Origin of the sequence: Granulicatella sp. zg-ZJ (assembly GCF_010892355.1) — a bacterium.
GTDB lineage: Bacteria > Bacillota > Bacilli > Lactobacillales > Aerococcaceae > WM01.
Genome location: NZ_WNJY01000007.1, coordinates 1 through 57,671, shown reverse-complemented (window position 1 = coordinate 57,671; position 57,671 = coordinate 1). Strand labels below are relative to the sequence as shown.

At 31.8% G+C, this 57,671-nt stretch carries 59 protein-coding genes, 2 pseudogenes and 2 riboswitches (1 of these 63 running past the window's edge); of the genes and pseudogenes, 39 read left to right on the top strand and 22 right to left on the bottom strand.

The features are described 5' to 3' along the window. The 35 genes and pseudogenes from GMA11_RS03495 to GMA11_RS03330 form a co-directional block, all read left to right on the top strand. Positions 1 to 318 carry the final stretch of a class I SAM-dependent methyltransferase gene (locus GMA11_RS03495; RefSeq protein ID WP_163545845.1) on the top strand. The gene continues 450 nt to the left of window position 1, outside the view, so 318 of the gene's 768 nt are visible here — the last part of the coding sequence; its start codon lies beyond the left edge, outside the window; it ends in the stop codon at positions 316 to 318. Then, positions 315 to 599 (top strand): cupin domain-containing protein, encoded by a 285-nt coding sequence (locus GMA11_RS03490; RefSeq protein ID WP_205422878.1) that lies wholly within the window; start codon positions 315 to 317, stop codon positions 597 to 599. Before GMA11_RS03495 ends, GMA11_RS03490 begins: the two co-directional genes overlap by 4 nt. Before the next feature lie 456 nt (positions 600 to 1,055). Continuing rightward, positions 1,056 to 2,438, top strand: a complete 1,383-nt coding sequence (locus GMA11_RS03485; RefSeq protein WP_163545829.1) for a C39 family peptidase — start codon at positions 1,056 to 1,058, stop codon at positions 2,436 to 2,438. Positions 2,439 to 2,498: 60 nt separating this feature from the next. Further along, positions 2,499 to 2,741: a hypothetical protein gene (locus GMA11_RS03480; protein WP_163545828.1), complete on the top strand. Its 243-nt coding sequence runs from the start codon at positions 2,499 to 2,501 to the stop codon at positions 2,739 to 2,741. 31 nt (positions 2,742 to 2,772) lie between these two features. Further along, the gene (locus GMA11_RS03475) at positions 2,773 to 3,660 is read left to right on the top strand and encodes a hypothetical protein (RefSeq protein ID WP_163545827.1); all 888 of its coding nucleotides are present in this window, start codon (positions 2,773 to 2,775) and stop codon (positions 3,658 to 3,660) included. 50 nt (positions 3,661 to 3,710) lie between these two features. Then, on the top strand, positions 3,711 to 4,115 hold the full coding sequence (locus GMA11_RS03470; RefSeq protein WP_163545826.1) for a hypothetical protein: 405 nt from the start codon (positions 3,711 to 3,713) through the stop codon (positions 4,113 to 4,115). A gap of 303 nt (positions 4,116 to 4,418) precedes the next feature. Continuing rightward, the gene (locus tag GMA11_RS03465) at positions 4,419 to 4,979 is read left to right on the top strand and encodes a hypothetical protein (RefSeq protein ID WP_163545825.1); all 561 of its coding nucleotides are present in this window, start codon (positions 4,419 to 4,421) and stop codon (positions 4,977 to 4,979) included. A 380-nt stretch (positions 4,980 to 5,359) separates the two neighbouring features. Continuing rightward, on the top strand, positions 5,360 to 6,160 hold the full coding sequence (locus GMA11_RS03460; protein WP_163545824.1) for a hypothetical protein: 801 nt from the start codon (positions 5,360 to 5,362) through the stop codon (positions 6,158 to 6,160). Between the two features lie 60 nt (positions 6,161 to 6,220). Next, a complete protein-coding gene (locus tag GMA11_RS03455) occupies positions 6,221 to 9,409 on the top strand; it encodes a SpaA isopeptide-forming pilin-related protein (RefSeq protein ID WP_163545823.1) in 3,189 nt (1,062 codons plus the stop codon). Positions 9,410 to 9,761: 352 nt separating this feature from the next. Beyond that, a complete protein-coding gene (locus tag GMA11_RS03450; RefSeq protein ID WP_163545822.1) occupies positions 9,762 to 10,283 on the top strand; it encodes a hypothetical protein in 522 nt (173 codons plus the stop codon). Positions 10,284 to 10,795: 512 nt separating this feature from the next. Next, positions 10,796 to 11,293, top strand: coding sequence for a PcfB family protein (locus GMA11_RS03445; protein WP_163545821.1), 498 nt, complete (start codon positions 10,796 to 10,798; stop codon positions 11,291 to 11,293). Further along, a complete protein-coding gene (locus tag GMA11_RS03440) occupies positions 11,283 to 13,043 on the top strand; it encodes a VirD4-like conjugal transfer protein, CD1115 family (protein WP_205422877.1) in 1,761 nt (586 codons plus the stop codon). Before GMA11_RS03445 ends, GMA11_RS03440 begins: the two co-directional genes overlap by 11 nt. A 46-nt stretch (positions 13,044 to 13,089) precedes the next feature. Then, positions 13,090 to 13,344, top strand: coding sequence for a hypothetical protein (locus GMA11_RS03435; RefSeq protein ID WP_163545820.1), 255 nt, complete (start codon positions 13,090 to 13,092; stop codon positions 13,342 to 13,344). A 72-nt stretch (positions 13,345 to 13,416) separates the two neighbouring features. Further along, entirely contained in the window at positions 13,417 to 14,250 is an 834-nt protein-coding gene (locus tag GMA11_RS03430; protein WP_163545819.1) for a hypothetical protein, read from the top strand. A gap of 14 nt (positions 14,251 to 14,264) precedes the next feature. Then, positions 14,265 to 14,618 (top strand): PrgI family protein, encoded by a 354-nt coding sequence (locus GMA11_RS03425; RefSeq protein ID WP_163545818.1) that lies wholly within the window; start codon positions 14,265 to 14,267, stop codon positions 14,616 to 14,618. A 9-nt stretch (positions 14,619 to 14,627) separates the two neighbouring features. Next, a complete protein-coding gene (locus GMA11_RS03420; RefSeq protein ID WP_163545817.1) occupies positions 14,628 to 16,997 on the top strand; it encodes a VirB4-like conjugal transfer ATPase, CD1110 family in 2,370 nt (789 codons plus the stop codon). After that, positions 16,994 to 19,477: a lysozyme family protein gene (locus GMA11_RS03415; RefSeq protein ID WP_163545816.1), complete on the top strand. Its 2,484-nt coding sequence runs from the start codon at positions 16,994 to 16,996 to the stop codon at positions 19,475 to 19,477. Before GMA11_RS03420 ends, GMA11_RS03415 begins: the two co-directional genes overlap by 4 nt. 8 nt (positions 19,478 to 19,485) lie before the next feature. After that, a complete protein-coding gene (locus GMA11_RS03410) occupies positions 19,486 to 19,674 on the top strand; it encodes a hypothetical protein (RefSeq protein ID WP_163545815.1) in 189 nt (62 codons plus the stop codon). A 12-nt stretch (positions 19,675 to 19,686) separates the two neighbouring features. Next, on the top strand, positions 19,687 to 20,586 hold the full coding sequence (locus tag GMA11_RS03405; protein WP_163545814.1) for a hypothetical protein: 900 nt from the start codon (positions 19,687 to 19,689) through the stop codon (positions 20,584 to 20,586). 14 nt (positions 20,587 to 20,600) lie between these two features. After that, positions 20,601 to 21,419, top strand: coding sequence for a hypothetical protein (locus GMA11_RS03400; protein WP_163545813.1), 819 nt, complete (start codon positions 20,601 to 20,603; stop codon positions 21,417 to 21,419). An 18-nt stretch (positions 21,420 to 21,437) separates the two neighbouring features. Further along, a complete protein-coding gene (locus GMA11_RS03395) occupies positions 21,438 to 22,022 on the top strand; it encodes an LPXTG cell wall anchor domain-containing protein (protein ID WP_163545812.1) in 585 nt (194 codons plus the stop codon). 76 nt (positions 22,023 to 22,098) lie between these two features. Next, complete coding sequence (locus tag GMA11_RS03390) at positions 22,099 to 24,498, top strand: toprim domain-containing protein (protein WP_163545811.1); 2,400 nt, start codon at positions 22,099 to 22,101, stop codon at positions 24,496 to 24,498. Positions 24,499 to 24,634: 136 nt separating this feature from the next. After that, entirely contained in the window at positions 24,635 to 24,895 is a 261-nt protein-coding gene (locus GMA11_RS03385; RefSeq protein ID WP_163545810.1) for a hypothetical protein, read from the top strand. Positions 24,896 to 24,984: 89 nt separating this feature from the next. Further along, entirely contained in the window at positions 24,985 to 25,224 is a 240-nt protein-coding gene (locus tag GMA11_RS03380; RefSeq protein WP_163545809.1) for a hypothetical protein, read from the top strand. Between the two features lie 289 nt (positions 25,225 to 25,513). Further along, positions 25,514 to 25,864 carry a plasmid mobilization relaxosome protein MobC gene (mobC, locus tag GMA11_RS03375; RefSeq protein ID WP_163545808.1) on the top strand — a complete coding sequence of 117 codons (351 nt, stop codon included), beginning with the start codon at positions 25,514 to 25,516 and terminating at the stop codon, positions 25,862 to 25,864. After that, positions 25,864 to 27,750, top strand: a complete 1,887-nt coding sequence (locus GMA11_RS03370) for a relaxase/mobilization nuclease domain-containing protein (RefSeq protein WP_163545807.1) — start codon at positions 25,864 to 25,866, stop codon at positions 27,748 to 27,750. Before mobC ends, GMA11_RS03370 begins: the two co-directional genes overlap by 1 nt. Then, positions 27,747 to 28,058 (top strand): single-stranded DNA-binding protein, encoded by a 312-nt coding sequence (locus GMA11_RS03365; protein ID WP_163545806.1) that lies wholly within the window; start codon positions 27,747 to 27,749, stop codon positions 28,056 to 28,058. Before GMA11_RS03370 ends, GMA11_RS03365 begins: the two co-directional genes overlap by 4 nt. Before the next feature lie 116 nt (positions 28,059 to 28,174). Next, positions 28,175 to 28,351 carry a hypothetical protein gene (locus GMA11_RS09195; protein WP_205422876.1) on the top strand — a complete coding sequence of 59 codons (177 nt, stop codon included), beginning with the start codon at positions 28,175 to 28,177 and terminating at the stop codon, positions 28,349 to 28,351. Further along, a complete protein-coding gene (locus GMA11_RS03360) occupies positions 28,351 to 28,962 on the top strand; it encodes a Fic family protein (RefSeq protein WP_163545805.1) in 612 nt (203 codons plus the stop codon). The genes GMA11_RS09195 and GMA11_RS03360 overlap by 1 nt, the downstream gene beginning before the upstream one ends. Positions 28,963 to 29,176: 214 nt before the next feature. Then, on the top strand, positions 29,177 to 29,506 hold the full coding sequence (locus tag GMA11_RS03355; RefSeq protein WP_163545804.1) for a hypothetical protein: 330 nt from the start codon (positions 29,177 to 29,179) through the stop codon (positions 29,504 to 29,506). 132 nt (positions 29,507 to 29,638) lie between these two features. Continuing rightward, a complete protein-coding gene (locus tag GMA11_RS09495; protein WP_370516573.1) occupies positions 29,639 to 29,857 on the top strand; it encodes an ATP-binding protein in 219 nt (72 codons plus the stop codon). A gap of 30 nt (positions 29,858 to 29,887) precedes the next feature. Then, positions 29,888 to 30,172, top strand: coding sequence for a hypothetical protein (locus GMA11_RS03345; protein ID WP_163545803.1), 285 nt, complete (start codon positions 29,888 to 29,890; stop codon positions 30,170 to 30,172). A gap of 28 nt (positions 30,173 to 30,200) precedes the next feature. Then, positions 30,201 to 30,287 (top strand): annotated as a pseudogene (locus tag GMA11_RS09415) (potassium transporter peripheral membrane component); the annotation flags it as partial. Positions 30,288 to 30,463: 176 nt separating this feature from the next. Beyond that, positions 30,464 to 31,390 carry a site-specific integrase gene (locus tag GMA11_RS03335; protein ID WP_163545802.1) on the top strand — a complete coding sequence of 309 codons (927 nt, stop codon included), beginning with the start codon at positions 30,464 to 30,466 and terminating at the stop codon, positions 31,388 to 31,390. Continuing rightward, positions 31,381 to 31,668 carry a hypothetical protein gene (locus tag GMA11_RS03330; protein WP_163545801.1) on the top strand — a complete coding sequence of 96 codons (288 nt, stop codon included), beginning with the start codon at positions 31,381 to 31,383 and terminating at the stop codon, positions 31,666 to 31,668. Before GMA11_RS03335 ends, GMA11_RS03330 begins: the two co-directional genes overlap by 10 nt. Before the next feature lie 717 nt (positions 31,669 to 32,385). On the opposite strand, the gene metK is transcribed toward GMA11_RS03330, so the two are convergent. The 20 genes from metK to GMA11_RS03230 all read right to left on the bottom strand — a co-directional run bounded on the left by metK (position 32,386) and on the right by GMA11_RS03230 (position 52,157). Continuing rightward, positions 32,386 to 33,597, bottom strand: coding sequence for a methionine adenosyltransferase (gene metK, locus GMA11_RS03325; RefSeq protein WP_163545800.1), 1,212 nt, complete (start codon positions 33,595 to 33,597; stop codon positions 32,386 to 32,388). A gap of 156 nt (positions 33,598 to 33,753) precedes the next feature. Continuing rightward, positions 33,754 to 33,860, bottom strand: a riboswitch (SAM riboswitch). Positions 33,861 to 34,033: 173 nt separating this feature from the next. Next, complete coding sequence (locus GMA11_RS03320; RefSeq protein WP_163545799.1) at positions 34,034 to 36,568, bottom strand: ABC transporter permease; 2,535 nt, start codon at positions 36,566 to 36,568, stop codon at positions 34,034 to 34,036. After that, the gene (locus tag GMA11_RS03315) at positions 36,565 to 37,215 is read right to left on the bottom strand and encodes an ABC transporter ATP-binding protein (protein ID WP_163545798.1); all 651 of its coding nucleotides are present in this window, start codon (positions 37,213 to 37,215) and stop codon (positions 36,565 to 36,567) included. The genes GMA11_RS03320 and GMA11_RS03315 overlap by 4 nt, the downstream gene beginning before the upstream one ends. A gap of 82 nt (positions 37,216 to 37,297) precedes the next feature. Next, positions 37,298 to 37,645, bottom strand: coding sequence for a hypothetical protein (locus GMA11_RS03310; RefSeq protein WP_163545797.1), 348 nt, complete (start codon positions 37,643 to 37,645; stop codon positions 37,298 to 37,300). A 198-nt stretch (positions 37,646 to 37,843) separates the two neighbouring features. After that, positions 37,844 to 38,551 (bottom strand): ABC transporter ATP-binding protein, encoded by a 708-nt coding sequence (locus tag GMA11_RS03305; protein ID WP_163545796.1) that lies wholly within the window; start codon positions 38,549 to 38,551, stop codon positions 37,844 to 37,846. Next, entirely contained in the window at positions 38,532 to 39,524 is a 993-nt protein-coding gene (locus GMA11_RS03300) for an ABC transporter substrate-binding protein (protein ID WP_163545795.1), read from the bottom strand. Before GMA11_RS03300 ends, GMA11_RS03305 begins: the two co-directional genes overlap by 20 nt. 4 nt (positions 39,525 to 39,528) lie before the next feature. After that, on the bottom strand, positions 39,529 to 40,284 hold the full coding sequence (locus GMA11_RS03295) for an ABC transporter permease (protein ID WP_205422875.1): 756 nt from the start codon (positions 40,282 to 40,284) through the stop codon (positions 39,529 to 39,531). Positions 40,285 to 40,369: 85 nt separating this feature from the next. Then, positions 40,370 to 40,459: riboswitch (TPP riboswitch) on the bottom strand. A 164-nt stretch (positions 40,460 to 40,623) separates the two neighbouring features. Continuing rightward, positions 40,624 to 41,211, bottom strand: coding sequence for an ATP-binding cassette domain-containing protein (locus GMA11_RS03290; protein ID WP_163545794.1), 588 nt, complete (start codon positions 41,209 to 41,211; stop codon positions 40,624 to 40,626). Further along, a complete protein-coding gene (locus tag GMA11_RS09410) occupies positions 41,156 to 41,380 on the bottom strand; it encodes an ATP-binding cassette domain-containing protein (RefSeq protein ID WP_163545793.1) in 225 nt (74 codons plus the stop codon). Before GMA11_RS09410 ends, GMA11_RS03290 begins: the two co-directional genes overlap by 56 nt. Further along, entirely contained in the window at positions 41,361 to 42,146 is a 786-nt protein-coding gene (locus tag GMA11_RS03280; protein WP_163545792.1) for an ATP-binding cassette domain-containing protein, read from the bottom strand. The genes GMA11_RS09410 and GMA11_RS03280 overlap by 20 nt, the downstream gene beginning before the upstream one ends. Then, positions 42,139 to 42,933 carry an ABC transporter permease gene (locus GMA11_RS03275; protein ID WP_163545791.1) on the bottom strand — a complete coding sequence of 265 codons (795 nt, stop codon included), beginning with the start codon at positions 42,931 to 42,933 and terminating at the stop codon, positions 42,139 to 42,141. Before GMA11_RS03275 ends, GMA11_RS03280 begins: the two co-directional genes overlap by 8 nt. Continuing rightward, entirely contained in the window at positions 42,908 to 43,861 is a 954-nt protein-coding gene (locus tag GMA11_RS03270) for an ABC transporter permease (protein WP_163545790.1), read from the bottom strand. The genes GMA11_RS03275 and GMA11_RS03270 overlap by 26 nt, the downstream gene beginning before the upstream one ends. Before the next feature lie 72 nt (positions 43,862 to 43,933). Further along, positions 43,934 to 45,160 (bottom strand): ABC transporter substrate-binding protein, encoded by a 1,227-nt coding sequence (locus tag GMA11_RS03265; RefSeq protein WP_163545789.1) that lies wholly within the window; start codon positions 45,158 to 45,160, stop codon positions 43,934 to 43,936. Positions 45,161 to 45,174: 14 nt separating this feature from the next. Next, on the bottom strand, positions 45,175 to 45,660 hold the full coding sequence (locus GMA11_RS03260) for a class I SAM-dependent methyltransferase (protein WP_163545788.1): 486 nt from the start codon (positions 45,658 to 45,660) through the stop codon (positions 45,175 to 45,177). A gap of 9 nt (positions 45,661 to 45,669) precedes the next feature. Beyond that, positions 45,670 to 46,149, bottom strand: a complete 480-nt coding sequence (gene rlmH / locus GMA11_RS03255) for a 23S rRNA (pseudouridine(1915)-N(3))-methyltransferase RlmH (protein ID WP_163545787.1) — start codon at positions 46,147 to 46,149, stop codon at positions 45,670 to 45,672. Continuing rightward, the gene (gene coaD, locus GMA11_RS03250) at positions 46,146 to 46,640 is read right to left on the bottom strand and encodes a pantetheine-phosphate adenylyltransferase (RefSeq protein ID WP_163545786.1); all 495 of its coding nucleotides are present in this window, start codon (positions 46,638 to 46,640) and stop codon (positions 46,146 to 46,148) included. Before coaD ends, rlmH begins: the two co-directional genes overlap by 4 nt. 10 nt (positions 46,641 to 46,650) lie before the next feature. Next, positions 46,651 to 47,208: a 16S rRNA (guanine(966)-N(2))-methyltransferase RsmD gene (rsmD, locus tag GMA11_RS03245; protein ID WP_163545785.1), complete on the bottom strand. Its 558-nt coding sequence runs from the start codon at positions 47,206 to 47,208 to the stop codon at positions 46,651 to 46,653. 30 nt (positions 47,209 to 47,238) lie between these two features. Next, positions 47,239 to 47,511: a YlbG family protein gene (locus tag GMA11_RS03240; protein WP_163545784.1), complete on the bottom strand. Its 273-nt coding sequence runs from the start codon at positions 47,509 to 47,511 to the stop codon at positions 47,239 to 47,241. Positions 47,512 to 47,521: 10 nt separating this feature from the next. Next, positions 47,522 to 50,953: a pyruvate carboxylase gene (locus GMA11_RS03235; RefSeq protein WP_163545841.1), complete on the bottom strand. Its 3,432-nt coding sequence runs from the start codon at positions 50,951 to 50,953 to the stop codon at positions 47,522 to 47,524. Continuing rightward, positions 50,949 to 52,157: an FtsW/RodA/SpoVE family cell cycle protein gene (locus GMA11_RS03230; protein ID WP_163545783.1), complete on the bottom strand. Its 1,209-nt coding sequence runs from the start codon at positions 52,155 to 52,157 to the stop codon at positions 50,949 to 50,951. Before GMA11_RS03230 ends, GMA11_RS03235 begins: the two co-directional genes overlap by 5 nt. A 147-nt stretch (positions 52,158 to 52,304) precedes the next feature. Between GMA11_RS03230 and GMA11_RS03225 the strand changes: the two genes are divergently transcribed. Continuing rightward, positions 52,305 to 52,913 (top strand): Pr6Pr family membrane protein, encoded by a 609-nt coding sequence (locus tag GMA11_RS03225; RefSeq protein WP_163545782.1) that lies wholly within the window; start codon positions 52,305 to 52,307, stop codon positions 52,911 to 52,913. A 40-nt stretch (positions 52,914 to 52,953) separates the two neighbouring features. On the opposite strand, the gene lepA is transcribed toward GMA11_RS03225, so the two are convergent. Further along, on the bottom strand, positions 52,954 to 54,777 hold the full coding sequence (gene lepA, locus GMA11_RS03220) for a translation elongation factor 4 (protein ID WP_163545781.1): 1,824 nt from the start codon (positions 54,775 to 54,777) through the stop codon (positions 52,954 to 52,956). A 131-nt stretch (positions 54,778 to 54,908) separates the two neighbouring features. Next, positions 54,909 to 55,940 carry a dihydrodipicolinate reductase gene (locus GMA11_RS03215; RefSeq protein ID WP_163545780.1) on the bottom strand — a complete coding sequence of 344 codons (1,032 nt, stop codon included), beginning with the start codon at positions 55,938 to 55,940 and terminating at the stop codon, positions 54,909 to 54,911. Between the two features lie 157 nt (positions 55,941 to 56,097). Between GMA11_RS03215 and GMA11_RS03210 the strand changes: the two genes are divergently transcribed. The 3 genes and pseudogenes from GMA11_RS03210 to GMA11_RS03200 all read left to right on the top strand — a co-directional run. Continuing rightward, positions 56,098 to 56,937 (top strand): MerR family transcriptional regulator, encoded by an 840-nt coding sequence (locus tag GMA11_RS03210; RefSeq protein WP_163545779.1) that lies wholly within the window; start codon positions 56,098 to 56,100, stop codon positions 56,935 to 56,937. A gap of 254 nt (positions 56,938 to 57,191) precedes the next feature. Continuing rightward, entirely contained in the window at positions 57,192 to 57,368 is a 177-nt protein-coding gene (locus tag GMA11_RS03205) for a hypothetical protein (protein WP_163545778.1), read from the top strand. 65 nt (positions 57,369 to 57,433) lie between these two features. After that, positions 57,434 to 57,671, top strand: a pseudogene (locus GMA11_RS03200) (IS5/IS1182 family transposase); the annotation flags it as partial.

Sequence of the window (57,671 nt, the reverse complement as noted above, 5' to 3'; positions counted from 1 at the left end):
GATACATTAGAGAACACTATTGATACTTTACGTGAAACGATACATGTCAATGTTCATCCAATGCACCGTGATGATTGGCTACATCTGTTTCAAGAAATAGGCTTTGAAAGCCAAGAAATACACGGTCAAATGTCTTTGATGACGCCTACGGGAATGATAAAAGACGAGGGATTTTTTAATACGATGAACATTCTTAAAAATGGATTGCTTAAATCGGAAAATCGACCAATGTTTTTAAATATGTTTAAATTTTTTAATAAGACAAAAAAAGACTTAATGTACATTGCAATTTGTAGTAGAAAGAAGGAAAAATCATGACAATAGGAAACATAGCCAATCAAGCGGGTGTATGCTTTTCGTTTGATACATTCAAAACAGTCAAAAAAGTATTGGCAAAATCAGAAAAAATTAACAGACATAACCATATCGGACATCAAATTGTTTTTGTTATTGTGAAAGGAGCGGTTACGGTTTTACTAGACAGACAAGAAGAACATTTGTTGACTCCGGGTACAGCACTAACCTTTAATGGTGAACATACTATTGAAGCAGAAGCAAACGAACATTCTGAAATTTTTGTTACGTTAATAAAAGAATAATATCAATCCCTTATTGGAAAGTATGCCAGTAGGGGATTTATTATACATCAAAAATAAGTATTTATATAACTAATATATTGAATAACTGTTAAACAAGGTAAGTGGCTATAAAAAACTATAAAATATTCAAATAAATGACAGATGAACAAGTCGATGACTTGTCTGTATGTATTAAGAATACACTACGCATTATCAATCAAAAAGATATTCAACGCAAAGAAGCGTATCTGTTTTCAGCATGAAAAGATTATTTAAAAAAACCGCTATTCGTGTTGATTATCATCATATAGAATACGATGTAAATAGTACATTATTAGTTGACTATATTAGAATAATATATCATTTCCTATAAAAAAATGAAAATATGATAAAAAATCATAAAATCATATATAACGGTAAAAATGATTGAAAAAAAAAAAAAAAACGATATAATGAGCGTAGAAAGGAGACAAAAATATGAACAAAAAATTAAAATTAAGTGGACTATTATTAAGTACATTATTATTGTCACAATATCAACAAGTGACAACTGTCTTCGCTGAAACAGTGAATACACAACAAGAAGAAAAATATGTCAAAGCAACATTAGAAACAAGAGAAGATAAACCAGTATTAGTGGTTTCTTCTACAAAAGATATTAAAAATATTGTTGTATCTGTTAAAACAGATAAAAACGAAGTATTACATGTGCGAATACCTTTTATAAAAGCAAATACTGAAGAACGGTTAGACGTAGAATTAGAAAAAGCAACAACACGCCTACTACCAAAAACAAGTACTGTCAGAGAAACGTTAACTTTACATGAAGAAATCAATGGCAGACCTGTTACCATTACGATTCGCTATGATATTGAAAAAGTAGTAATTGATGAATTGCCAGTTAGTGTGACGTCACCTGAAAAACACGACACAGTGTCGCTCACAACAACTGAACGTCAACCAAGTATTGAAAAAGAAAAAGAGCAACCTAAACCACAGGGGCAACCAAAAGTGGAGCAACCTACTGTTGAAGAAACACCAAAAGCAGACACTCCAGTGGATGCAAAACCAGCAGAAACACCAGAACCACAACCGATTGCTCCTACACCAGAACCAGTAGCACCAAAAGAAGAACCAGTGGTTGCTCCTAAAGTGGAACAACCAAAAGAAGAGGCACAACCAAGTGTTGAAGAAACACCAAAAGTGGAATCTCCGGTTGACGCACAACCAGTAGAAACACCAGAACCACAACCGATTGTTTCTGCACCACAGCCAGTGGCACCAAAAGAAGAACCAGTTGCTCCTAAAGTAGAACAACCAACAAAACCAACAATCGCACAACCAAGAAATTTAGTACGTTATACACAAGATAACGCACCTTATAGTAGTCGTGTGTATGGCAATTACACAATCGGCAGCACGGGTTGTGTACCAACAGCTTTAGCGAGTATTTTCACTGAATTAAAAGGAACATCTGTTTCTCCAATAGAGGTAGCAGATTATCTATACAATAGCACAAGTGAATTTAACAGACGATTTGTTGGAACATCTGGTAAAGGTGTTGCTTTAGCAAGTGCTCATTTTGGATTAACTGCTGAAGTATTAAGAACTGTTGAAGATGTAAAAGAGGCATTGAAACAAGGGCATTTGGTTTATGCAGCCGTTTCTGGTCAAGAGTTTACACCTGGTTCAAGTCACGCTATCATTTTGACAGGATATGATGAAGAAGGACAAACAACAGTGTATAACCCTATCTCTTACAAACAAGTGAAAAAATATGATGTACATTACATTTGGGCACATCAAAGTTGGGATTCAGACGATAGAGCATTAGGAACACCATTTATTGTGATTAAATAAAGACGAAAAAAGCGACACGGTGTCGCTTTTTTTTGTTTTATAAAAAGGAGCAACTATAAAATGAAAATAGAAATAAAAAATCGTTTAGTTTGTACGATATTATTTAGTTTATTTTTTGTGAATATATTGATTTTCGGTACTCAAATAAGTTGTTTTTTTGATAGGTATGATATAAATATAGCTCTTATTTATGCTTTAGGCAATATGATGGCAATATATGTTCCTATTGGTTTTGCGGTTATTTTACTATATGACAGAAAAAGTACAAGTATACATGAGCAAGATAAAGAAAAAATGATATAATCAATAAAAAGTATATTTAAGGAGAAATATTTTGAAACAAATTAGAACGTTAATGTATACTTTTATTTTGTTACTCCCATTTTCTTTATGTGTTTATTTGGAAACTAAAGATATTTCTTTAAGTTTATTCTTGATGATTGGTTTCACTTTTTTCTTTTGGATTATTTTTTCTATTGGTATGTTAGAAAAAAGGGTATCTCAGTATTTTATATGGTTTGAAAACTCTACGTTCTCCAATGTTTTATCGTTTTCTTCATTGTTTATTTCTATACTATTGGCTGTTGTTGGTATTTTATATACCTTTAAATTTTCTCCAGTTGATATGACTGACATACAGCCCACAAAAGAAGCTATATTTTTAACAAAAGAAAATAGTTTTTTCCCAACACATGGATTGAATGTGTCAAATATAACATCTAATATATCTGGAGCATATAAAGAGATTTTTATTGGTACAATCATACCTTTAGACGATAATAAAAAAAGTTTGGTGCTAGAATCATTACTCACGACTAACAAACAAGAAAAAAATGGTATATTTGTCAATCTAGTAAATATTGATACTGGAATAAAAGATATTCCAAACATTTCACCACAACCTACAAAAATTTTATTTTTCTATGGAGACAAACCTAAAGTAAATCATATTTTTCTTGTTGTCGAAGATTACAATGGAAACAAAAATTATATCATGTATGTTTTATCTATAAATTCAGAAAAAAATCAATCGTACTTAAATTACTATCCACTAAAAGAAAAGGATTTATATAGCACAAATACATTATATGCATTATATGAAAAGATAGATTTTTCAAATGATATTTTTTGGAAAGAAAAACGGATTGAAGATATGCATACCTTTAAAGAGTATTTGATTCAATCGTTCAAACAATTTAAACAGACATTAGAGAAAGACTAAAAAACGACACGATGTCGCTTTTTAGTCTTAGAAAGGAATACTGAGAAAGCATGTTAAATCGAGAAGAGTTACGTTTACGTGTTTTAAACAAAATAGAACAAAGAGGTATCAACAAGCGTTGTTTATCTAAAATTTTAGGTTGGTGTCCTCAAACTTTAGAAAAGTTTTCTTTAAGTGAACATTATTTATCTGATAAAAAGCTATTAGATTTATGCGAATATTTACATATTCCTTTATATGAGAAAACAAAGCCAATGCTTCATCAAGAGTATATTGTAAAAGTAGATACTAAGTTTTATGCAGGAAAAAGAAAGCATACAGAATACTCTTTTGGCTATAAAGAATGGTATACGCATGTGTTCCATTCACGGAGATATAAAGCAAAAATATATAACAATTTTTTGTCTGCTGAAGCAGTTGCAAAACAATTTCATGGAACTGTTATAGCCCTTTAGTTTGTAAGTGAACTTATTAAAAAAATCAAAAAAATATTTATACAGTATTTTGTATGAAAGCCATTTTTGAAAACAAGTGTTTGAAACAAATGTTTTTTTATTTATTCAAAAAACTGTATAAATAAACAAAAAACCTTGTTTTACAATATTTGGTAGTGTTTACAATAAAGAGAAAAAGTTTTATAATATGTTTGTAAAAGAAAAACATATTAAAAAGAAACAGGTGAATCCAATGTACACAGTATAGCTTTTCATTAGAAAATCTTTAAAGTAAGAACATTAACAAAAAAGGAGAAGATTAACATGAGAAAAAATTTAAAAAAATTAGTAGTGTTAGGTTTGGTTGGTGTGTCTTTTGGTGGAGCGATTGTTCCTACTGTGTCAAGTGGAGTAGTTTATGCAGAAGAAATTACGAGTTCACTTACTGAAAATGGATATTATTATACGAGTTCAGATGGTATTACAAGATATGTTTATATAGATAGTAATAAAAACATTTTTGTTGATGGTCAACTAGTGATTGAAATTAAACCTATTTATGAAGATAGATCAGTTATATGGGATGGAAACTGGATGTATAATGTTACTGTTAGAACAACTCGTAGTGCAGGCAGTTCAGGTAGCGGTACTTTAAAAGCTGCATTATCTGCATTACCAGTTGTTGGGATTCCTTTGACAGTTGGATTTGGTATAGAGTCTATTAAAGCTGCATTATCTAAACCACGTCCTGGAGAATATCTTATTATTACAATGTGGACAAGAAAAGATTATAAACAAATTAAAATGGTTACAGAACGATTTCTAAATTCTGATTATTCTGGTTTTGTTGGAACAGATACAAATATAATTGATACAGGTGTCTAATATGGAAAAATTTTTTAGAATTTGTTGGGTAGTATTATGTATTTTAGGATTTGTGGGGGTTGTAATAATAAACTGGCAAAATATTATTTCCTTTGATATTAAAACAATTATTGTTTTAATATCGTTAATCTTATTTATTATTATTAGAAAAAAAGAATATAAACATATGAATGATTGATTCTATTTATTTAGCCACTTTTTCAAGTGGCTTTTTTTGTTTGGAAAGGAGAGAAAAAATGTTTTGTGTTGTGTCTCAAATGCTTTATATCATTTTGTGTCAAAAGACACGAGAACCGCCTTAAAAATCTTTATTTTAAGCGGATTTTATAGTACAATATACACAAAAAAATGATGAAAAAAAGAAAGGAAATGTGTCTATTATGAAAATGAATGAATTGAAAGAAAAAGCGTTAACGATTGTAAAAGAGAGAAAAGTTGTTGTGTTAAGTGTGAGTGCTGTCTTGTTATTAACAGCTGTTGCTATACCTGTTGCATTGACGCAAGGAAAACCAACACAAGTAACGAAAACAGCTTTAACATTGACAACAACGACAACTGTAAAAGCTAAAGCTGAAGATAAAAATAAGGAGAAAGAAAAAGCAGTAAAAGACAAAATTGAAACAGCTTTAAAACAAGATATTAAAGCAGATACGGATTTATCTTCTTTAGAAAAAGAAATAGAAACAATCACAGATACAAGTGTGAAACAAGCGTATCAAGAAAAACTATCACAGTTGAAACAAACCGTTGAGGAAAAGAAAAAAGAAGTTGTTGCGAAGAAAGAAAAAGAAGCAACTGTTTCAGTAACATCTCCGCAAGACAATACCGCTAATCAATCCGTTCATGTGGCACAAAACGTTCCTACTTCATCATCAAAACCAGAACAACCTCAACCACAGGAGCAACCAAAACCAAGTACACCAGCACCACAACCACAACCGAAAGTGGAACAACCAAAGGTAGAACAACCTAAACCTAGTTCAGAAAATGAGCCATTAAAAATTCATGGTCAAGTTTGGGTACCAAGAAGTTCTTATGAAAAAGTATTCATGACAGAAGAAGAAGCAGTTGCTTATGCTGAAAATTTACCTGATGAAGTTTTGCTTGCTTATAGTCGTGTTGGGTATGGTTCTTATCCTAGTAATCGAGGGGTTGTATGGATGGTATATTGTTACAACTAAATAAATGAGTGATTAACTTTATCAGTTTGATAAGGTTTTTTTATTTTTAGGAGAGGTAACATGTTAAAAAACAAATCATTTAAAAAGATATGCATGGTCATCACATTACTGTTTAGTTATGTGTTACCATTTGTCAAGCAACCTGTTCTTTATGCCATTTCTGAAAATCCAACAGTAACCGTTGGGGAATTATCAGACGTTGTGTCTAATGTGACAAAAGACGGGCAAACGTTTCAAGACAGAATGGGATTTATTTATGCAGACGGAGAGATTGTCTTTTGTGTTGACCCACGAACAATCGTGGACAATGGACGTGTCTACAATACTGGCTCTTTTTCACAAGGTGAAATTCATGATAGCCAAGGAAACACTCTGACTCAAGGACAAGTTGAAAAAATCAAAAGTATTATTTTCTGGGGTTGGGATATGAGCGATGACCATTCCTTAACACAGTATGTGAAAGTGCAAGGAGCGATTTATAAAGCGTTAGGGTATGATTTTGATAGAATGTCTAGTCAAGTTGATTCGGCTGATGTGGATACATTTATATCAGAAGTTGACGCACACGTTATAGGTACTTTTTCTTTTGCTGGAGATACTATTACTTTAAAACCTGGTGAAAGTCGTACATTAACTGATACTTATGGCAACTTACAATATTTAGACTTTACTAATAAAGACGGTTGGGAATTTTCAAAAAATGGAAATACTCTGACGATTACAGCTACTGAACAAGCAACAAATACAACGGTGTCATCTTTTAACAGAAAATTAGGAAGATTTATGAAAACTAGTCTTTTGTTAACATCAAATGGGTCACAAACCGTTGTGGCATTTAAAGACCCGAATTTTTTAAGAGGAATATTTAAGTTAAATGTTGAAGAACGAAAAGGGCATATTCGCATTGTGAAAACAGACGCTCAAACGGGCGAAGCACTACAAGGTGTCGAATTTGCATTATTTGAAAAAGGTGGTACCAAAGAATTAAAAGTTGCATTAACGAACGAACAAGGGATTGCTGAATTTAGAGATTTAGCTGTAAAAGAATACGATGTTAGAGAAGTCTTAGCGAAAACAGGCTATGAATTAAACCCTCAAACATTATCTGTCACTGTTGAAGCGGATAAAACAGCAACCCTAACCGCAACAAACGTGAAAAAAGGTTCTTTATTAAAAATTGTCAAAGTAGACGCTGAAACGCAAGAAACAATCGCTGTTGCTGGTGTATCTTTTCAAGTTTATAAAGATGATCAACCTATTTCTATGAATGGTACAGATACGTTTGTGACTGATTCAACTGGTATGATTATCCTACCAGAAAAATTACCAGTGGGTTCTTATCTCATCAAAGAAGTAAAAGCACCAACTGGTTATGTGTTATCTAAAAAAGCCATTCCAGTTGTCATCAACGGAAAAGAAACAACAGTGACAGTCACTGTACAAAACACCAAACAAAAAGGTCAAATTTGGCTATCTAAACGTGGTTTTAAAATCACAGCTTGGAACAAGTTAGAAAATGGTGTTTACTTAGCTGAAACCGATAGTGTACTTTTAGGTGGGGCTACATTTAGATTTACAAATACAGCAACACAAGCACAATTCGAGTTAACAACTGTTGACGGAGAAGTCTTAAAGACAGCAGAATTGCCACTTGGTACTTATGAAGTAGTGGAATTAACAGCTCCAAACGGCTATGTCAAAGACAATACGGTTCATACAGTAACCTTAACAGCAGAAGACCCAGCACAAGAAGTTAGTATCGAGTCTTTAAGTGTTTATAATACACGTCAATCATTAACTGTTAACGTCACAAAAGAGTTTGAAACGTCTGAAAAAGGACACGAGGCAAAAGCAACGATTGGGTTATTTTCTGCTGAAGATTACACAGAAAATAATGTGACATTGCCAAAAGATACGTTAATTGGTCTAAAAGAAGTGACTGGCACATCAAGTATCACTTTCGACAATATCCCGTCACAAATGAAAGTATATGCAAAAGAAATCTCAACATCTCAAGCATACACATTAAACGAAGAAAAATTCCAAGTGACACCTGGTAAGATGAGTGATACAGGTAAAATTTCTAGTGAAATTGTGACAATCAAAAATGCATTGAAACGTGGAGAATACAGCTTTGTTAAAGTGGATTCTTCTAGTAAAGAACCTCTTGCGAAAGCAGAGTTTAAATTAGTATCTATTTTATCGGACGGTTCAGAACGTGAAGTTGGGTTATTTACATCTGATGACAAAGGTTTATTGAGCTTTAAAAATTTAGAGTTTGGTAAATACTACACACAAGAAACAAAAGCACCTGCTGGTTATTTCTTAAATGCGATGAAACATTTCTTTGAAGTGAATGGTATCAGCAATGCAACCAATATGTTGCGTATTGAAAATGAACGTATTCCGTCTATTGTCACAGAAGCAACCGCTCTTGACGGTGGAAAAGTAGTTTATAAACATGAAAAAATCAAAGAAGTGGCACGTTTTGATAGTTTAGTACCTGGTAAGGAGTATGAAGCTGTTGCTACGATGTATACGTCAAAAGGAGAGGTTTTAGCAACACAAAAACGTATGTTTACAGCTAAAGCCATTCAACATGAAGAAGTATTCTTCTTTAATGTACCAGTCAAACATGTTGGAGATACTGTTTTTGGTGAAGAGTTATACAGAGACGGTGAAAAAGTTGCGGTACACTTTGATTTAACAAATAAACATCAAACAGTGACAGTATTAGAACCAACAATCGGTACAATCGCTAAAATCGGTGGTCAAAAACAAATGACAGTAGGCGAAAAACAAGAACTTGTTGATACGCTAACATACAAACAATTTAAACATGGTAAAGTGATTGTATTAGCTTGGTTAGTGAAGTATGGTACTGATGACATGGTTGTGAAACCAGTTGAAAAAGTTGTAGAATTAAATGGTGACGGAGAAGTTGCAATCACATTAGATACTATTGATGTATCTAAATTACCAGTAGGAAAATATACTATTTTAGAACAAGTTTTTGAAGTTGATGAAAACGGTAATGTTGGGAAATTAATTTCAGAGCATACAAATAACAAAGATGAGCAACAATCCTTTACGATTGTTGAGAAAGCTAAATTACCAAAAACAGGTGAAGATGATTTATTTGCATTGGTTTTAATTGGTTTAGCCTTTGTATTATGTGGTATTGTTTTATTTTTACAAGTGAAAACAAGACAAATGGATAGATTAAACGATAAAGAAAAATTATCATAAGGAGTAAAAAAGCGACATCGTGTCGCTTTTTTTACTAGGAAGTATATTAACTATGAAAGATAGAATATTTTTAAAATTATTTATATATTTTTTGGCTGTAGTGATTGTATTTGTGTCACTTATTTATTTTATAACAGCTACATTTAGTGGACAAATAACAGCGTTTGTGTTACCGATTGCGATTATATGGTTTGGGTATCTTATTCTTAAAGGTCTTTTGTATCTAGCAAACAATTTTTAGTCAATCTGTTGTATCATATACATTATCAATCATAGAAAATTGAGAAAGAAAGAGAATTAAATGGAAAAGTTTATCACATTGAATAGACTTTTTTGTTAGGAGTTATTCGATATGCAAAAAATGGGAATCAGACTAGCAAATCCTAAAAAAATAGATGAAAATGGATTTATGACATTTGATAATTTTTCTTTTCCATTAGATGAAAACCATGTTTTTAACATGATTGGTAAAGAAAAAGATTATTTAGTGTGTCATGTATTTGAGCAAGGTGATTTGGGTTTAGGTGGTACATTGATACAAACGAATAAAAGTGTTGATGAATTAAATGCTTTTTATAAAAAATATTGTCATGTGCATAATGAATTGCTTAGTCGTTTGAAATGGTCAGTAACAATGTTTGCTGTTGCGGATTATTTTAACCATGATATTGATAAAATATATTCTGCATTATCTGGTTTAAAAATTGAAAGAAATGATGTTGAGACAGTCTACTATCATGGTAAAAAAATTAAGGGTTATGAAAAAAGAGACGTGAAGACTTTAGAAGAACAACTAAACATTGCACAACAAAAAGCAACGATACTCAACAAAAACGAAACCCAACATGATAACAAAATCAATATCGAAAGATAAAGCGACACCGTGTCGCTATTTAGATGACATCATCTATGTATAAGTTGTGAGTATATCGTTCATTATGATATAATATAAAAAATAAATTCATTAAAAGAGTAAGGTATTTTGCAGTAGGATTACCAAGTTCTGCTTCGTATAGGTGAGTATATGGATAGATATACAGTTTCTTTAATTATACATGGAATAGCAAGTACACCATTGATAGCGATATTTTTTCTAATCTTTTTATTGATAGTTCCTTTAGTATCAATAGGTGTAGGCATATTGAATGTATCATTGTTTTTAATAATAATACTTATATTACATACATTCGTCATTAGTATATTTATTATTTTAAGGTTCTTGCGATTAAAAAACATGTTAGTGCCGTTAGAAAGAAGAGTTGATTAGTCATCACAAACGGTGCTAAACAAAAAATAAAATTGATATTGAAAGATAAAGCGACACGGTGTCGCTTTTTTATTTTGGTTGTATGATTTTTAACCTTTATTTTTTAGGAGGTGATGTTTTTGTCAGATGAAAGAGCTGTTGAATTTGTATTACGAAGCGGTAAACTTTCTGCAAAACTACTCTCAAAAGCCATTTTATACTCTATTCGCCCTTTGACTAGTCCGAAATATAAAAGAGAAAAACGGCAACAGATTGTTTATGGAAAACAGACAATGAAAAAATTAAATTTACATGGACGACAGTTAGAACATGTGGATATTAACAAAACAGATTTAGTCTCTTTTAAACGTCATTTAAATAAATTAGGTGTTGATTTTAGTATCGCAAAAGATAAAACAACAGGAAATTATCATGTTTGGTTTAAAGGACAAGATGTGGAACGTGTCAAACATGCTATGGAAAAAACAGCTATTGCCTTTAGTCAATCTGATAGACCAATAGATAAAGAAAAGCCTTTATCTGAAAAAGTGAAAGAAGCAAGTGAAAAAGCAAAAGAAAGAAATAACGAAAAAGGACAAAAACATCTAAAGGAGAAAACAGTATCCCATGAAAAATAAACAAGAACGTATATTATTTGTAGGTCTTTTTGGTCTGTTATGTGCGTATATTGTTCATAGATGTGTGCTATTGTATGAACAAGGAACAGGTACGTTTTTAGAAAAACTACAATATCTATTAAAGCATACACACCGTGCTCTTAATCCACTTTTTCATTTTTCTTTTTCTTTTGCGTCACTGATTGGCTTTTGTTGTGTGCTTCTTTTTACAGGCTTATTTGCCTTGTATATTGCGTTTGATGACAGAGTGTACCGTCATGGAGAAGAATTTGGTTCTGCTAAGTGGGGTACACGTAAAGATATTAAACCTTTTATTGATAAACAGTTTGATAATAATATTATTTTCACAGAAACAGAACAGCTTAGTATGGCACCTAGACACAAAATATTTAAATACACTCGAAATAAAAATGTTTGCGTGATTGGTGGAGCAGGTAGTGGGAAAACCTTTTCCTTTGTGACACCTAACCTACTTCAAAAATACGGTTCTTATGTTGTTTCTGACACAAAAGGATTGATTTTAAAAGATACAGGATACATTATGAGTCAAACACATAAAATACGTGTTTTGAATTTAGTAGATAGAGAAAACAGTGATTATTATAATCCTTTATACTATATCAAAACAGAAGACGATATTTTAAAAGTAGTGACAAACTTTATGCAAAACACAGCCAATCCAGATAAAAAAGGTGGAGATGAGTTTTTTGATAAAGCTGAAACATCGCTTTATATGGCATTGATTGGCTATTTATTAGAAGAAGCATTACCTGAAGAACGTCATTTCCCTCAAGTCATCAATTTAATTCGTTCAATCGAGGTTCGAGAAGATGTTGAGGATTATGTGAGTGCGGTTGATATTTTGTTTGAGGAATTGGCTTTAAAAAATGAGAGTAGTTTTGCTGTGAAGCAATATAAGCTGTTTAAGCAAGCCACTGGAAAAACACAAAAGAGTATTTTGATTTCGGCTGGTGTACGTTTAGCACCGTTTGATATACCGAGTATTGCGTCACTAATGTCACATGATACACTTGAATTAGATAAAATAGGTGATGAACCTACGGTTTTATATATTATTTTACCAGACACAGACACCAGTTATAGTTTCATTTCTAGTATGTTGTATCAGCAGCTATTTGACACATTGGTTCATAAAGCCGATACAGTGTATCGAGGGACGTTGCCATACAACGTTATTTGTTTACAAGACGAGTTTGCAAACGGCGGAAGAATCCCTGATTATGATAAAAAAATTGCAACTTTGCGAAGTCGTGGGATTTCTACAAATATTATTTTACAAAATTTAACACAGCTAAAAACGTTATATAAAGATAGTTGGGAAACCATTGTAGGGAATTGCGATAGCTTTTTATATTTGGGAGGTATGGAATCAAGTACACACAAATATGTATCAAAAGAAATACTAGGAAAGCAAACGATTTATACGACAGATACAAGTGAAACGAAAGGAACAAATGGGTCGTGGTCAAAACAAAATAAAAAAATGGGACGTTCTTTATTAGAGCCTGACGAAGTGGCACGTCTTTCTGGAGATAAAGCCATTTATGTTTTAAGAGGTGTTAGACCGTTTCTATCAGATAAATACAATGCGACAAAACACCCGTTTTATCAGGAATTAGGAAGTGTAGATGATACGAAGTGGTTTACATATAATCCTATTGAGAATGAATTAGGACGATTAGTCATTGATGAATCTGTCGATTTATCCATGATACAGTTTGAGCATTAAAAAGATAAAAAGCGACACTGTGTCGTTTTTTTGTAAGGAGGTAAGTATGGATTTATTAGGACAAGTTATAAAACTTATTATTGACGCTGTTACGCTTGGAGGTGGTCTTTGGTTACTTTTTGGAGCGATTATTTTAGCTGGTGGACTAAGAGATAAAAATGGACCTCAAATACAAACGGGGATTTGGCAAATCGCTGGAGCTTTGGTTATTTTAGGAGCAGCCTTGTTATTTAATAGTTTACAAACAAACTCAAGTGCAACAACAGAGACAGGACTTCACATCATCAAACACTTTTTTTAATGCTTATGTTGTGGATTGCTAAATGATGAAAAAGCGACACGATGTCGCTTTTTCTTTAGGAGGTGTTTTTTATTGGATAAAGCAATAAGAGGTATTATTGAATTGATTTTTAAGATGATTACCTCTTTTTCTTCAGATTCAAAATTAACGTTAAGTTTTACAGACTATGCACCAAATGTTTATAAGTTTGTTGAATCGATTATGACGACTGTTACATTACCAGTTGGCTATTCAATTTTAGGTTTGTTTTTCTTGCTTGAAATGCAACGTATTGCTTATAAGGTAGAGCAAATGGGAGGCTCGCAATTTGGCTTTCAAACAACCGGTATGACACTAGTCAAGTTAGTGTTATGTAAAATTGCTATGGATAGTATTAGTCTTATTTTAAAAGCTATTTCGGAAGTATCTATTTTTTTAGTTGGTGAAATAGCAAAAGTAGAATTTGCGTCTGCGGTTGGACAAAATACAGTAAGTATTGATAAGTTAATGGAACCAATTTCAAAATCTGGTTTTTTTGAACAACTTGTTTTGTTTATCATTATGTTATTAGTACTGATTTTAACGATTATTAGCACAGTCATCGCACATGTCTTATTGCTTGCACGTATGATTGAACTATATGTTTTATTTGCTTTTTCACCAATTCCGATTGCTACCATGCCAAACCAGGAACATAGTAGTATCGCAAAAAATTTCTTAAAATTATTTGCCTCAGGTTGTATTCATGGCACCGTGATTTATTTGGTGATGTTGATGTATCCGTTATTTATTGCACAAGGTTTATTAAATGCTAGTCAGTTAGACGTTTGGAATACGATAGGAACGGTAGCAGGATTTAGTTTTCTGTTGATTTTTGCATTGATGAAAACACAACAATTATCAAAAGCTATCGTTGGAGCAATGTAAGTAAGGAGGGTTTTATGGCAATAGAAGTCACTGTATTAAAAGATATTCAAGAATATAAAGAGAAAATTATTTTTAACATGAGTTTAAGACAGTTGCTGTGTAGTTTTATTTCTGTTGTGTTAAGCATAGGTACTGGTTTGTTGTTTACATTTGTGTTTCATTGGCATATTAGTCATACAAGTTACATCATTATTTTGTTAAACATTCCTGTTTTTTATATTGGGTGGTTTACAAAAGGCAATTTAAATGCGGAAACATATTTTAAAATTGTGCGTAACTGGTATTTACAAAAGTCAATTCGTCTGTATCAAACAACATCTTTAGAAATAAATAAGAAAAAAGAAAAACGGATTGAATATGTTGAATAAGGAGGATATATGTTAGGCAAACATAAGAAAAGCGACACCGTGTCGCAAAAACTAAATAAACAAAAAAAGGTACGTGCAAAGCGTCAAAGAAAGAATGCTCCGCCAAAAACCTCACAAGATAGCATAGGGTATCTAGCGATGTATGAAGACGGTATTTGTGAGATTGAACCAGGTTTATTTTCAAAAACACTTTTCTTTTCTGACGTGAATTACTCCATGGCTGATGACGATGAACAAATTAATGTTTTTTCAAAATATTGTGATTTACTCAACGTAGCAGATAATAATACACATCTTCAATTAACTGTTCTTAATCGAAAAATAGATTTAGAAGCCTTTCAAAAAAGTGTACTGATTCCTGCAAAAGACGATATGTTACAAGTATATCGAGATGAAATGAATGACATGCTTTTAGAAAAAGTCAAAAGTGGACAGCATAGTTTTTTTAAAGCAAAATATTTAACCTTTTCTCACAAGGCGAGTGATTTACAACATGCTCAAACTGTTTTAAAACGGATTGAGTATAATCTTATGCAACAATTAAAAAAACTAGGCACTGAACCTAAGGCTCTCAATGGTCTTGAACGACTAAGTGTCATGCATGAACAATTACGACCTGAAAAACAATTTTTATTTACCTATGATGATTTACGTTACAGTGGATTAACAACGCATTCAGCGATTGCCCCAATGTCGTTAAATTTTAAGAAATCAAAAAGTCAATTTGAGTTTGGTGATTTTATAGGATCGGTATTGTTGTTAAGGGATTATCCAACGGACTTAACAGACGGTATGATAGCCGATTTAACAGCTATTCCAATCAATATGACGATTACAATACATATTGATAATCGTACAAAAGAGGAGTCATTAGACTTTGTGAAATCGAGAATTGGTTTCATGGAACAACAAAAAATTAATGAACAACAAAGAGCATTAAGAAGTGGTTATGACCCGGAAATCGTCTCACAAAATTTAAAAGAAAGTTTAGAAGAAGCAGAAATACTAAAGACAGATTTAAAAGAAAAAAATCAAAAATTAACGAATGTTACCTTTTCTGTATTTGTTTATGCTGAAAATCAGGAAACATTAGATGATTATGTTGAGCGTGTTTTCTCTGTTGGGCGTTCTAACAGTTGTGTCTTTGAGCGTTTACATTATTTACAAGAACAAGGGTTGTCTTCTAGTTTATTGATTGGGAAAAATAATGTACCAATACAGCGAACACTGACAACTGCTAGTACTGCTGTTTTTGTACCATTTACAGCACAAGAAATCATGGACGCAAATGGTACTTACTATGGTGTGAATGCAACAACTGAAAACATTATTACCTTTGACAGAACGAAATTGAAAGCTCCGAATGGGTTTATTTTAGGGACACCAGGTAGTGGGAAATCCTTTACGTCAAAAAGAGAGATTATCAACGCTGTTTTGAAAAATCCTGAAGCTGAAATTATTGTGATTGACCCAGAGCGTGAATATTCTATATTAGCAGAACATTTTAATGGTGAAATTGTCAAAATTTCTGCTGGGTCAACCAATTATATTAATCCCTTTGATATTTTATCAGACGATTACGGAAATGGAGAAGACCCTATTTTACATAAGACAGACTTTTTACTATCGCTTTTTGAGTTGCTTTTAGGTGGGAAAAATGGGTTGGAAGCTGTTCAGCGAGGTATTTTAGATAGAACATGTCGACAAGTGTATCAAAGTGTGACAGATAGAACACCAACCTTAGTAGACTTTTTTAATGTGCTACACACACAGTCTGAACAAGTGTCTAAAGATTTATCTATTTCATTGGAACCATATACAAAAGGAAGTTTAAGTCTTTTTGCACATGAAACCAATGTGAATACAAAATCTCCGTTTATTGTGTACGATATTAAAGATTTAGGAAAACAATTACGCTCTTTAGGTATGGTGATTGTGCTGGATCAGATATGGAATAGAATTACCATTAACCGTGCAAAAGGTATTCGTACTTATGTCTATATTGATGAAATGCAACTATTGTTTTCCAATGAACATGTTGCGGTATATTTTTTTGAATTATGGTCAAGAGCACGTAAATGGGGAGCTATCCCAACGGGTATGACTCAAAATGTAGAGACGCTTTTATTATCTGACTTGGCAAGACGTATGTTATCAAACAGTGATTTTATTATTATGTTAAACCAAGCAACAAGTGATAGAGATGAACTAGTACGATTGTTACATATTTCTCCAGAACAGGAAGAATATATTACTGGTTCTGAAGAGGGGTCAGGGTTATTGTTTGCCGGTAAAGGCATTATTCCTTTCTATGACAGGTTTCCGAAAAACACGCAACTCTATAAAATCATGTCAACGAAAATTCAGGAGTCGTTATGACAACAGATTGGAAACGATATGCTCGTAAGAAAACCGTTGAGGGTAAACAACTGATTAAAAGTGACCGTAAAAAACAACTCGCTTCTAGTCGACGTGTCCAATTCAAGAAACGGTACATCAAAAAAGCAACAGAAGATATTTTGTTGTCCTCTGAAGAGGAAGAAACAAAAACAAATAGACAAAGAGTTTTCACGATTAAAAGGCGAACAGCCAATGTGACACATCAGATAAAAAATAGACTCTTTAAGAAACCGTTTGTTGCACAAAAACCAATAGCTTATCAAAAGAATGGGTCAGTAGTCACCATTCGTCAAAAGCGACACAATGTCGCTAAAAGCTCAAAACGCCAACTTGGGATAAAAAAGAGAAAAAACACAAGCGGTATTCAAAAGCTGTTTAAGAAAAAGTCAAAACAAAAATTACGTCAATTATCGATGAAAGTCGCCACAGAAAGTATAAAAGGTCTTGTACGAATCATTACAGCTCTTGTGAAAACAATGGTGACAAATATTCCACTGATGATTCCAGCGATTGTTGTTGTCAGCGTTGTCTTATCTATTTCCTCGATTATTCCGTCTTTTACGATTAAACAAAATGAAGATGATTTAACAGCGATGTATACATATATTACTGAATTGGATACGGATAAAACTTTATTGATTAAAAGAAAAGTAGAAGAAGCAAAAAGGAACACGGAAGACCTTGTACAAGTAAAAATCAATGGACAGCTTGCCAATGTCAATCACTTAAACATTATTACAGATACAGATACTTTCTTATCATTCTTTGATGTGAAATACGATAAATACAAGTTTGATGATATTATCAATGGGTTGTTAGGCGGAAAAAATGTTAAAGATGAAGTCAATCGTATTCACGATAAATTAGTGCATACAGATACACAAAAACGTGTTGAGACCGTTAAACAAACGAAAACAACCATTGATAAAGACGGAAACACTCATAAAGAAACGGTGACGGTTAATCGTACGATAACAGAAATCAATATCACGATTAAAACATTATCTGCTTTATTAGAAGAAGATACCACATTATTAACCAAAACAGATAAAGATCGATTAACGGCGCAAAAACATATAGGGCAATATGTAGCTTATGTGCGTTTTAGAAGTCCATTTGATGACCCTCAAGAAAAAATACGTGTGTCTGAACGTTTTGGTTATACACCAAAGAATAATCAAAAAAAATTTTTAGATACGATGACAATCGCTGTATCATCAGAAAAATCTATTTTTTCTGGTCAATCAGGTACTGTTTCCTCTGTTACAGAAAACAGTGTGTCTGTTACAGAAGCAGATAGAGTATTGACATATAGTGGGTTATCACAGGTGTATGTAAAGCAACATCAAACGGTGACACAATCTGATGTTCTTGGAATTGCTTCAAAAGACTTTACTATTCATTATACATTTCATCAGAAAGTCTATAATCCTGCTTTTTATTTCCCTAATATTGAATATCTCCAAAAAACGAGTTATACCATAGGTGGACAGTCTTCAGGAAGTATTAAAGGTGAATTGATTAGTCCTCCTCCAATGGTCACACAATGGAGAGAGCTTGTTACAAAATATGCGAAAGAACAAGGGATAGAAGATTATGTAGATACATTGTTGGCGATTATTTGGGAAGAAACTGGAGGAAATCCTGATTATTCTCCTGATATTATGCAATCAAGTGAAAGCATTGACGGACGGATTGGAAATATTACAAATCCTGAAGATAGTATCAGACAAGGTGTCAAACATTTTGCCTCTATGTTGAGTGCTTCAAGACAATATGGGACGGGGGAATTATCTGCTATTCAAGCGTATAACTATGGTGGAGGATTTATTACCTGGTTAGCCAATAGAAGTAAAACGTATAGTTTTGATGAAGCTGTGTCATTTGCTCATGAATACAGTAAAGGTGCAAGAGTCTCTTATCCTAATCCATTGGCTATTGAAAAAGGTTATAACTGGAGATATAACTACGGGAATATGTTTTATGCTTTACTAGTCACACAACATTTAACGTTATCTTCAGGTAATGTAAATACATCAGGTCAACCATTAGATAACATGTCTGAAGTTATTATTACAAGTCCTTTTGGTTTAGCTAGACAGATTGATTTAGGAAATGGACAAACGCATGTCGATGTGCATAATGGCGTTGATTTAGTTTATAAAGACGGACGGGCTAATGCTCCGATTTATACAATGGCTGACGGAGAAGTTGTTTTTGCACAGCCTGATTCTGCGGGTGGTTTAGGTGTGATTGTAAAACACTCTGAAGATTTTTATAGTTATTACTGGCATTTATCCACTATAACTGTATCACGAGGTGAACACATTACAGCTGGTACGCAAGTTGGAAATATGGGTGCTACTGGATTAGCAACGGGTATTCATTTACATTTAGGATTTTCAAAAGGGTATTGGTCTGATTATTTTGACCCAGTCCCTGCTTTAAAATTTGAATAGGAGAAAATATGAGTAAAAAACTAGAACAAAAACGGAAAGCGTTCATGACGGTTGAAGAAAAAATAAGTCAACTGTTACAAGAAAAGGAAAAATTAGAACAAGAGATTAGAGATTTAGAATCAACAGAAGTTTTACAATTACTTGAAATACATCATCTATCAATAGATGACTTAAAAGCATTATTAGGCAATAAATAAAGGAGGTTTGACATGTTTTTAGAATGGATAAAATCCACGAAAGGAAAAATTATCTTGCTTATTTCAAGTGTCTTATTCATTACTATCATCATGATATTTATGACATTTTACCAGGTAAAAAAACCAGGTGTGTCTAAAGAAGAAAGTAAGCAAGAGTATGTGAAAAAACAGGTGTTGTATGCTGGCACTTACTATGCTGATAATGACAATCAAGATACATTCACTTTATCTAATGACAGTACATTTGTTAGTTCAGCGTTTGGTAGTGGCACATTCCAATTTAGTAAAGACAATAAAACACTTGAATTGCTGTCAAAAGAAAAAGGACATATTGTGTTTGCTTTAGACACAAAGTATCACGAAACGATTTTTATCAATATGAGTAATGGCGAAACGTATTATGTTAATGAAAAATTTAGAGATATTGCGATTGAAGAAAAAGAAAAAACAAACGCTAAAAAAACAGTATTGTACGATTCGATTGCGAAAGACATTTTATTTAATAGTACGTGGACATACAAAGATGATAAACAAGAAGCCACGCTTACGTTTACAGAAGATAGCTACACTGTGCAATATAAAGGGTTTGGTTTAGATAAAGCAGAAGTTAATTATTTTAAAGCATTAAACTATAAAGAACCAGACGTCAAAGAAGAAAACACCTATCGTTTGGATTTTTTAGGTTATTATCATAAAGGCTTCAAAGGACAAAAATTTAACGGTACTTTCTTCATTCGTGAAAAAGATGGTCAATATATCTTAACATCTAAAGAGTTTAATTTTGGTATGACTACTTTTTATAGTCCTGTTTTATCAGTAAAAGCAAAAGAAACATATTCTACTGATGAGAAAGGGCAACTCACAAAAACAAGAGAAGAGATTATCAGTACATCTATTATTTCAAATGAATAGGAGGATAAAAAACGATGTCATTTATGAAGAAAAAACCTAAAGGATTGCTTATTCAATTTTTTAATACACGAAATACGATATTTCCAGTAGAACCTCTTGAAATTCATGAGGGATTAGATAATTTAGAAGTAGAACATCAGCGTCTTGTATATAGTAAAGACGTTGGGTATTGCCAATATCGTTTGCTGAAACAAGGGCATATCCTTTATGAAGATGAATTTTCACTACCTCTTGACCAATCGATTGAGTCGATACTAGAAGACCTATTACAGAAAGAGGCTGCACCTAAAGTGAAAAAATCTGATAAAACATCTTTTAAAACGCCTATTTATCGTGAAAAAAGAGCCTTTCCTTTTGTGAGCGTGGTTGCGATTGTTTTATCTACGGTTAGTTTGTTAGGGAGCTGTACTGTTTATTTATCACAACAAACACATCAAAAATTAGCAGATGAGGTTATATCTCTTCGTAAAACGGTAGATAATCTATCTTCAAATCATTCTAAAACGCAAAAAGCGGACGTTTTTAGCCGTTTTTTTCTATCGGCGTATTATCAGTCGTCTAATGATGAAAATACGTTCCAAGAGCGTTTAAGACCCTATTTAGATACGAATACACGATTATCCTTTATCAAACAAACAGATACTTTACGCAATATGTTACTTTATGATATATCGTTCCATGAACATGTTGTAACGGTAACATACGTGATTACATTACAAAAAGACAATACAATCCGTTCTTATCTTGTGACGTTTGATATAAATACACAAGAAAACGAAATGTACAAAGTAACATCTGATGTGAAACAAACATTATTTTCAATCAATAAATAAAAGAAAGAGGTTATGATTATGCCAAAAAAAATGATGATATTATTAAGTTCAGTATGTCTTTTAACAGCTATTACATCAACAACAGGTAATAGTTACGCTGAAGAAGCGGGAGGTTCTGAAGATACAGCACTTGTTGTTCCTGGAGCGTCTAATGACACAGCACATACAACAAACGAAGAGACACCAAACGCTTCTTCCGATGATACAACGGAAGAAGTTGCCCCAGCACCAGATTCAACCATTCCAATAGCAGAGGAAACACCAAAAGTAGACGCTCCGAGTGAAGAACAACCTACCGTTCCAAAAGAAGAGACAGAGCCTACTGTCACAGAAAAAGAGCCGGATACACCAGAAACGGATACGATACAACCAGAGATAGATATAGCACCGATTGGAGCACCAGTTGCTCCAAAAGTCACTGAAAACGTCCAATCTGAAAAAGAAGTGCCAGCAGAGAAACAAGACCCTAGCCAACAAGAAAAAAATGGCAAAAAAGAACAAGCTAAATTACCACATGCAGGAGAAAAGCATTCTTTTGTATCTGTTGTTCTTGGAAGTGTCGCACTTTTATTAGGATTTTTCGTACAGAAAAAACGTTCTTAATAACATTTAGATTTACAAATACAGCACAAGGAGGAGTACAGAAGTGTACTTCTCTTTTTTTATAGGAGGAATGAAAATGGCATATTTTACAGACGAACAAATCGCACAAGCAAAATCTATTTCTATTGAGGATTATATTTTAAAAAATAATATTGCAGATATTTTACAAAATTCAAATAAATACATGAAAATATCTATTGCAGGTCATGATTCTATTGTCATCAATAAAGTAAAAAATTATTTTGTTCATAATGGCAATAGTCAGGATAAAAATGCCAGAGGAAGTATCATTGATTTTATTCAATATTTTGAAAACAAATCTTTTTATGAAGCTGTCGATACATTGTTAAACGATACCTACACAGTTCATGACTCACGCACATACGATAAGGAAGACACTTTTGTTTATCCAAAACAAAATGATGTGACACGAATCACTCAAGCAAAAGATTATTTAATCCATGTGAGACAACTAGATGAAGAGATTGTCGATTATTGTTTTGAGAATGGTTATGCCGTTCAAAATAAATATAATGCTGTTGTGTTTAGGTGGTTTGAACATGGACAACCAACTAACAAAATTGTTGGAGGAAGTCTTCAGGGGACTGTATATAACGAAGAAAAATATGGGAAAAGAGGTACGTTTAAAGGTGTTTTAGAATATAGTAAACAAGAGGTTGGCTTTCATATAACAAAAGGTATTCCAAACCATATCTATGTCTTTGAATCAACGATTGACGCATTGAGTTACTGGTCACTACATAAAGAAACATTAACCAATCATTTTAAATTGGTATCAATGGACGGCTTAAAAGATAGTGTTGTTTTTCATCACTTGAGAGAAACATTGACACACCCAGATACAAAAGATGTGACGTTAACATTATGTGTTGATAATGATAAACCAGGGATTGATTTTGCACAAAAAATTGAAGAGAAACTCAATCAATCAAAAGATGTTTACATGAAAGGAAATCAACAATATAGGTTTACACATGAGCTTGATATTCCAAAAAACTTTAAAGATTATAATGAACAATTAGTCTCATTAAAACAAGGACAAGTATTTCTTGGAAGACAGGTTGAACAAAAAAGTATCGTTCCACTTGATGAGCAAACAACATCAAGTCCACAACTGTATGTATCGTTTTTGTATTCTGAAAATAAAAAATTAACAGCTACCTATTTAGAAAGACAAGTGATTCCTTATGAACAATTTGTCACAGTACTCTATCAAGAAAATAATCGACTGTTGAATTTAGGCTATTATAAAACAGCCTTTGATTTACAAGATGAACATGGTCAAGTATTGGTTAAAGATATTCGTTACGCTTTAGGAAGTGAAACAAAATCATTATCAGACGATTTAAAAAATGATTTACCTAAGACGTATTTAACACTTGCACAACGTGCAGATAAAGTGGCTAAAGAGGCTATGTACATAGAAAAAAGCATTGATAAAAAGCAACAACAAACAGAAAAACACATCATACAACCAGAGAAAAAACAAGATAAAATAAAACTCCTTTTTGAACAATTAAAAGCAGGGATACAAGGTGTTTTTGAATCTGAACGATACAAAGAATATTTAAAAACACTCTCTAAATTTCATCAATATAGTGCTAATAATATCCTGTTAATCATGCAACAAAATCCAAATGCGTCGCTTGTTGCCGGGTACAATAAATGGAAAGAAGTAGGACGTTATGTTAAGAAAAATGAAAAAGCTATCCAAATTATTGCGTTAGCAGGAATGTCTGTTAGAGAAATGGAAACAGATAAATTAGATGACTATGGTAAGCCTGTTGTTGAAAAAATTTCTTATCCTCGATATAAAACTGCTTATGTTTTTGATATTTCGCAAACGGACGGCAAAGAGATTGGTTTAACAAAAAATCTAGTAGGTGACGTTAAAAATTACGACACACTTTTTCAATCATTGGTATTAAGTACACCTTTTCGTGTCTCGTTTGGTAACTTAGGAAATGATGTCAAAGGCGTTTGTCGTATCAAAACAAAAGAGATTATTCTTCATGAAAATTTGTCACAAGTACACACCATTAAAACACTCATTCATGAAATGACACATGCAGATTTACACAGTCAACCACGAATGGAACCATTCAAACAAGAACAAAGAGAAATCGAAGCAGAGAGTGTAGCGTTCGTTGTGTGTGACTATTATGGCATAGATACAAGTGATTATTCATTCCCTTATTTGTTGAGTTGGTCCAAAGATAGAGAACTCACACAACTAAAAGAAAGTTTAGAAACGATTCAAAAACAAGCGAACGAATTGATTGAACGTGTGGATAAACATATGCAAGAGTTAACAAAAGATAAATCATTAACGCATGATTTATTGAGTGAAAAAAAGTCTTTAACAGAAAAAATAACACATGCAAAAACAGTGGCAACAGACCGTAACACAACACAAAATTGTCATGAAAAACAAAATATAGAATTGTCAAAATAAATTTTTTTAATAGAAAAAAATGTGTCGAGTGGTTTCTTTTTTTAGACGGTCTCAATAAAAAATAGGCAAAAGAAAAAAAGTAGACATGATATTTTAATAACAAAATTTTACACAGCAAAAGGAGATGATGACATTCATGAGACAAGAAGAGAGAGAAAAAATTGAAGACATCACACGTCTTTTAAATGATTTAATGGCACACAACTACACCTATTTTATTAAAGCATTGCTTATGGTTGAAAAAGAAATAGACGATATGGAAATCATAGATAAGATGTATCAAATGTATATATCAAACGACCAAATGACTTTATTACATGAGTCTTTTGATGATATTCTTATGGAGATAGAAAACGAAAAAGAAGAGAGGAGGAATGATTTACTAGAAGAAAAATGACAACATGCAAAAGAAAAAATAGATAGACAAAAGGAAAGCAAAACAGAAAAAATATATGACGAAAAAAGACAAACACAAGGAGAAAAAAGATGACTTTACAAACATTCACAACAGAAGAAATTGAATTGATAAAACTTCAAAAGGTGACAAATGTTGACGTGTTAAAATCAAAATTAGAACAACTTTTACACTTCATTTCTATTGATGACGGACGTATCTATTCAACGGAAGAAGAGAAAGAATTTTGTTTCAATCTTTGTCAAAGTGTCCTAAAAAAATGTTCTCATTTAACAGATGAAGACATTCAGTGTCTGCCAAATATTTACTAAAAGGAGGAAAAAAAGTTTGTGAAATTGACAGGAAAATAAGAGATATTTTGAAAAAAATGGGGGATTGGGGGTGTCCCCCAAATTGAAAAAAATCATTTTCGTTAGAAAAAATTTTTTGGTTTTTTGTGCAAAATGCCGGCATCTTGCAATACTTGCGATTAACGAAATGACTAAAAAAGGGGTATTTTCAAGGGATTAGTGAAAAGGACTTATTTTTCAACAATAGGAAAAATAAACTCTGCTTTATAAAAAAATAGAAGTTCAAAAAAATTTCACAAACTATAATAAAATGGAAAATAATTTACATCGCAATATAAAAAAAGAAACGAGGATAAGTGTTGAAGAAAATGAATTGATTTTAGAAAAAATGACGCAAGTAAAGACAACAAATTTTTCACAGTACGCACGCAAAATGTTGATTGACGGGTATGTGGTGTATCAAGATTTTTCTGAAATAAAAAACTTGATACGAGAATTAAATTACATTGGAAACAATATTAATCAAATTGCAAAACGTGTTAATACAAATGGTGAAACATTAAAATGTGACGTTGAAGAATTGAAAACAGAATTTAAATTTTTAAAGAAACAAATACACGACATGTTACTTAAAAACATGAGAAAGGTAGATGAGATTTAATGGCTATTGTTAAAATTCATTCGATTACACAATCTACAAAAACAGCCATTGACTACATTAAGAATCCGGAAAAAACAGATGAAGAATTATTAGTATCTAGTTATAATTGTGATGTTGATTTTGCAGAAATTGAATTTGAGATGACACGTCAGTTAGCAAAACATGTGTCTGGAAATTATACACGCACAGGTGGAGCAGACATTCAATCTTATCATATCATTCAATCATTTAGTCCAGCAGATAACGTCACACCTGAACAAGCACACGAGATTGGTCGAGAACTTATTTCACAGTTTACAGACAACAAACATGAGTTTGTGATTTCCACACACATTGATAAAGGACATATTCATAATCATATTATTGTGAATGCAACGAGTTTTTATACACATAAAAAATTAAGAACGAGACCCTTTGTCACATCGAGAGAATTATTAAATATTTCAAATAAGTTGTGTCAAGAACATCAGCTGTCCACGATGGAATACGAGAATGATTTCAACAGACACTATACTGACTATCAAGTGAGACGTCATTATAAAAGTTATCGCATGCAACTAAAAGAACGATTACGTTTTATTGAAAAACATGCGACAAGTTTTAATGACTTTATGGTGTATGCACATGCTTTAGATGTTGAGGTAAGTTTTCGAGGGAAGCAGACATTGTATAGATTAAAAGATGTGCAACAACGATTTATCCGATCGGATACGTTAGATGATAAAGACCGTTTTTCTAAACAATGGCTGGAACAATATTATCAACAACACAAAGATGAACAGACACAACATGAATTACAAGATATTAAAAAAATGTTTGAAGCATACAAAAGAGAAAAAGAATCTCATTTTGTATTTCATTGTCCACTGGAAACATCTGAAGACGTAAAAAGTACAGCGTCAGGTTTAAACTTTGTCGTCAACGGCTATACCTTTTTTGTTGATTTTTCTCATGTGGTAGATGATAAGATGACACCTTTGTTAGCAATCAATCGAGGGTACGAATATGAGGGAGTTTCACTTGATACAGATAAAAAAATTGTCATACGAGGCGAACAGTTATTACGGCACATACAACTTCAACAACAGCAAAAGGGAACGACACTGTCTATTAGTCAGCAAGATATTTTGTCTCTTACTAAACGAGGGGTCAAGATAAAAATAGATGATAATATTTTGTTTGTTGAGAAAAAATTTATAGATGTAAATACATTGACTGGTAATGTGTCTGTGACTTTTTTTAATGATTGGCATTATGCCTTGTCTCACAAAAAAGGAGAGTATGTATCTGTCTCTGGTAGAGATTTGATTGGTCATTTCATGAACAATAAAGAACAGGACATTGTCTCTTCTTATGCCTTGCAGTCATACAAAAAACAACTCAACAAAGAAGAGCTACATACACTTAGCAAAACCTTAAATATGTTAAGACAGAAACAAGCAGGCTCTCTTTCTGATGTTGATGTGATTTTGTCTGATATATTAAAAGAAGCAGATAGACTAAAACGAGATATACAAAAACTGGACAGCCATATTCAAACCTACAATTCAGTTGCAACATTACTCGTTACATATCATGACTATTTACCTATCAAATTAGAAACACAAAAAAATCCAACCATTCGACATCACTATACAAGAGAGCTACAACTTTTTAATTATGCAGAAAAAGAATTAAGCAAACATCATATTGATGTGACCGTTCCAAAAGAAAAAGTCGTTGAGCTTGTCAAAAAACAAGAATCAGATAGAAATAAATTAAAAGAAAAATTAGCCACAGTCGAACAGCAATTACAAGATGTGAGACAAGCAAAACAAGTTATGCAAGATTTAAACAAAAAAGTAAAAAGAGAAAAAGAGAAAGATAAAGGAGTGGAACTATCATGAATTGTGTAAATATCACAGGATACTTAACAAAAGAATTATCGCTAAAAATTTTAGAGAATGGTACTAAAGTTTTAAACATTCGATTAGCAAATAATCAGTCAAAAAAGAATACTTCAGGGGAATATGAGGTATGCTTTTTTAATATGGTTGCGTATAATCAGATTGCAGAAAACATGTGTCAACATTTAAAAAAAGGAGATAGAATTGGTGTCACTGGTAAATTGATTAGTGAACAATATAGAGATAAAGAAAACCGAGAGTATGAAATCACTAAAATTATTATTCAGCATGTGGATTATTTGATGTGATGATTTTTCATATAAAAAGTCAAGTGTCATCTATTTACACAAATAGTCAATAGTTATATACTATATACATGTAGGAATAGGAAAGAATGTTATAATCTAAATAACGGAGGTAGAATATGACTCTAGATATCAATACAAAGAAGATGACAATTATGGGGGTATCCTTTGAAAATTGGGTAATATTCAAAAGTGTTTGGTATGTATTGAGTACGAATATGATTGAAGGCTGGCAGCCCACTGTTGGGGATGTTGAAAAACTTCGTGATGAAGCTCTGGCATTAGGTATTGTTTAATGGGAAGAAAAAGTTACGAAAGGTATGATTATATTGACCCAAATAATATTTACACTTATAAGGATTCATCAGTTCTAATCAATAAATTTAATGAGCGTGATGGGCATAAAGCTAGTGAACTTGAATATCGAATGGTAGCAAGTCAAAGTTTAAAGTTATTTGCGAATCCAATTGAAGTTCGTGGGGTTGATGATATTTTAAAAATTCATCGGTTTTTATTTAAAGGGATATACTATTGGGCAGGAGAATTTAGGAAAGTAAATATCTCAAAGAGTGGTAATGCCTTTTTGCCTCTTCAATCTTTCAATACAGCGATACCTTATCTCGACAGATTGGTTGATGATTTTCATCGTAACTCTCACAACCGAGATGAAATAATTACAGGCTTAGTTGACATTCTTGATAATCTTAATTATTTCCATCCTTTTCGTGAGGGAAATGGGCGTACTCAGAGAGAAGTTATCCGTTCATTAGCTTTGATGAAAGGATATGAGTGTGAAATTTCTATTGGTAATGATGATGAGATTTACAATTTGTATATGGACGGCACAGTCTATGGAGATAAACTTAAATTGACTGAGTTGTTTGAAAAAATTCTTGTCAAATTATAAAAAGATTATAGAGTTATTGCTCTAGTTGAAGAAAATATTTTTAAAATTATTTGTGTTAATGTAGGACATCGTTCTGATATATAAAAGATTAGATATTTAGTGAATAGCTCTTCGTCAAATTGTATTGGTGGAGAGCTAATATTCTTTTAAATCTGCGTCAATTTTATTGGTGGAGAGTTAGTAGCCTTTAGATATAAATAGAAAGGAGGATTTTATGGCAAAAAAGAAAAAGAACCCAAATATTCAAAAATCAATTACTCTTGAACCAGATGTTTTTTCTTATATTCAAAAAGCTGTGAATATTGATAAAAATAGTACCAAAAATTTTAGTGGATTTTTAAATGATATGTTAAGAAAACAAATATATCATGAAAACGAAAAACAAAGAAAACAAATAAATAAAGAAGATTTTGATATTTTAAATAAAAAATGTGATATTATCTTAGATTTGTTATCAGCACTTTTAGATAATGAAAAAATTGGTTTCATTATAGGAAAAGAATTGTCTCCTGCTTATTTATCAGCACTAAAAAATATAGAATAATGAGCTTTATTGATGAAATACGTTATTTGGCTAGTTTATCGAATAGAAAAAGAATAACTATTTCAGCAGGAAAATCTGATAGAGAAGAGTACCTAGATATTCCTAAAAGAGCATTAAGAGAAGTAATTATGAATTGTTATTGTCAATAGGGATTATACTTTAAGTGGAGATGTTAAAATTGGATTTTATGATGATAGAGTACAAATTTATTCTCCAGGAAGTTTACCTGATGGATTGACTCTTGAAAATATAAAAATGGGAATGGTTGCCAAAAGAAATAAAATCATTGTAAATATACTGTATAAAATTGATGTCATTATTTTGTTTATTTTTGTATCGTTTGTGATATAATGATTTTAGAACAAATTTGAGGAGGGCAAGATGGATTGGTATGACTATATGATAAGTGGATCGAAACAATCACGTTTTAATACTAGTCATTGGTTTCGCTATTTGCGAAAAGTTATTTTTGAAGACCATTCTTACTTAACAGACAAAGATATTGAAAAATTGCTCAATTCCAAAGAACTAACAGATTTTCAAAAAGTTAGTTTGAAATATGCTATGCAGAAGAATACCCCTACCCACGAATATGTAGTTTCATTAAATAAACCTGCCAAATTAGCCAATGTCCAAAAAATGATGGAGAAATACAAACATGGATAAAATGAAACCTGTTTTTGAAGCCTTGAATCTAGAAGGATTTAGTTATGCCTACGGTATGGATTGGTTGGAAGATTTTTTCAAAGAAAATCAAGATAAACTGAGAAGATATTATTGATAGTTCTATCAAATTAAAAAGACGATTTTCAAAAGAAAGTCGCCTTTTTTGATGTTGTCGAAATACTACATATTGTAGTTGGTGTAAACAGATATATAGTTTCCTATTTTTTAATAATTTAGTCATTTTTTAGAAAAGTAAACTCTATGCTAAAATAATAGCAGGAGGTTATTGACATGGAACATTTAAAAGAATATCTAAAACAACTTAATCATAAACAATATAATGCAAACTATATTAGAACAATAGAGTTAGAAATCAAACGTTTTTTAGAATTTTCTAACTGTACGTCATTTTCACAAATAGATAGTACTGTTTGTTGTGATTACTATGATTTTTTAATAAAAACATATAGTAAATCAACGATACGACAAAAGACAGATATTATTAGAAAGTATTATTTATATTTAAGACAAGAAAACATCATAACATCTTCCATTTATCGATTAGAAAATCGATTTAAAGGTTATAAACCAACAAATCGATTGCCTGTTGGCTTTTTTCCTGATGAATTTAATCAGTTGTTGTATTATATTAAATTTTCAAGCTATTTAGACAGTTATCAGAAATTTGTTTTTTTCTTATTTTGTGTGACAGGTATATCGATTGAAGAAGCACTATCACTTCAAATAAAACACATTTGTTTTGAGAAACTCTATTTTTATTTTGAGGAGAAAAATAGATATATTCTTTTTTCTTCAGAATTAAAAGAACTCATGCAACAATATTTAATTGAATATGTCGGTACAGACTATATCGTACACAATGAGATATATTTATTAAAACATATCTTTAAAACAGGAAAGTGTAGTCGTTATTCTTTAAGGGAAACATTTATAACTATTCGAGATACCCTTTTAAAAGAAAATAAACTACCGTTGCATTTAAGACGTATTCGTCTAACACCTAAAACATTAAAAACAAGCTTTTTAATTTATTTTTTAACACATTCACATTTTAATGTACGAACAGCGATTGAACTTGTTAATTATAAAACAGTCTATTCTTTGGAGCGTTACTATTCAATTTGTTGTATAGAAGATATGCGTGATACATATCATCGTGCGATGTCTTTAATTAGAGGGAAGAATATATGTTATTAGAAACATTTGACACCGACTTAAAGAAAAGACTAGCAAAAATCTTACAAGAGCACTGTATGGCACAAAATGAAGTGTGTCATATTCTCAATATTTCTACATCAAGATTGAACTATTTAATTGAAACAGAACAAATAACACCAGTGATTGAATTTTCAAACGCAAAGTATACAAAAGTAAGACTGTTTTTTAAAAAAGAAATTAGTATTTATAAAAATCATTTAGAAATGTCACGCTTATTAAGAGACAAAACAAAGAAATCTCGTCAAAAAAAGAGGTAAAAAATCCTCTTTTTTTTCAAAATATTTATAACATTTTATATTATAGATATTGCATTATATGCTGTAAAATGTTATAATATAGGCATAAATAAAGAACATTGACAATAAAATAAAACGTCGATTTGGCTAGTCGATAAGAGGTTGAGAACACCTGCCTATTTGAGGAATTTAGGTGAACGTTTAGTCGGTTGGAATGAACGGACTATTGTGTGTTTAGAATGCACTATTGTGAGTAGAAACTCACTGCTATGTCTTGAAAGATACTGTATGTAGGAGGACTTCATACGAGATAGACTACTATATATGCGATGACTATTATGTGAGGAGCATAATATGAGCGTTGATAAGCGTTTTTGCGGGTAAAAATGAAGATATGCTTATTTTACTAACTATGATATGTTTTTTACTATTCATTATTATTTAGCTTTGTTTATTCTTTTTATAGTTTCTAGTTTACATAATATAAATTATATAAAGTTATGTGTCAAAAGAAAATATTTAGTGTTTTATAATGATACTACTTCTCCTATAAAGAATTTATCTAAGTATATTATAAAATAATATTTCAAATAATTACTAAAAGGTTCAATAAATATTTCTTAACAACACCGTTTTGATATAGTACCTAAAAATAACCTTCGTGGCACAAAAATTATTTAATTATCAAAATAGGTACACCGACATCATAAAAACGTCGGCGTACCTATTGTGTTAAATCTATTTTAAAACTTCTTTTAAAACATCATTTTTTAATTGTTCCACTCTATCTAATTTTTCCCATGGCAAGTCTAAGTCAGAGCGTCCAAAATGTCCGTAAGCAGCTGTTTGTTTGTAAATAGGACGGCGTAAATCTAACATTTTAATAATACCGGCTGGACGTAAATCAAAGTTTTTTTCGATTGCTTTTACTAAAACTTCTTCAGATACTTTTCCAGTTCCAAAAGTATCTACTGAAATAGAAACAGGTTTAGCGACACCAATAGCATAAGCTAACTGAATTTCTGCTTTATCTGCCAATCCTGCAGCTACAATATTTTTTGCAACATAGCGAGCAGCATACGCAGCAGAACGGTCTACTTTTGTTGCATCTTTTCCAGAGAATGCTCCACCACCATGACGAGCATAACCTCCGTATGTGTCTACGATGATTTTACGGCCTGTTAATCCAGCATCTCCGACAGGTCCTCCAATAACAAAACGTCCTGTTGGGTTAATAAAATATTTTGTATTGTCTGTTAACCATTCTTTTGGAATAATCACATCAATAACATGTTTTTTAATATCTTCATGAATTTGTTCTTGGGTAACTTCTGGGCTATGTTGTGTTGACACAACAACTGTATCAACATAAGCCGGTTTTCCATTTTCATCGTATGCAACGGTTACTTGAGTTTTACCGTCTGGACGCAAATAAGATAATGTGCCATTTTTTCTAACATCTGTTAATTGTTTTGCGAGTTTATGTGATAGATAAATTGGCATTGGTAAGTAATCCGGTGTTTCATTATTGGCATAACCAAACATTAACCCTTGATCCCCTGCACCAATCGCTTCAATTTCTTCATCGCTCATTTGCCCTTCACGTGCTTCTAGAGCTTGGTTAACACCTTGGGCAATGTCTGATGACTGTTCGTCAATAGCTGTTAATACAGCAATGGCATTTCCATCAAAACCGTATTCTCCTTTGTTATATCCAATAGTGTTAACTGTTTGGCGCACAATTTTTTGAACGTCAACATAAGCATTTGTAGAAATTTCTCCTGCTACGAGTACTAAACCTGTTGTGACACTTGTTTCACAAGCAACACGTGCATTGGCATCTTGTGCTAAAATCGCATCTAAAATTGCATCAGAAATTTGGTCTGCAATTTTGTCGGGATGCCCTTCCGTTACAGATTCAGATGTAAATAATTTATAATGATTTGTCATACATTTCTCCTTGTGACATATATTTCATTGATACCTTATAGAAAATGGAATACACCAACTACTATCCTATTTTGAACGTTCGTTTTGCTTTATCCATAAAAAAGCACCATTCATGTATTTCACAGAATAGTGCTAACATACTAAACGAAGCCATCACACTTATCGCTCAAAGTTCTGACTTTGCTAAGATTAGCACCTTCCGATTTAAAACGGGGTTGCCGGGTTTCATCGGGCCTTTACCCTCCACCTACTCTAGATAAGATTATCAATAACGCTATCATATATAAAATTTATTTTTTTGTCAATCATTATGCAGTGTACGTGTTTGATTTTTTATAAAATAATTCACAGATAAATTACTATTTTTAAGATGATTGACACTGAATTTAAAGTATTGTTATGACAAGTGAAAAGATATATCATTCATGATTTTCTTTTATGTTCTATCTATACTGTCTTGGTACACTTGTTTTCCATATTTTTTAATAAGAACATAAAATACAGTAATAAAAAGGCATAGATATGTTCCATAAAATATACCTAAATAAACGACATATACGGGTAATTTTGATGTGAGATTCAAATAAAATTCTGTATCAAAAAAGAAAACACTAACACTAATCGTTGTGAATAAAAAAGCACTTAAAATACTTAGTATAAGTGGAATTATTGCTTTTTTGTATAATTTATTTGTCGAGTATCCTAACAATAAATAAATAGAAAATAAATCGTGACTGTCTAATAGATAAGCTTGTATAAAACTATACATCATGGCAACTGATAGAATGATAAACACACTAAGCAAAAGTACTTTAAAACCATTTTGCATACGGTCATATTGTGTCAATATTTTTTGAGTACTTGTTTTATCCAATAAATCAATATTTCCATATGATGAGATGACTTGTTTCACTTTTTCATGTTCTAAAGAATTTTCTGTATTGATTAAAGAAAAACGATACCGTGTTGGTGTATTTTTTAAATGATGTTTTTCAAAAAAATTATTTGATACAACGAAACGATAAGCTCCACCTTTTTCATAAGCATCAAACCATCCTATATTTTGATAAATAATACCTGCAATAGATACATCTATTTTTTTTACCGTAAAGAATTTTTGAATATCTTCTTCTGTAAAATATCCATAGGCTGAAGTCTTACAACTTTCTAAAATACCTATCGTTTGTGGTTTGCCAGTCGATAACACGGTATCATGAATATTATTTGGGTCTTGCATAGAGGATAATTTAAATTGCTTACTTACTGAAACATCATCACTTAATGATTGAACAGTATATGGAATAGCAATAATCCATGCTTTCTCTCCTGAGAGCACATCATGAAGAGTATCATTTTGACCAGTTTCTTGAGCCAACCATTTTAAATCTTCTTCTGGATAAGCCGTTAATTGAATATTTAATAAATATTCTGTCTCAAAAAGACGAGATAAAATTTTCTGTTCATTTACATAACGGCGATGCTTTTCTTGAATATACGGTTGTTGAAGTAATTCTTGATTTGCAAATAAATAAGTTTGATTAGATTCAATATAAAATTTATTATTCTTTGTTTGAATTGACTTGCTTGTCAATGACTTTTGCACATCATATAATAGGTTTTGTTGATGTAAATCACTTAAATAAACACCTTCTTTACCTTTATTATCGTGCCATTTTCCGTCATAAAAAGCTTGTTTGATTGATGTATCTCGAATTGTTGGTACAGGTTGTACTTCATAATCAAATTGTTGTGCCATTCTTCCTACAATGGTTTGATGATTGGCGGTGTCTGTTTCATAATAATATAAGAAAAAATTAGTTAGCAATAGCATAATAGCACTTGTAAATATGAATACGGTACCAATATAGATAGGTACTTTTTTTGATAAAGGAATTTTTGTTTTAAATGCCTTTCCTTTTTTATGTGCTTTGTCAATGTATGGATTCATTATTAAAAATAAAATAAAAGATAAAAAATAAGCAATTATATAACGTATGCCTTCAGAGAAAAAAATTGTAGTATCTGGAAAAGTTAGCTTTTGATAACTTAAACTTGCTAATAAACATGATGATAATAAACTTAATACAATACTTATTATTCCTACACATCCTACTAATAAGCTAATTTCTAACTGATACAAATGGTTTAATTTTGTTTGTCCAAGTAACGCATAAATGCGATAGCGTTCTGTGATACTTTTTTTATACGTGTACAATAAAACGATAGTTACAAAAATAACAACAGTCAGTAAAATGATATTAAAATTTTCTGAAAAACCATAGTGACGTTCTCTGAATACATCAATAGCATCATTTCGATATTGTGCTCCTTCAATATTAAAAAAAGCTAAATTATTAGTTGGAAAAAACGTAGGATGATTTAATACAATAGAATAAACAGACAAGAATATTTTTGAGGTAATCAATGCATTCAAGTCTTCTGATGAAATAATCATTTGAGGTGGTGTATACTGTCTACTTTCCTCTTCTTTTCCTCTTATCCAAAATTGACCATAATCTTTGATGACATCTTCGACTGTCCAAGTTTGATTGGCTAATTGAAAGGTATCATTTTCTTTTACGTGATACAAATTAGCTAAGCTTTCTGTTAATATGGTATGATGTGGTTTTAAATGTATCACATTTTCTTTTCGTAAACTAACTGCATTTGCTTTTTCATTCATGCTACCAATAGCAATAAGATTTTTTTCTTCTTTTTCATTTTGAATATGCCCAACTGTCATGATACCAAAAGGAATGTCTTTTTTTATAGTATTTTCTTTATAAATAATATGTGAAAATCCACCATAAATAGCTTCTTTTTCTTTTTGAATTGTCTTTAAATAACTATTTGATAAAACGCATACACAAAAAAGCGTTGCAATAGAAATAGCTAACGCTGTGATAATTGTCCATAACACTTTATTTCGACGATGTAAAATAGCACTTAAAATAAACAGATTTTTTCTCATATAGACAACACCTGCCCATCTTGAATCATTAGTTTCATATCACCTATATTAGCTAATTCTGTATCATGTGTTGCAATAATAACAGTCTCGACAAATTCTTGGAGACATAATTGTATAAGTTCTACTAATTTTTGGGATGTGGCACTATCTAAAGCTCCTGTAGGTTCATCAGCTATCATGACACGTGGTTTTGTGATGAGTGCTCTAGCCAACGCACAACGTTGCTGTTCTCCACCAGAAATCTCTTGAGGCATTTTGTTTAATAAATGTTCTATACCAAGCATAGATACTATTTTTTTGAAATAAACTTTGTCTAATGTTTTTTTATGAATAAATAAAGGTAACAGAATATTATGTTTTACAGTCATTTCTTTAATTAACTTAAAATCTTGCCATACAAATGACAAAATATCTGTACAATAGAGAAGTCTTTGTTCTGGTTTCATCACACATATATTTTTTTGATTTAACCAAATGGCACCATTTGAGGTTTCTAAATAACCGGCTAATACTTTTAAAAGTGTGCTTTTTCCAGAACCACTTTTTCCAACTAGTGTGACAAGTTGATGTTTCTGTATCGCTAAAGATACATTTTTTAAAATTGTTGTTTTTCCAAAAGAAACGTTAACATTTTCTAATTGATACATATTTTACTACCCCTTTCTTTAATAAAAATACAGATTATATAAAAAGTTTCTTTTATAAATTATTTTTAATGATTATTTAATATTAAAAACGGTATGGTGCTAGAGTATCCCCTACATGCACAAAATCTACATAATATGAAGCGGTACTTGTTCCACCTTTCCACCATACAAATCCAGAAAGTACTTTTAATTCTGTTGTATTATTTCTCACACCTGTTCTTTCAACATTGCTATTATCATCGTATGTGACATATAATCTTATTTCCATTCTTGCTTCTGTTTGAGTGGATGTCATTTTTGCCATTGCCTGTTTGTCTTCTTCCCCGTGATACAGAAGTACATTTCCTCTAGCCGCATCAACTGAATCGCTTACAGTATACATTAAACCGAAGAATAAAATTATCGATACTAATATTTGTTTTGCTCTCATTTGTTTCCTCCCTTTTCATAAAGAAACCTCCTATATAACCGAAAATACCATTTTTTAATGATGTTCTAATCGCTGTATATCATATTTTTATATATAAGTCAAGTGATTTTAGATTTTTATATGTGTTTATTATTGTGTATTCATGATTCAATTAAATAAAATGAGATAAGTCCTAAATACTAGACTTACCTCGTTTATTTATCCAATCACATGCAATAATTCATATTTATCATTTAAAAAGTCAGTGCTCTTAATGTATGACGTTTTATCTTTCGGTAATATTTTTTCAAATACAATGACACCGTCTTTCAATACAAAAATATTATTTGCTAATAAAAGAGCCTCGTCAATATCGTGTGTGATGAGTAAAGTCGTTAAACCATACTCACGTGCCATATCCATATACCATTGCTGTAATTGTAAGCGTGTCATGGCATCTAACGCACTGAATGGTTCGTCTAATAGGGCAAGTTTGGATTCTGTCATCAATGTTCTAACAAATGCCACTCTTTGACGCATGCCTCCGGATAGTTGACCTGGATACTTATTGATGACACCTTCCAATCCCACTTGTCGTAATAAATTTATTCCTCTTTCTTTGGCAATTTCTTTTTTAACGCCTTTAATTAACATAGGCATCATCACATTATCAATGATTTTTTGATAAGGCAATAACAAATCTTTTTGCTGCATGTAAGCAATTCTTTTGGCTTTTTGATGATAATCTATAAAACCAGAATCTGCTGTTTCTATATTGGCAATCAGATTAAAAAGAGTTGTTTTTCCACTACCACTTTTCCCTAACAAACATGTAATATCATATTCGTTTACTTTAAAATCAATATCTTTTAAAACTTCTTGTTGACCATAATGTTTTGAAATATGGTTAATTTTCAATAAATGCATTTGTAAATCCTGTATTATTTTCTAATGTTTTTTCAAGTAATTTTTGCTCATTTACCCACTGATAGAAAGCGTTCCATCTTTTTGAGTCGATATAGCCCCATTTATGTCCATTATCAATATATTTCGTAGAAAGAAATTTTTGACTTTCTTTTACTAATTTTTCGTCTAATTCTGGTGCTGCTTTTAATAAAATAGTAGCTGCATCATCTGGATGCTCTGCACTATATGTATATCCTTTGGATAGAGCTTGTACAAAACGTTTTACCATGTCGGCTTTATTTTTGATTGTTTCATCATTACTAATCAGTACCGGTGTATAATAATCAAAGACTGGATTTAATTGATTAAAAGCAAGATAATTTGTATCAACACCGTGTTGTTTTGCAGCAATACTGTCCCAACCTTCAAATACCCAAACAGCGTCTATATTTGTTTTTAATGCAGACACAATATCTGTCACTGTTGTAGGAATCATGTTGACTTTACTTGAATCTCCACCATCTTTTTCAACAATATGTTTCATCATAGCTTGTTCAAGTGGCAATCCCCATGTGGCATAGCGTTTACCTTCTAATTTTTTTGGACTATCAATACCCGTTTCTTTCAAGGATAGTATCCCTGATGTATTATGAGAAACAATAGCTGCAATAGCTTTAATTGGAAGTCCCTCTACTAAACTTCCAATAAGAGAATCTTGGAACCCAATACCGAATGCTGCTTTATTACTTGCGACAGTGATCTCTGCTCCGTCTTCTCCAGGTTGAACAATATCAACATCTAAACCAGCATCTTTAAAATAACCTTTTTCTTTTGCTACATAAATACCTGTATGATTTGTATTTGGTGTCCAGTCCAATACAATGGTTACTTTTTCTAATGCTTCTTCTTTTTTTGTTTCTTCTACTTTTTGTTGTTGGCATGCACACAATATAAACACCATACATGCACATAGTAATTTTGTCATTCTTTTCATTATACTATTCCCCACTCTTTCTTTGATAGTGTAACACCTTCTTTTCAATGAGTGTCACGATGCCAACTAATAACAAGCTAAAAATACTTGTTAACAAAATAACTGCAAACATTTTATCAAAAGCAAATGACTTTCTCACTCGAGTCATATAAACACCTAACCCACTATCGCCACCTAGCCATTCGGATATAACAGCTCCTACAACCGCATAAGACGTTGCTATTTTCAATCCTGTAAAAAAGGCAGGTAACACAAATGGAATTTTGACATATTTCATTTTTTGCCAGTGTGTTGCTTGCATTGTTGTTAATAATGTTAAATAATCGGTATCAATCGACTTTAGTCCTGTAAAGACATTCATTGTCATTGGAAAGAAGCAAACGAGGGTGATTAAAATAATTTTTGGCATTAAACCATACCCAAACCATAAAACGAGTAAAGGTGCTAGAGAAATTGTAGGAATTGTTTGTGATAATACTAATATTGGATATAAACTATGCTGTATCCATGTTGAATAGTCCATTAAAAAAGCTAATAGGACCCCTAAACATGTACTGATAAACAATCCAATAAGTGCTTCATATAATGTTGTTTGAAAATGTTGTTGTAATAATGAAAAATCTGATAGAAATACTTGTGTGACTTTTGTAAAACTTGGCAACATAAATTCAGGTACCCACTGCAATCGACTAGCAATTTCCCAAATGATGATGACAGCAACGATAACGCACACACTACTCCATGCAGATAATTTTTTCAATACAGGTTTCACTCCTTTCAATCATAAAAAACCTCGTTTCTTTATGCATAGCAGCACAAAGAAACGAGGTAAATATTCATAAATATACCTTGTTTTTCACAATCCCTACAATCGTACTAACGAACAGGTTCGAAGGGTATCATCTCAGCCATTAAAGGCACCCCTTTGTGTTACAACTTTATCATAATCTAAATTCAAGGAGGTGTCAAATGATACATGCGATATATCAATATCACTACATATAAAAAATTTTATTTATTAAAATGGTATTATCACGTAAAAAATGTAAGAGATATAATCTACTTATTTTTTAAGATTATTGAATGTTTGTATCTCATTTTATAAAGTATTCAGTATCTGATTAACAGAAATAAATTCTAAAACAATTTTTTCTTTTGAATATTTCAGTTTGAATAGTGAATCGTTAAAAATAAGTTGTCCTTTATCTAAAATACATAAATTGTCTGATATATACTGAATACAATTTAAATCATGTGAAATAAATAAAATAGTCATTTTTTTGGTTAGTGCTATTTTTTTTAAAATTTTCATAATATTTAATTGAACAGGAATATCTAGTGCGGATGTAATTTCATCTGCAATCAATATTTTGGGGTTCATTAAAACAGCTCGACAAATGGCAAATCTTTGTAATTGTCCTCCAGATAAGTCATTTGGTAATCTATCTAGTAAACTTTCATCAAGAGCACATATATCAAGTGTTTCTATTAGTGCTTGTTCTAATTCGATAGGTGTATAAAGATACTTTATAGAAGATAAAATGGATTGTCTCATCGTTTTTTTAGGATGAAAAGAAGCTTTTGCATTTTGAAAGATTATTTGAATCGGAAAAGTCTTAAAATCTCGCTTTTTATGAGAAAGTAAAGGGTTTTTTTTTGTCGAACACCAATATCTCTCCACTATCATAAGGGATAATTCCTGCAATGACTTTTGCTAGTGTTGATTTTCCACTCCCAGATACTCCCATAATTCCTAGAATATGTCCTTCTTTAACACAAAAATCAACATTTTTTAGTATTTTTGTCTCACCAAATGACTTTGATATGTTTTTTACATTAAGAATACATTTTTCCATATTTAGCTAACTCCTTTGTAGCATATAAAAGTTCTTTCCCAACCATAGTTTGTGGAGTATCAAAAAACTTGTTTTTATCTGTAAATTCTAATACTTTCCCTTGATGAAAAAGTATTACTTTATTACATAGTTCCTTTATCATAGCAGGACTGTGACTGACATATAGTAGTGTCATCTCATCTTGCATATATGATTTTAATAGAGTTAACATATTTAATTGATTGATTAAATCTAATGCTGAAGATGGTTCATCTGCAATCAATATTTTAGGTTGTTTCATTAAAGCTAACGCACACACTACTCTTTGCTTCATTCCTCCAGAATAATCTTTTGGTAAAACATTTAAACTGTTTTTACTACCAGTAATGCCCACTTTTTTTAACCAATGGATACTTTCTTTTTCTGCTTGTTCAGTCGATCCCTTGTATAAAAATAACCATTCTGTTTTTAATTGTTCTAAAACGGGTATATAAGGATTTAATGCATTTAAAGTATCTTGTGGTATATAGCTAATGTATTTTTTTAGGAGTTGTCTTTTTTCCATGATAGATATATCTTTTAGAGAATACTGATTCAATAACATAATATTTCCTTTAACAGTCCACTCTGGAGTTAGTAAACCTAGAATCGTCTTGATAAAAAGACTTTTCCCTGCTCCAGAATGACCTGTTATTCCAACTTTATCGCCTGTTTGAATGTTTACATTTAAACTATCTAATTTTTTATCTTGTTTATAAAAAACAGATACATCATTTAATTCAATCATAAACGATCTCCTTTCTACTCTTTTTTTGTTTAGAATAATCGAATAGAATATACATTGTTACAGATAATAAAAGAATTGCTAATGTTGGCCACAAAATAAGAAGTGGATGCTCTACAATATAAAAGCGATATTGAAACAACAAACTCCCCCAGTCAGGTGTCGTAATATCTGATCCTAAACCAATAAAAGTTAAAGAAGCATACGACAAAATAACCGATGTCCCTTGACTTGCCATCAATGTCATAATATGTTCACTATGACACGGTAAAATAAATCGAAATAAAATATTAAAAGAAGATGTACCCGATAATTTTTCAAATAAAATAAATTCTTTTTCTAAAAGTTGTTCTGTCAAAAATTCACTTTGATAAACGAAAGTACCTATTCCATAAACCCCTAATGCGAAGCCAATATATACAGGTGATTGTCCTACTAACATAGTCAAAATAAGTGCCACAATAAATGACGGAATACTCATACATAAATTTGCGATCAAACGAATGATTTGTTTAAATATACCTCCAAAATATGCACTGATAATCCCTAAAGGGACACCAATAAAAACAGAAAGAATATTTGATGCTAAAATAACTAGTATTGTTCGACGAAATCCGATAATAATTAATGAAAAAATATCTCTACCCAGATCATCTGTTCCAAAAAAATGTTGTGAACTCATGGGTAAAAATGTTTCTGTTAAATTAACAATCTTTGGATTTTGAATAGGATACAAAAAACAAAATAGTACAAGCAAAAGAATACTAATTATTAGAATATATTTTTTCATCGTTTTTTCTCCTTGTTTTTTTTAATAATGTATCACTTATCCATTCAAATAAAATAGTTATCAAAAACATCCATATCATAACAACTAAAATATAATCTTGTATTACCGGATAATCACGTCTAGCAAGGCTTTCAATTAAAAAAGTATTTAGACCTGCTAATGTAAATGAAAATTCTACAATAGCTGTACTACCAATAACTGAGGAAAATTTAGATAATGTAATAGCACATAAACCATACAAAGCAGGCTTACTCCCATATTTTAAGAGAGCTTTATTTTTTTCATATCCTCTAATCTCATAATACTGCATAAATGTTTCTTGTGATGTCTCTATAAAATGCCCTTTTACCGTACGTGACATTGGTCCAATCAATGGTAATGCAACAAAACTTAATGCTAAAAATAACGTTATTGGTGTTATACCTTTAAAAAATTTTATCCAATGATATTTTACGCCGAAAAAATAAATTGTAAGTAAAATAAGCAAAAATATTGGAACAGTTTGACTAAATAATGTCAATCCTCTTGAAAGGTAGTTATAAATACCTTTTTCTTTTAATGAAGATTTATATCCCAACCAAAAGCTGAAAAACATGGCAAGTATAATACCTCCACAACCAATCAGCAATGTTAATGGAAGTCTTGTTAAAAACTCATGTTTTAAAGAAATTTGGGTTAAATAAGATTTTCCAAAATCTCCTTTTATAAAGCTAATAATCCATTCAAAATACTGTGACACAATAGATTGATTAAAACCATATAATTCTTCAATAGCAGAAATGTTTTCGGGTGTTTTAGCTAATCCCATACTATTAAGTGTTATATCTACAGGAGAGCCTGGTGTTAATCGTACAATAATAAAAATACTAATGCTAGCAATTAAAAATAAAAATAGCCACTTTATCGTTAAAATAATATATTTACTCATATATACCTCTTATATAATTTATAATAAAAAAGACGGTAACAATCTTGTTTGCCATCTTTTTTATGTAGAGCATTATTTTACTTTTAAACTACTATTGACAATATAATAGTCACCGTTCCAAAGTTTATAATTTTTTAAATTATCCGAAACAGCTGCATGCCATTGTGGATCCATTGTCAATAATACAGGTCTATCTTTCAAAACTTCTTTTTGAACTTGTTTGGCTAAATCATATAATTTACTTGTATCACTTTCTGTTCCCATTGCATCAAGTAACTCATTTGTTTTAACAGATGAATATGATGTAAAGTTATTTGGAGCATCTGTTCTAAAAAATTGATTTAAGAAATATACTGGAGAACCTGCAGGTGATGGGTGCTGTGCATAAACAACAGCATCAAATTCTCTGGATTTTGTTACTTCAGAAATGTTATCGACAACTTCGACATTCGTTTTAATACCGGATTTTTCTAATTCTGATGCAATTATTTGACTTACTTTTGGTAAATCTGCTTTTGCACTATATGTTTTAATAGTTAAAGCTAACTCTTTACCATCTTTTTGTCTATATTTACTATTACTTTCTAATTTCCAACCTGCTTCATCTAATAATTGACTTGCTTTTTGTGTATCATATAGTGCTTTTTCAGTAGTATCAAATGCATTATAATGAGCGAATAAGCCAGTTGGTAATGTTCCACCAAACAATGCTTCTTTAATAGATTCTCTATTTATAGCATAATCTAATGCTTCACGTACTTTTACATCACTCAATATTTCGTTTTTTGTATTTAAAAATGTAAAATATTGATAACCAGCGTTAAAATCTAAAATATGTTTATTTTTTTCTTTTAATTCTTTAGCAATTTCTCCAGTAATACCAAATGCCAAGTCAACTTCACCTGATTCAAAAGCTAATTTTAATGTATTTATATCTTTAAATGCTTTCACAATAACTGTATCTGGGCGTTTATCAGATTCTGGATAATATTTATTTGGTTGTAATGTTAATTCATTTTTAGGTTGTAATGTTTTGATAATAAATGGGCCTGTAAAAATATATTTACCATTATTATCTTTTTTGTATACAACATTTGTCCATTCTCCAAGAATTGATTTCAAATCTTTTGTTGGTCTTTCTGTTGTTGCTTTTAATGTATATTCTCCAGTAGCTTCATATTTAATTTCTCCAGCAGAAGCACGAGATAATTTATTATTAGCAATAATATCATTTAAACAGGTGGCTAAATCCTGCGCTTTAACATCATCTCCATTAGAGAACTTAGCATCTTTTTTCATAGTCAATGTCCATTCTAAATGAGGTAATCTAAGCTGTGTATACAATGTGTGTTAATACGTTTCATTGCTTGGTTAATAGATGTATGATGTGTATCGTACGTTTTTAAGCCATTCTCAATGATAAAATGGATGAGTGGATTATCTTCCAAAGCAACGACATCGTAGCCAAAATAGCTTAATACAATACTGTCACTAGCTAGTCCCATTGTCGTATCTAAAACACGTTTAGGAGCACTTCCAATTAGCTCAAGTAGAGGCTCCTTTTGTTGTTTAATGCGAATTATGGCTGTATTTGGGTGAAAAAAGAACTGTGATGTTGATGTGGTATACATGAGTTTATCTTTATAAACAACGAGTACATGAGAAAATTGTTGGCATAACGATTTCAAGGTCATTTTTTGTCTAGGAAAATATGTTACATCAAATATGTGTGCAATATGTTTAGCTTTTTGTTTTAATGTATTCGTTGTTTCAACGGAAGTTGTGACAATAAAAGACATGGATACCTCCTATTTATGATACGCTTGATTATTGATAATTCGATATGCTCTATAAATTTGTTCACTTAATACAACACGTATGAGTTGATGAGGCATTGTAATTCTTCCAAATGAAAAAAGCTCATTAGCTCTTTTTTTGACGTCATCACTTAACCCAAGAGAGCCACCAATAATAAAAGATAACCGACTTTTCCCATGAAGAGCATACTGTTCTATTTTTTCAGCAATCGTTTCAGATGTGACTAATTGTCCTTCTATGGCTAAAGTGATGACAATATCTTGTTCACTAATTTTAGATAGGATACGGTCGCCCTCTTTTTGTTTTACAAGTTCTTTTTCTTTTTCACTCATGTTATCTGGTGTTTTTTCATCGGGTACTTCTATAATGTCAAATTTACAATAGGCTCCTAATCGTTTGCTGTATTCGTCGATAGCTTGTTTTAAATATTTTTCTTTAAGTTTACCCACGGCAATAATTTTTATATTCACTCTGTCATCTCCAATGTTTCTATAAGCAATCGTTCACGTAAAGCATGATGTACAACTGGTGGCACCATAGCTTTTATGTCGCCACCTAATTTATAAAATGTTTTAACGCCACTTGAACTAATGTGAGAATACTCTGGTTTCGTTAATAGAATGACGGTTTCGATATCTTGATTATAACAAGACATGGTTTGTTCATATAATAAATCTGCTGTCTGGCGTACACCTCTTAAAATAGCTATTGCTTGATAATGCTTAGCGACATCAATAAGTAATCCTTTTGTATGTCCAATAACATATACATTGTCTAATGATTGACAAACTTGTTTCACGAGTGTGATACGTTCTTTTGAAGAAAAGGTGTATGTTTTTTGTTCATTTGTTGATACGACAACAATAATCTTATCAAATAACGAAAGTCCTCTTTTTAAAATATCTAAGTGACCATTGGTAATTGGATCAAAACTTCCTGAAAATATTGCTATTTTTTCCATACACTACTCCTTACTCTTTGTCATGTGTGATAACATGATAAAATGTTACAGCAATGGTACCATATTCTTGCCGTTTCCACTGTGATAAACAACCAATGGTAGTTGGTAAATAAATGGATTTGTCCGTTTCACAAACAGCAATCGTATCTTCTGTTACAACACCTTGGTCGATTAGCTTTAATAAATCTTGTTCAATCGTTTGTTGTTTATAAGGAGGATCTAAAAAAATAAGATGCACAGGTTTATTGAGTTTATGCCCTAGTTTTTTACAATCTCCTTTTATTAACTGAAATTTTTCAGGTTCTTTTGTAATGGCGATATTTTCTTGAATAATGGCTTGTGCTTTTCTATCTTTTTCAAATAATATCGCAAAATCCATACCACGAGATACGGCTTCAATAGATAAACCACCACTTCCACCATATAAATCAAGACAGATACCACCGTCAAAATAAGGACCGATAATATTGAATATAGACTCTTTTACTTTATCTGTTGTTGGTCTTGTAATATCGCCTGCTAATGCTTTGAGATGTCTACCACCATATTCACCAGAAATAATGCGCATATTTTTCTCCTAATCTAGAAAACAGAAGAATTAAGCTAATTCTTCTGTTTTCTCTAAACTTTTTTCAAGTGCATGTTCAAATGTCATATCAATATCTGGTAAGTAGGACATTTCAACAGATCGCACAAAATGTAATTTATTTATTTTTTCCATGACGCTTTCTATTTGCTCGTCGTTGACGTACATGGCAACGTAGTGCATACGTTTTGATGTATAATAAATATGACCGAAACGTTTTAATCCGGTTAAATTACGCAATGAATAAACTTTAACGATAAGTCCTCGTCTTTTTACTTCATTCATGTCTTTCTCCTTACTGTAATTCAATCAATAAATCTCTTGAATCAACCAAATCTTGTTCATGCACATAAATTTGATCTACGACACCATTTTCTTGAGCTTGAATCATGGTTTCCATTTTCATTGATTCTGTCACAACAAGAGGTGTTCCTTTTTCAACTTTATCACCTTTTTGAACAAGTAATTTCACAATCGTTCCCGGCATGGTTGCACCTATTTGTTTACGATTAGACGGTTCTGCTTTCTTACGAACTGAAACTGATTGATTGGCACTTAAATCTTTGATTAAAATTTCACGGTTTTGTCCATTAAAATTAAAGTAAATTGGACGATTCCCGTCTGAATCAGGTTCTCCAATTTGCACAAGGCGAATGGACAAAGTTTTACCTTTTTCAATTTCAACAGAAATTTCTTCACCTGCACGCATTCCATGGAAAAATGTAGGTGTATCAATGTGTGACACATCTCCATATTTTTCAGTTGCTTTCATATAGTCTAAAAAGACTTGAGGATACATAATATAACTTAATATATCTTCTTGAGTTGGTTCATAGCCTAATTCTTGACGTAACAAAGCACCTACTTCATCAAAAGAAATTGCCTCTGCTAATAACCCCGGTCTGACGGTAAATGGTTGTTCATCTTTTAAAATAAGTTTTTGTAATGCTTTTGGAAATCCTCCAACGGGTTGCCCTAAATCTCCTTTGAAAAAGGCTCTTACAGAAGCTGGGAAATCAATGTGCTCTCCTTTTTCAAAAATATTATCGACTGTTAATTTATTTTTAAGCATAAATAATGACATATCGCCAACGACCTTTGATGATGGCGTCACTTTGACAATATCTCCAAATAATTGATTGACGTCAGCATACATTTTTTCAACGCTTTCCCACTCTGTGTCATCAATTCCTGTTGCTTTCGCCTGTTGTTGTAAATTGGTGTACTGTCCACCAGGCATTTCGTGTTGATAGACGGCTGTATGTGAGCCAAGTTGGGATTTTGTTTCAAAAGCATCGTAATATTGACGTACGCCCGACCAATAATGATTGATTTTCTCGATATTTTCCAAGGATACATTCGGTACTCTTTCTGTATCGGCTAATCCGTACATTAAAGTACTCATACTCGGTTGGCTTGTTCCCCCTGAGAAAGCCCCCATAGAAACATCGACAATATCCACACCTGCTCTGGTTGCTGCAGCATACGTATAAATACCATTGCCACTTGTATCGTGTGTATGTAAGTGAATTGGAATATTGATTTCGTCTTTCAAAGCACTAATCAATGTATAGGCAGCTTGCGGTTTTAATAAACCTGCCATATCTTTAATTGCTAAAATATGTGCCCCACTATTTTGAATGTGTTTAGCAAAATCAATGTAGTAGGCTAAATTATATTTTGGTCTATTCGGATTTAATAAATCTCCTGTATAGCACATTGCCACTTCAGCGACTTTTCCAACATCTCGCACAGCTTGAATACTTTTTTCCATTTGCGGTAGCCAGTTTAAAGAATCAAAAATACGGAAAATATCAATACCATTTTGTGCAGATACTTTAATAAATTCTTCAACGACATTATCTGGATAATTTTGATACCCAACAGCATTAGCTCCACGAATTAACATTTGCAATAGTGTATGTGGCATTTCTTTACGTAATAATGCTAGACGTTCCCACGGATTTTCTAATAAGAAACGATAAGCTGTATCAAAGGTTGCACCACCCCACGCTTCCACAGCAAATAATTCTGGCAAATATTCTTTATAGTATGGTGCGATTTTAACCATATCATGTGTACGCATACGTGTTGCCAATAAACTTTGATGAGCATCTCTAAAAGTAGTATCTGTTAAAAGTAATTCGTGTTGTTCACTAATCCATTTTGCTAGAGCATCTGGACCTTTTGTATCTAAAACATGTTTTGGATAGTCAAAAACAGAACGTGCATGTAATTTTGTTGGTAATAATGCTTGATGATAAGCATGTTTTTCATGTTTTGAAATACCTGCAAACCCATTTACTGTTACATCTCCTAAATAGTGTAACATTTTATTGCCTCGATTTCTTAATTTTGAAAAGACAAATAGTTCTGGCGTTGTATCAATAAATGTTGTTTTCGCTTCACCAGTTTCAAAAATCGGATGAGCAACTACATTTTGCATAAAGGCAATATTTGTTTTTACACCACGAATACGAAATTCAACGAGTGCACGTTTCATTTTTGTAATGGCATCTTTAAATGTACGTCCATATGTACAACATTTTACTAACATTGAATCAAAATAAGGTGTCACGACATTTCCTTGGAAACCATTTCCTGCATCTAAACGAATACCGTAACCACCTGGAGAACGATAAGTATTAATACGTCCTGTATCTGGAATAAAGTGATTTTCTGGATCTTCTGTTGTGATACGGCATTGAATGGCAGAACCATTTAAACAAATATCAGATTGATTTTCAATATGCAAAGCATCATAAATAGTTTTGCCTTGTGCAATTTTTAATTGTGTTTGTACAATATCAAAACCTGTTACTAATTCTGTAATCGTATGTTCTACTTGTACCCTAGGATTGACTTCGATAAAGTAAAAATCTTCTTGTCCAGTCCATAAAAATTCAACAGTTCCTGCATTTTCATAATGAATGGACTGTAAGAAATCTCGTGCTGCTGTACAAATTTTTTCTCGTATTGTTTCAGTCATAGAGATACATGGAGCTACTTCTACAACTTTTTGATGACGTCTTTGTACAGAACAATCACGTTCAAATAAATGAACCGCATTCCCATAAGCATCTCCAATCACTTGTACTTCAATATGTTTTGGATTTTCGATATACTTTTCAACATATACATCACTTGAACCAAATGCAGCTTTTGCTTCTCCTGATGCACGTAAATAATTTTCTTCTACATCATGCGCAGATCGAACAATACGCATACCACGTCCACCACCACCTAGTGAAGCTTTAATCATGACAGGATAACCGTACGTTTGTGCAAATGTGTAAATATCGTCTAATGACTGTACAGGACCGTCTGTTCCCGGAATGGATTGTAAACCTGCTTTTAAAGCTGCTTCTTTTGCTTTTACTTTATCTCCAAGAATATCTAAATGTTCTGCTTTTGGACCAATAAAAATAATTTGTTCTTCTTCACAACGTCTAGCAAAATGGCTATTTTCAGATAAAAAGCCATAACCAGGATGAATGGCATCAACATTTGCCTTTTTTGCAATTTCTAAAATAGACTCTATATCCAAATAGGCGTCAATTGGACGTTTTCCTTCGCCGACTAAATAAGCTTCGTCAGCTTTAAATCGGTGTACAGAATGCTCATCTTCTTTTGCATAAATAGCTATTGTGCGCATGCCTAATTCATTGGCTGCACGGAAAATACGAATGGCAATTTCACCACGATTGGCAACTAAAATAGTTTTAATTTGTTTCATCATATGTTATAGACTCCCTGTTATTTTTTCTATCATACATTGAAATTTTTAAGACAATACCTATGGAAATAAACGACGCAATCAAACTCGAGCCACCATAACTAATAAAAGGTAAAGTAACACCCGTTAAAGGCGCCATACTTGTCACACCAGCAATATTTAAAGAAATTTGTATCATGAATAAAATGGCAATACCTAATAAAACAAATTTATCAAAAACACGTTTTACGGTTAAACTTCTTTTAAAAATCAAATAAACAAGAATAAATAATAGCACTGTGACGAAAATAACACCAAAAATACCTAATTCTTCTCCAATAATAGATAAAATAAAATCGGTATGAAACTCGGCTAAATAGCCTGTTTTTTGAACGCTATTTCCTAGACCAACGCCCGTTATGCCACCACGTGCTAAAGCGTAAAAGGAATTACGAATTTGTCTGGAAGCATCCGCAGAACTATTAAATGGATTTAAAAACACCAAAATACGTAAAACACGATAATCAGACGTTCCTATCGTGTTGGCTAGTAACACCACAAAAGAAATCAATGCTGCAAAGCCAATGCCTAACCATTTTAATGCTTTTTTCCAAGGAACTATGCCACTAGACAACCAGATTAAAATCAGTGTTCCTAACATAATAGCAAAACCACCTGTATCGGGTTGTAATAATACGGTTAATAAAATACCTGAATAAACAAGCCCTAGTGTTACTTCTTGATGATGTTGGCACCAAAATGCCATTCCTTTATTAGCTTGTTCTGGAATGGGTAACTCTGGTAAGTATCTTCCTTCAGCAAAATAAAAAGCTGTCATCCAAATTAAAATTAATTTAGCAATTTCAAGTGGTTGAAAATTAAAAAGCCCTAAATTCAACCAACCTTTCGCTCCATTAACAGGTGTCCCAAAGAAAAGCAAGCCAATCAAGATAATCATAATCCCACCAGCAAAACGTTTCAGTAGCGTTACATTTGTAAAAAAGCGATATTTAATGGTCATTGTGGCGACACAAATGACTAATCCTAGCGCTAAAAACATAGCTTGTCGTTTCACATAATAAAATGGATCTTGTATCACAATAGATGCTACATAACTTCCTGCTGTATAAACAGACATAATACCAATTACTGATAAAATCATCGCAATCGCAAAAATAAAAATTTCTAGTAATTGACTTTGTTCCAATTTCTTCATTTGTATACTCCTAAGCACTAAAATACCTAGACTATTATACCATAAAACATTGAAAAATACTGTTAATTTATTAAGGAAACTATTTAGTTTGACTTTCAAAGTAATTTCGTTTAAAATAAACGTCATCTTAATAAAAGGAGTTGTATCATGACAAAACAAAAAGGACTATTTTTATTGCGTTTAGCTATTATCTTATCCGGTATAATTGGTTTGGCCTTTTTATTGCCCGATAAATTATATAAATTTACGTACTATACAAATATTTCCAATTTATTGGTCGTCCTATTTTATATGTATCTATTGTATTTAGGTAACAAACCGTATTCACAAACAATATGGCGTTTAAAAGGTGGTATCACGATTTGTATTACTTTAACATTTTTAGTCTATGCTATTTTATTAGCACCAAAAGCAAAACCAGAAGATTTTTATCATATTAAAAATTTCACCTTACATTATATTGTACCGATTTTAACCATTTTTGATTGGTTAATTAGTGACAAAAAAGGACAATACAAAAAAAGTGATCCTTTTTTATGGACAGTTGTTCCTTTAATCTATTGTATTTTTTCACTGATAAAAGGTTTTGTTTTTCATATTCCTATCCCAGAAGAACCACATAGTCCGTATCCTTATTTCTTTATCAATATTGATAAATACGGTTGGAATGGCTTTTTCACTTATTTTACTGCTATTTTAGTTTTATATATTCTTTTAGGCTATATTATGGTTTTTGTCAAACGATTAAAAAAATAAATATCTAAAAAACCGGAGTGTTTGAGTCACTCCGGTTTTGTTATTCTTCACTTAAGTTTAAAACAGCCATAAATGCTTCTTGTGGTACTTCTACACTACCAACTTGTTTCATACGTTTTTTACCTTCTTTTTGTTTCTCAAGAAGCTTTTTACGACGTGATACATCTCCACCGTATAACTTAGCTGTAACGTCTTTTCTAAGTGCTTTAATATTGGTACGAGCTAAAATTTTATTTCCAATTGCTGCTTGAATTGGCACTTCAAATAATTGTCTTGGAATCAATGTTCTTAATTTTTCAACTGAAGCACGTCCTCTATTTTGTGCAAATTCTTTATGCACAATCACACTAAAGGCATCAATCACATCACCATTTAATAAAATATCCATTTTCACAAGGTTACTTGCACGATACCCTATCATATCGTAATCAAGTGATGCATAACCTTTTGTGCTTGATTTTAAATTATCAAAGAAATCAAAAATAATTTCTGATAATGGTAATTCATAAATCACATTCACACGAAACTCATCTAAATAATCCATTGTTACAAATGTTCCACGCTTCCGCTGACAAATTTCCATAACTGCCCCAACATAATCGTTAGGCACCATAATACTTGCTTTTACATAAGGTTCTTCAATACTGTCAATCATCGTTTGGTCTGGCATTGCTGACGGATTATCAACAATCACTTGAGAACCATCTGTTTTATTTACATGATAAATAACAGACGGTGCTGTCGTGATTAAGTCTAAATTGAACTCACGTTCTAAACGTTCCTGAATAACGTCCATGTGCAATAATCCTAAAAATCCCGTACGATAACCAAATCCTAATGCTTGAGATGTTTCAGCCTCAAATTGTAAAGCAGCATCATTTAATTGTAATTTTTCTAAAGCATCACGTAAATCATTATATTTAGAGGAATCTGTTGGATATAATCCACAATAGACCATAGGATTCATTTTACGATAACCAGATAGTGCTTCTTTGGCAGGGTTACTTGCTAAAGTTACCGTATCCCCTACTCGTGTATCTTGAATGGTTTTAATACTTGCTGTAATATACCCAACATCTCCAACCATTAAGTAATCACGTTTAATTGGTTTTGGTGAAAAAATACCCACTTCTACCACATCAAATTCTTTCCCGTTACTCATTAACTGGATTTTATCACCCGGTCTAACAATTCCATTTTTCACACGAACATTTAAAACAACACCACGATAACTATCGTAGGCAGAGTCAAAAATAAGTGCTTGTAAAGGTGCATCAATATCCCCTTGTGGAGCAGGCACCATACTTACGATTTGTTCCAATATTTCAGGAATACCGATTCCAACTTTTGCACTTGCTAAGACAGCTTCACTGGCATCAATACCGATAACATCTTCAATTTCTGTACGGACACGCTCTGGATCAGCAGCAGGTAAGTCAATTTTGTTAATTACAGGGATAATCTCCAAGTCATTATCTAATGCCAAATAAACATTAGCTAAGGTTTGCGCTTCAATACCTTGTGCAGCATCAACTACTAAAATAGCTCCCTCACAAGCTGCCAAACTACGTGATACTTCATAAGAAAAATCGACGTGTCCAGGAGTGTCGATCAAATGGAAAATATACTCTTCTCCGTCTTGTGCCTTGTATGTTAATTCAACAGCATTTAATTTAATCGTAATCCCACGTTCACGTTCCAAGTCCATAGAATCGAGTAACTGATCTTGCATTTCACGTTCAGCCACTGTGCCTGTTCCTTGCAAAATTCTATCGGCTAATGTTGATTTCCCATGGTCAATATGGGCAATAATCGAAAAATTCCTAATCTTTTTTTGTCGTTCTCTCATGTATTCTTTATGCATATATAACTCACTTTCTTCCTTATTCCGTTTGGATAAACGTCATCTGACACATTATATCACAAAATACAAAGAAAAAAACAGTGCTTTACATAGAATAAAGCGAGTTAATTTGCTTAACTCGCTTTAATTTTTTAATTCATATATGTGTTCATTGGATATGTTAAATAACTTGGATCCATCAATTTTTCAGGTGTAATAAATCCTGCCGGAGCCATTAACACTGACGGAATACGATTCACAACAGTTGCGCATGTGTGTGCTACTGTATCTGGTTTACTTACAGAAAAGACCATATTTGGCTCACCAATAATTTCAAAATCACACATATCTCCTTCGTTTTCACGATATACTTTACCAATACATTCAACTTCTAATTCAATACCTTGATGTGTATGAATAGTGGTCACTGCAGACATCCCAATTGCATGACCTGCTTTAATTGTTTGACCTAATGTTTCTGAATAAATGTCTTCTTCCAATGTAAATGGAACGCTTTTTTGTGAAATATCTTTAATCGTCCAATTCATTTTCGCACAGATTCCTTCTGCTGCATTCCACATGTAAGATGGGAAACTTTCTGCACTTCCGATCTCTTTATCAAAAGTATCTAAATCATAGCCAGCTCCGTGTGCTTTTGCAAGTGCTAATCCATAATCTTCTACATTATAACTAACGGCACCTTTTACTTTTGTAATGTGATTCATACCAGACATCATCAATACAGGCATATTAATCCAGTAAATATCTTGCATACCTGAACCAGTAATTGTGATACCATTTTCTTTGGCTAATCTATCTAAACGATTTGTTTCTGATGGAGCCGTTGTCCAAGGATAAATAGCTTCTTCACATGTTGTAATAACATTAACACCATTTTTAGCACATTGTTCAAAAAATGGATACATATCAGACATGTAACTGAAAATTGTCACAATAGCTATGTCTGCATCACAACTATCTAACACAGCTTGTGCATCGGATTGAATCGTTACTCCTGTTTTAAAACCTAATTCAGCAAATTCTCCTAAATCTTGTCCAATAATATCTGGGTTTGCATCAATGGCACCTACTACTTCTGCTCCATGATCGTATAAGTATTTAATCAATACTTTTGACATTTTACCGCAACCATATTGAATCACTCTAATTTTTTCGTTCATCATAAAAACCTCCTATATCATGTGAAAAAAATCACTTTTTATATTATAATAAAAATGTGCTTTTTATCACAAAATATCTTTTTTTGTTATCTTTTACACAAATAGTATAATGTCTATACTAACTATAGAGTCAAGACTTATATTTTAATTGGAGGAAAATATGTATCAAAAAATAAAGATTGGTGAATTTGCTAAGCAAAATCATATTTCTATTCAAACACTTCGTTATTATGAACAAATTGGTTTGTTAAAACCTGCCTATATTGATGATGTATCTAAATATCGCTATTATCACATTCATCAATCATCAATGGTTGATGCAATACACTATTTAAAACAGTTTGATTTTTCTCTTGAGGACATTAAATCAATTTTTTCACATCCAAACAATATAGATATTGTAGATACTCTCATCACAAAGAAACAAAAAGAACTAGAAGAAGTTAAAAAAAGACTTCATCAACAAATGTATGAATTAAGCTCATTTCGTGAAAGTTTACATGTATATCAAGACAAACGGTATAAAACGGATATTGAAATAATCACATTACCAAAACGACATATTACACTTTTTCCTTGTCATAAAAATATTTATGATATGACGACTGAAGAATATGAACATACTTTACGTCGCTTTAAACAAAGTTTTGTTGAACAAGAACAAATTGATAATAGTTTATTTTATCGAATTGGTTCTATTATCAAAAAAGATTCTTTTGAACACTCTCATTTTGTATCGCATACATTATTTGCTGTAATGCCTACATCTTCTCAGCATACGACAGGTTTAGAAGAAACAACTTATGCTATTTTCTATTGTCAATCTTTTGAAGACGAAATTCAAATGCTTCCTATTTTTAGAAAAAAATTAGATACATTAGGCTATAAAATAACGGGAAATTATATTTGTGAAGTCATTTTTGAAACATTTCAAACAGATTTATCTCCAAGACAATTATTTATTCGTATGCAAGTTCCAGTATCTCTTGCGTCATCTTAAACAATACTTTCACATTTTAAGATAATTATCATAAATCGTGTTGCTACTAACACGATTTATGATAGAGTCTTTAGAAAGGAATTTGATATTTTTAAAACCTATCAGAATAGTATTTATCATGCTTTTATCACACCTTATGCAAACAATATCACAGAATGATTAAAGCTATCAAACGGATTTTCTATGGCTATAGACACTTTTCTTATTTTAGATTGCATCTTTTAATCAAACAACACCATTCTCAGTGGCAGAAAATGAAAGTAAAAAAGGTGGTGAATGGCATTAGCCATTCACCACCACAGACTGTTGACAAATTAAAATGTCGACAGTCTTTTTTCGTATCAGACGTTAAGTTGTACGGCTTACCACGATGTACACGATACATCGCTCGTTCTCTACTACGTGTGAGAACGAAGCCATTCGTACCATAACGTCTGATACGATAATAACGCTTAAAAGTGGTATAATAGAGATAAGAAAAAGGAGGGAAAAATCTATGTTTTATAAAGAAACTCACCCAAATGATGAAATCATATTAAACACATTATCCGAACTTGTGCCAAAAGACCACTTACTACGTAAAATTGATAAATCAATTGATTTCAACTTTATTTATGAGATTACTTCTCCTTATTATAGCCATACGAATGGTCGCAATAGTTTAGACCCTGTTGTTTTATTTAAATTGGTCTTTTTAAAAGATATTTATGGCATTAAATCCATGCGAGAAACCA

Excerpts from the sequence above, each read along its gene's own strand:
- GMA11_RS03490 (WP_205422878.1), top strand. The coding sequence starts at position 315 with ATGACAATAGGAAACATAGCCAATCAAGCGGGTGTATGCTTTTCGTTT.
- GMA11_RS03485 (WP_163545829.1), top strand. The coding sequence starts at position 1,056 with ATGAACAAAAAATTAAAATTAAGTGGACTATTATTAAGTACATTATTA.
- GMA11_RS03480 (WP_163545828.1), top strand. The coding sequence starts at position 2,499 with ATGAAAATAGAAATAAAAAATCGTTTAGTTTGTACGATATTATTTAGT.
- GMA11_RS03470 (WP_163545826.1), top strand. The coding sequence starts at position 3,711 with ATGTTAAATCGAGAAGAGTTACGTTTACGTGTTTTAAACAAAATAGAA.
- GMA11_RS03465 (WP_163545825.1), top strand. The coding sequence starts at position 4,419 with ATGAGAAAAAATTTAAAAAAATTAGTAGTGTTAGGTTTGGTTGGTGTG.
- GMA11_RS03460 (WP_163545824.1), top strand. The coding sequence starts at position 5,360 with ATGAAAATGAATGAATTGAAAGAAAAAGCGTTAACGATTGTAAAAGAG.
- GMA11_RS03455 (WP_163545823.1), top strand. The coding sequence starts at position 6,221 with ATGTTAAAAAACAAATCATTTAAAAAGATATGCATGGTCATCACATTA.
- GMA11_RS03450 (WP_163545822.1), top strand. The coding sequence starts at position 9,762 with ATGCAAAAAATGGGAATCAGACTAGCAAATCCTAAAAAAATAGATGAA.
- GMA11_RS03440 (WP_205422877.1), top strand. The coding sequence starts at position 11,283 with ATGAAAAATAAACAAGAACGTATATTATTTGTAGGTCTTTTTGGTCTG.
- GMA11_RS03435 (WP_163545820.1), top strand. The coding sequence starts at position 13,090 with ATGGATTTATTAGGACAAGTTATAAAACTTATTATTGACGCTGTTACG.
- GMA11_RS03425 (WP_163545818.1), top strand. The coding sequence starts at position 14,265 with ATGGCAATAGAAGTCACTGTATTAAAAGATATTCAAGAATATAAAGAG.
- GMA11_RS03420 (WP_163545817.1), top strand. The coding sequence starts at position 14,628 with ATGTTAGGCAAACATAAGAAAAGCGACACCGTGTCGCAAAAACTAAAT.
- GMA11_RS03415 (WP_163545816.1), top strand. The coding sequence starts at position 16,994 with ATGACAACAGATTGGAAACGATATGCTCGTAAGAAAACCGTTGAGGGT.
- GMA11_RS03410 (WP_163545815.1), top strand. The coding sequence starts at position 19,486 with ATGAGTAAAAAACTAGAACAAAAACGGAAAGCGTTCATGACGGTTGAA.
- GMA11_RS03405 (WP_163545814.1), top strand. The coding sequence starts at position 19,687 with ATGTTTTTAGAATGGATAAAATCCACGAAAGGAAAAATTATCTTGCTT.
- GMA11_RS03400 (WP_163545813.1), top strand. The coding sequence starts at position 20,601 with ATGTCATTTATGAAGAAAAAACCTAAAGGATTGCTTATTCAATTTTTT.
- GMA11_RS03395 (WP_163545812.1), top strand. The coding sequence starts at position 21,438 with ATGCCAAAAAAAATGATGATATTATTAAGTTCAGTATGTCTTTTAACA.
- GMA11_RS03390 (WP_163545811.1), top strand. The coding sequence starts at position 22,099 with ATGGCATATTTTACAGACGAACAAATCGCACAAGCAAAATCTATTTCT.
- GMA11_RS03385 (WP_163545810.1), top strand. The coding sequence starts at position 24,635 with ATGAGACAAGAAGAGAGAGAAAAAATTGAAGACATCACACGTCTTTTA.
- GMA11_RS03380 (WP_163545809.1), top strand. The coding sequence starts at position 24,985 with ATGACTTTACAAACATTCACAACAGAAGAAATTGAATTGATAAAACTT.
- mobC (WP_163545808.1), top strand. The coding sequence starts at position 25,514 with ATGGAAAATAATTTACATCGCAATATAAAAAAAGAAACGAGGATAAGT.
- GMA11_RS03370 (WP_163545807.1), top strand. The coding sequence starts at position 25,864 with ATGGCTATTGTTAAAATTCATTCGATTACACAATCTACAAAAACAGCC.
- GMA11_RS03365 (WP_163545806.1), top strand. The coding sequence starts at position 27,747 with ATGAATTGTGTAAATATCACAGGATACTTAACAAAAGAATTATCGCTA.
- GMA11_RS09195 (WP_205422876.1), top strand. The coding sequence starts at position 28,175 with ATGACTCTAGATATCAATACAAAGAAGATGACAATTATGGGGGTATCC.
- GMA11_RS03360 (WP_163545805.1), top strand. The coding sequence starts at position 28,351 with ATGGGAAGAAAAAGTTACGAAAGGTATGATTATATTGACCCAAATAAT.
- GMA11_RS03355 (WP_163545804.1), top strand. The coding sequence starts at position 29,177 with ATGGCAAAAAAGAAAAAGAACCCAAATATTCAAAAATCAATTACTCTT.
- GMA11_RS03345 (WP_163545803.1), top strand. The coding sequence starts at position 29,888 with ATGGATTGGTATGACTATATGATAAGTGGATCGAAACAATCACGTTTT.
- GMA11_RS03335 (WP_163545802.1), top strand. The coding sequence starts at position 30,464 with ATGGAACATTTAAAAGAATATCTAAAACAACTTAATCATAAACAATAT.
- GMA11_RS03330 (WP_163545801.1), top strand. The coding sequence starts at position 31,381 with ATGTTATTAGAAACATTTGACACCGACTTAAAGAAAAGACTAGCAAAA.
- metK (WP_163545800.1), bottom strand. The coding sequence starts at position 33,597 with ATGACAAATCATTATAAATTATTTACATCTGAATCTGTAACGGAAGGG.
- GMA11_RS03320 (WP_163545799.1), bottom strand. The coding sequence starts at position 36,568 with ATGAGAAAAAATCTGTTTATTTTAAGTGCTATTTTACATCGTCGAAAT.
- GMA11_RS03315 (WP_163545798.1), bottom strand. The coding sequence starts at position 37,215 with ATGTATCAATTAGAAAATGTTAACGTTTCTTTTGGAAAAACAACAATT.
- GMA11_RS03310 (WP_163545797.1), bottom strand. The coding sequence starts at position 37,645 with ATGAGAGCAAAACAAATATTAGTATCGATAATTTTATTCTTCGGTTTA.
- GMA11_RS03305 (WP_163545796.1), bottom strand. The coding sequence starts at position 38,551 with ATGCATTTATTGAAAATTAACCATATTTCAAAACATTATGGTCAACAA.
- GMA11_RS03300 (WP_163545795.1), bottom strand. The coding sequence starts at position 39,524 with ATGAAAAGAATGACAAAATTACTATGTGCATGTATGGTGTTTATATTG.
- GMA11_RS03290 (WP_163545794.1), bottom strand. The coding sequence starts at position 41,211 with ATGATAGTGGAGAGATATTGGTGTTCGACAAAAAAAAACCCTTTACTT.
- GMA11_RS09410 (WP_163545793.1), bottom strand. The coding sequence starts at position 41,380 with ATGGAAAAATGTATTCTTAATGTAAAAAACATATCAAAGTCATTTGGT.
- GMA11_RS03280 (WP_163545792.1), bottom strand. The coding sequence starts at position 42,146 with ATGATTGAATTAAATGATGTATCTGTTTTTTATAAACAAGATAAAAAA.
- GMA11_RS03275 (WP_163545791.1), bottom strand. The coding sequence starts at position 42,933 with ATGAAAAAATATATTCTAATAATTAGTATTCTTTTGCTTGTACTATTT.
- GMA11_RS03270 (WP_163545790.1), bottom strand. The coding sequence starts at position 43,861 with ATGAGTAAATATATTATTTTAACGATAAAGTGGCTATTTTTATTTTTA.
- GMA11_RS03265 (WP_163545789.1), bottom strand. The coding sequence starts at position 45,160 with ATGAAAAAAGATGCTAAGTTCTCTAATGGAGATGATGTTAAAGCGCAG.
- GMA11_RS03260 (WP_163545788.1), bottom strand. The coding sequence starts at position 45,660 with ATGTCTTTTATTGTCACAACTTCCGTTGAAACAACGAATACATTAAAA.
- coaD (WP_163545786.1), bottom strand. The coding sequence starts at position 46,640 with ATGGAAAAAATAGCAATATTTTCAGGAAGTTTTGATCCAATTACCAAT.
- rsmD (WP_163545785.1), bottom strand. The coding sequence starts at position 47,208 with ATGCGCATTATTTCTGGTGAATATGGTGGTAGACATCTCAAAGCATTA.
- GMA11_RS03240 (WP_163545784.1), bottom strand. The coding sequence starts at position 47,511 with ATGAATGAAGTAAAAAGACGAGGACTTATCGTTAAAGTTTATTCATTG.
- GMA11_RS03230 (WP_163545783.1), bottom strand. The coding sequence starts at position 52,157 with ATGAAGAAATTGGAACAAAGTCAATTACTAGAAATTTTTATTTTTGCG.
- GMA11_RS03225 (WP_163545782.1), top strand. The coding sequence starts at position 52,305 with ATGACAAAACAAAAAGGACTATTTTTATTGCGTTTAGCTATTATCTTA.
- lepA (WP_163545781.1), bottom strand. The coding sequence starts at position 54,777 with ATGCATAAAGAATACATGAGAGAACGACAAAAAAAGATTAGGAATTTT.
- GMA11_RS03215 (WP_163545780.1), bottom strand. The coding sequence starts at position 55,940 with ATGATGAACGAAAAAATTAGAGTGATTCAATATGGTTGCGGTAAAATG.
- GMA11_RS03210 (WP_163545779.1), top strand. The coding sequence starts at position 56,098 with ATGTATCAAAAAATAAAGATTGGTGAATTTGCTAAGCAAAATCATATT.
- GMA11_RS03205 (WP_163545778.1), top strand. The coding sequence starts at position 57,192 with ATGAAAGTAAAAAAGGTGGTGAATGGCATTAGCCATTCACCACCACAG.